51 protein-coding genes, 1 other RNA gene and 2 pseudogenes (2 of these 54 running past the window's edge) are annotated in these 57,344 nt (G+C 60.5%); 30 read left to right on the top strand and 24 right to left on the bottom strand.

The features are described from left to right. Nucleotides 1-809, bottom strand: the 5' end (the start) of a protein-coding gene (gene nosR, locus AR306_RS02675; RefSeq protein ID WP_101496001.1) for a transcriptional regulator NosR. Its footprint begins 1,366 nt before the window's first position; only the first 809 of its 2,175 coding nucleotides appear in the window; its start codon is at nt 807-809; its stop codon lies beyond the left edge, outside the window. A 491-nt stretch (nt 810-1,300) separates the two neighbouring features. Here nosR and AR306_RS02665 point away from each other — a divergent pair, with 491 nt between their 5' ends. After that, nucleotides 1,301-2,497 carry a multidrug effflux MFS transporter gene (locus AR306_RS02665; protein ID WP_101495999.1) on the top strand — a complete coding sequence of 399 codons (1,197 nt, stop codon included), beginning with the start codon at nt 1,301-1,303 and terminating at the stop codon, nt 2,495-2,497. A 68-nt stretch (nt 2,498-2,565) separates the two neighbouring features. Here the strand turns inward: AR306_RS02665 and rpoH are convergent, their stop codons facing one another. From rpoH to ftsY, 4 genes are all read right to left on the bottom strand, one after another. Continuing rightward, entirely contained in the window at nt 2,566-3,423 is an 858-nt protein-coding gene (rpoH, locus tag AR306_RS02660; RefSeq protein ID WP_101495998.1) for an RNA polymerase sigma factor RpoH, read from the bottom strand. Between the two features lie 165 nt (nt 3,424-3,588). Beyond that, nucleotides 3,589-4,602: a permease-like cell division protein FtsX gene (gene ftsX / locus AR306_RS02655; protein WP_101495997.1), complete on the bottom strand. Its 1,014-nt coding sequence runs from the start codon at nt 4,600-4,602 to the stop codon at nt 3,589-3,591. Continuing rightward, a complete protein-coding gene (gene ftsE, locus AR306_RS02650) occupies nt 4,602-5,270 on the bottom strand; it encodes a cell division ATP-binding protein FtsE (RefSeq protein WP_101495996.1) in 669 nt (222 codons plus the stop codon). Before ftsE ends, ftsX begins: the two co-directional genes overlap by 1 nt. Next, nucleotides 5,267-6,721, bottom strand: coding sequence for a signal recognition particle-docking protein FtsY (gene ftsY / locus AR306_RS02645; protein ID WP_101495995.1), 1,455 nt, complete (start codon nt 6,719-6,721; stop codon nt 5,267-5,269). Before ftsY ends, ftsE begins: the two co-directional genes overlap by 4 nt. Before the next feature lie 140 nt (nt 6,722-6,861). On the opposite strand from ftsY, the gene AR306_RS02640 reads away from it, so the two are divergent. The 5 genes from AR306_RS02640 to AR306_RS02620 all read left to right on the top strand — a co-directional run bounded on the left by AR306_RS02640 (nt 6,862) and on the right by AR306_RS02620 (nt 11,470). Then, nucleotides 6,862-8,211, top strand: coding sequence for a M16 family metallopeptidase (locus AR306_RS02640; RefSeq protein WP_101495994.1), 1,350 nt, complete (start codon nt 6,862-6,864; stop codon nt 8,209-8,211). Next, entirely contained in the window at nt 8,208-9,644 is a 1,437-nt protein-coding gene (locus AR306_RS02635; RefSeq protein ID WP_101495993.1) for a M16 family metallopeptidase, read from the top strand. Before AR306_RS02640 ends, AR306_RS02635 begins: the two co-directional genes overlap by 4 nt. Beyond that, the gene (gene rsmD / locus AR306_RS02630; protein WP_101495992.1) at nt 9,644-10,231 is read left to right on the top strand and encodes a 16S rRNA (guanine(966)-N(2))-methyltransferase RsmD; all 588 of its coding nucleotides are present in this window, start codon (nt 9,644-9,646) and stop codon (nt 10,229-10,231) included. The genes AR306_RS02635 and rsmD overlap by 1 nt, the downstream gene beginning before the upstream one ends. Nucleotides 10,232-10,240: 9 nt before the next feature. Then, a complete protein-coding gene (locus AR306_RS02625; RefSeq protein WP_101495991.1) occupies nt 10,241-11,137 on the top strand; it encodes a lysophospholipid acyltransferase in 897 nt (298 codons plus the stop codon). A 63-nt stretch (nt 11,138-11,200) separates the two neighbouring features. Further along, nucleotides 11,201-11,470 (top strand): PilZ domain-containing protein, encoded by a 270-nt coding sequence (locus AR306_RS02620; protein WP_101495990.1) that lies wholly within the window; start codon nt 11,201-11,203, stop codon nt 11,468-11,470. 11 nt (nt 11,471-11,481) lie between these two features. On the opposite strand, the gene AR306_RS02615 is transcribed toward AR306_RS02620, so the two are convergent. The 4 genes from AR306_RS02615 to AR306_RS02600 all read right to left on the bottom strand — a co-directional run bounded on the left by AR306_RS02615 (nt 11,482) and on the right by AR306_RS02600 (nt 12,834). After that, entirely contained in the window at nt 11,482-12,084 is a 603-nt protein-coding gene (locus tag AR306_RS02615; protein ID WP_101495989.1) for a 5-formyltetrahydrofolate cyclo-ligase, read from the bottom strand. Nucleotides 12,085-12,098: 14 nt separating this feature from the next. After that, nucleotides 12,099-12,276, bottom strand: a non-coding RNA gene (gene ssrS, locus AR306_RS02610) — 6S RNA. Between the two features lie 52 nt (nt 12,277-12,328). Beyond that, entirely contained in the window at nt 12,329-12,628 is a 300-nt protein-coding gene (locus tag AR306_RS02605; RefSeq protein WP_101495988.1) for a cell division protein ZapA, read from the bottom strand. Next, nucleotides 12,625-12,834, bottom strand: a complete 210-nt coding sequence (locus AR306_RS02600) for a TIGR02449 family protein (RefSeq protein ID WP_101495987.1) — start codon at nt 12,832-12,834, stop codon at nt 12,625-12,627. Before AR306_RS02600 ends, AR306_RS02605 begins: the two co-directional genes overlap by 4 nt. 230 nt (nt 12,835-13,064) lie before the next feature. Here AR306_RS02600 and AR306_RS02595 point away from each other — a divergent pair, with 230 nt between their 5' ends. From AR306_RS02595 to AR306_RS02580, 4 genes are all read left to right on the top strand, one after another. Then, on the top strand, nt 13,065-13,646 hold the full coding sequence (locus tag AR306_RS02595) for a UPF0149 family protein (RefSeq protein ID WP_101495986.1): 582 nt from the start codon (nt 13,065-13,067) through the stop codon (nt 13,644-13,646). 16 nt (nt 13,647-13,662) lie between these two features. Continuing rightward, on the top strand, nt 13,663-14,982 hold the full coding sequence (gene pepP / locus AR306_RS02590) for a Xaa-Pro aminopeptidase (protein WP_276307453.1): 1,320 nt from the start codon (nt 13,663-13,665) through the stop codon (nt 14,980-14,982). A gap of 238 nt (nt 14,983-15,220) precedes the next feature. After that, complete coding sequence (gene ubiH, locus AR306_RS02585; protein ID WP_101495985.1) at nt 15,221-16,423, top strand: 2-octaprenyl-6-methoxyphenyl hydroxylase; 1,203 nt, start codon at nt 15,221-15,223, stop codon at nt 16,421-16,423. Then, complete coding sequence (locus tag AR306_RS02580) at nt 16,420-17,640, top strand: 2-octaprenyl-3-methyl-6-methoxy-1,4-benzoquinol hydroxylase (protein WP_101495984.1); 1,221 nt, start codon at nt 16,420-16,422, stop codon at nt 17,638-17,640. The genes ubiH and AR306_RS02580 overlap by 4 nt, the downstream gene beginning before the upstream one ends. A 244-nt stretch (nt 17,641-17,884) precedes the next feature. Here AR306_RS02580 and AR306_RS02575 read toward each other — a convergent pair whose 3' ends face one another. The 3 genes from AR306_RS02575 to AR306_RS02565 all read right to left on the bottom strand — a co-directional run bounded on the left by AR306_RS02575 (nt 17,885) and on the right by AR306_RS02565 (nt 20,157). Then, nucleotides 17,885-18,484: an IMPACT family protein gene (locus AR306_RS02575; protein WP_101495983.1), complete on the bottom strand. Its 600-nt coding sequence runs from the start codon at nt 18,482-18,484 to the stop codon at nt 17,885-17,887. Nucleotides 18,485-18,600: 116 nt separating this feature from the next. Then, entirely contained in the window at nt 18,601-19,263 is a 663-nt protein-coding gene (gene nfsB / locus AR306_RS02570; protein ID WP_101495982.1) for an oxygen-insensitive NAD(P)H nitroreductase, read from the bottom strand. Between the two features lie 132 nt (nt 19,264-19,395). Beyond that, a complete protein-coding gene (locus AR306_RS02565; protein WP_101495981.1) occupies nt 19,396-20,157 on the bottom strand; it encodes an FCD domain-containing protein in 762 nt (253 codons plus the stop codon). Nucleotides 20,158-20,500: 343 nt separating this feature from the next. On the opposite strand from AR306_RS02565, the gene AR306_RS02560 reads away from it, so the two are divergent. From AR306_RS02560 to AR306_RS02515, 11 genes and pseudogenes are all read left to right on the top strand, one after another. Then, nucleotides 20,501-21,271: a (Fe-S)-binding protein gene (locus AR306_RS02560; protein WP_101495980.1), complete on the top strand. Its 771-nt coding sequence runs from the start codon at nt 20,501-20,503 to the stop codon at nt 21,269-21,271. After that, the gene (locus tag AR306_RS02555) at nt 21,268-22,698 is read left to right on the top strand and encodes a LutB/LldF family L-lactate oxidation iron-sulfur protein (protein WP_101495979.1); all 1,431 of its coding nucleotides are present in this window, start codon (nt 21,268-21,270) and stop codon (nt 22,696-22,698) included. The genes AR306_RS02560 and AR306_RS02555 overlap by 4 nt, the downstream gene beginning before the upstream one ends. 1 nt (nt 22,699) lies before the next feature. Further along, the gene (locus AR306_RS02550) at nt 22,700-23,362 is read left to right on the top strand and encodes a LutC/YkgG family protein (RefSeq protein ID WP_101495978.1); all 663 of its coding nucleotides are present in this window, start codon (nt 22,700-22,702) and stop codon (nt 23,360-23,362) included. Nucleotides 23,363-23,511: 149 nt separating this feature from the next. Then, complete coding sequence (locus tag AR306_RS02545; RefSeq protein ID WP_101495977.1) at nt 23,512-25,176, top strand: L-lactate permease; 1,665 nt, start codon at nt 23,512-23,514, stop codon at nt 25,174-25,176. Between the two features lie 54 nt (nt 25,177-25,230). Beyond that, nucleotides 25,231-28,074: an FAD-binding and (Fe-S)-binding domain-containing protein gene (locus tag AR306_RS02540; protein ID WP_206167948.1), complete on the top strand. Its 2,844-nt coding sequence runs from the start codon at nt 25,231-25,233 to the stop codon at nt 28,072-28,074. Nucleotides 28,075-29,351: 1,277 nt separating this feature from the next. After that, nucleotides 29,352-30,044, top strand: a pseudogene (locus AR306_RS13700) (methyl-accepting chemotaxis protein); the annotation flags it as partial. Then, on the top strand, nt 30,039-30,458 hold the full coding sequence (locus tag AR306_RS13695; RefSeq protein WP_407071176.1) for a CZB domain-containing protein: 420 nt from the start codon (nt 30,039-30,041) through the stop codon (nt 30,456-30,458). The pseudogene AR306_RS13700 and the gene AR306_RS13695, both read left to right, overlap by 6 nt. Before the next feature lie 281 nt (nt 30,459-30,739). Beyond that, nucleotides 30,740-32,998, top strand: a complete 2,259-nt coding sequence (locus AR306_RS02530) for a TonB-dependent receptor plug domain-containing protein (RefSeq protein ID WP_166627856.1) — start codon at nt 30,740-30,742, stop codon at nt 32,996-32,998. A 14-nt stretch (nt 32,999-33,012) separates the two neighbouring features. After that, on the top strand, nt 33,013-33,552 hold the full coding sequence (locus AR306_RS02525; protein ID WP_166627857.1) for a YfiR family protein: 540 nt from the start codon (nt 33,013-33,015) through the stop codon (nt 33,550-33,552). A gap of 15 nt (nt 33,553-33,567) precedes the next feature. After that, entirely contained in the window at nt 33,568-36,582 is a 3,015-nt protein-coding gene (locus AR306_RS02520) for a response regulator (RefSeq protein WP_101495972.1), read from the top strand. Then, a complete protein-coding gene (locus AR306_RS02515; RefSeq protein WP_101495971.1) occupies nt 36,579-37,511 on the top strand; it encodes a diguanylate cyclase domain-containing protein in 933 nt (310 codons plus the stop codon). Before AR306_RS02520 ends, AR306_RS02515 begins: the two co-directional genes overlap by 4 nt. Before the next feature lie 40 nt (nt 37,512-37,551). On the opposite strand, the gene AR306_RS02510 is transcribed toward AR306_RS02515, so the two are convergent. Genes AR306_RS02510 through AR306_RS02500 form a run of 3 tightly spaced genes read right to left on the bottom strand, consistent with a single transcriptional unit; the run spans nt 37,552 to nt 43,472 of the window. Continuing rightward, nucleotides 37,552-40,218 (bottom strand): PAS domain-containing sensor histidine kinase, encoded by a 2,667-nt coding sequence (locus AR306_RS02510; protein ID WP_101495970.1) that lies wholly within the window; start codon nt 40,216-40,218, stop codon nt 37,552-37,554. After that, entirely contained in the window at nt 40,218-41,276 is a 1,059-nt protein-coding gene (locus AR306_RS02505) for a sugar ABC transporter substrate-binding protein (protein WP_101495969.1), read from the bottom strand. The genes AR306_RS02510 and AR306_RS02505 overlap by 1 nt, the downstream gene beginning before the upstream one ends. Before the next feature lie 3 nt (nt 41,277-41,279). After that, complete coding sequence (locus AR306_RS02500) at nt 41,280-43,472, bottom strand: two-component system response regulator (RefSeq protein ID WP_101495968.1); 2,193 nt, start codon at nt 43,470-43,472, stop codon at nt 41,280-41,282. Between the two features lie 215 nt (nt 43,473-43,687). Between AR306_RS02500 and galU the strand changes: the two genes are divergently transcribed. Further along, entirely contained in the window at nt 43,688-44,527 is an 840-nt protein-coding gene (gene galU / locus AR306_RS02495) for a UTP--glucose-1-phosphate uridylyltransferase GalU (RefSeq protein ID WP_101495967.1), read from the top strand. Between the two features lie 10 nt (nt 44,528-44,537). On the opposite strand, the gene AR306_RS02490 is transcribed toward galU, so the two are convergent. Next, nucleotides 44,538-45,365, bottom strand: a complete 828-nt coding sequence (locus AR306_RS02490; RefSeq protein WP_101495966.1) for a class I SAM-dependent methyltransferase — start codon at nt 45,363-45,365, stop codon at nt 44,538-44,540. Nucleotides 45,366-45,529: 164 nt separating this feature from the next. On the opposite strand from AR306_RS02490, the gene AR306_RS02485 reads away from it, so the two are divergent. Next, nucleotides 45,530-46,300, top strand: coding sequence for a hypothetical protein (locus AR306_RS02485; RefSeq protein WP_101495965.1), 771 nt, complete (start codon nt 45,530-45,532; stop codon nt 46,298-46,300). Nucleotides 46,301-46,472: 172 nt separating this feature from the next. Here the strand turns inward: AR306_RS02485 and AR306_RS02480 are convergent, their stop codons facing one another. Then, on the bottom strand, nt 46,473-47,273 hold the full coding sequence (locus AR306_RS02480; protein WP_101495964.1) for a thioesterase family protein: 801 nt from the start codon (nt 47,271-47,273) through the stop codon (nt 46,473-46,475). Nucleotides 47,274-47,538: 265 nt separating this feature from the next. Between AR306_RS02480 and AR306_RS02475 the strand changes: the two genes are divergently transcribed. Further along, complete coding sequence (locus AR306_RS02475; RefSeq protein ID WP_101495963.1) at nt 47,539-48,036, top strand: EF-hand domain-containing protein; 498 nt, start codon at nt 47,539-47,541, stop codon at nt 48,034-48,036. A 31-nt stretch (nt 48,037-48,067) separates the two neighbouring features. Continuing rightward, nucleotides 48,068-48,481: a DMT family transporter gene (locus AR306_RS13605; protein ID WP_101495962.1), complete on the top strand. Its 414-nt coding sequence runs from the start codon at nt 48,068-48,070 to the stop codon at nt 48,479-48,481. Between the two features lie 30 nt (nt 48,482-48,511). On the opposite strand, the gene AR306_RS02465 is transcribed toward AR306_RS13605, so the two are convergent. Continuing rightward, a complete protein-coding gene (locus AR306_RS02465) occupies nt 48,512-49,366 on the bottom strand; it encodes a DMT family transporter (protein ID WP_206167947.1) in 855 nt (284 codons plus the stop codon). 179 nt (nt 49,367-49,545) lie between these two features. Beyond that, nucleotides 49,546-49,707: pseudogene (locus AR306_RS13500) on the bottom strand (OXA-2 family class D beta-lactamase); the annotation flags it as partial. Between the two features lie 144 nt (nt 49,708-49,851). Between AR306_RS13500 and AR306_RS02460 the strand changes: the two are divergent. From AR306_RS02460 to cynS, 5 genes are all read left to right on the top strand, one after another. Continuing rightward, a complete protein-coding gene (locus AR306_RS02460) occupies nt 49,852-50,739 on the top strand; it encodes a prenyltransferase (RefSeq protein ID WP_133539686.1) in 888 nt (295 codons plus the stop codon). A gap of 362 nt (nt 50,740-51,101) precedes the next feature. After that, nucleotides 51,102-51,845: a molybdate ABC transporter substrate-binding protein gene (modA, locus tag AR306_RS02455; protein ID WP_101495960.1), complete on the top strand. Its 744-nt coding sequence runs from the start codon at nt 51,102-51,104 to the stop codon at nt 51,843-51,845. A gap of 6 nt (nt 51,846-51,851) precedes the next feature. Then, nucleotides 51,852-52,526 (top strand): molybdate ABC transporter permease subunit, encoded by a 675-nt coding sequence (gene modB / locus AR306_RS02450; protein WP_101495959.1) that lies wholly within the window; start codon nt 51,852-51,854, stop codon nt 52,524-52,526. Next, nucleotides 52,523-53,206, top strand: a complete 684-nt coding sequence (locus AR306_RS02445; protein ID WP_101495958.1) for an ATP-binding cassette domain-containing protein — start codon at nt 52,523-52,525, stop codon at nt 53,204-53,206. The genes modB and AR306_RS02445 overlap by 4 nt, the downstream gene beginning before the upstream one ends. Nucleotides 53,207-53,274: 68 nt before the next feature. Next, nucleotides 53,275-53,715 carry a cyanase gene (cynS, locus tag AR306_RS02440; protein ID WP_101495957.1) on the top strand — a complete coding sequence of 147 codons (441 nt, stop codon included), beginning with the start codon at nt 53,275-53,277 and terminating at the stop codon, nt 53,713-53,715. A 66-nt stretch (nt 53,716-53,781) separates the two neighbouring features. Here cynS and AR306_RS02435 read toward each other — a convergent pair whose 3' ends face one another. The 5 genes in view from AR306_RS02435 to AR306_RS02415 are tightly spaced (at most 60 nt apart) and all read right to left on the bottom strand, a layout consistent with a single transcriptional unit that may run on beyond the window. Beyond that, nucleotides 53,782-54,978 carry a molybdopterin molybdotransferase MoeA gene (locus AR306_RS02435; RefSeq protein WP_101495956.1) on the bottom strand — a complete coding sequence of 399 codons (1,197 nt, stop codon included), beginning with the start codon at nt 54,976-54,978 and terminating at the stop codon, nt 53,782-53,784. A 2-nt stretch (nt 54,979-54,980) separates the two neighbouring features. Further along, nucleotides 54,981-55,517 (bottom strand): molybdenum cofactor biosynthesis protein B, encoded by a 537-nt coding sequence (gene moaB / locus AR306_RS02430; protein WP_101495955.1) that lies wholly within the window; start codon nt 55,515-55,517, stop codon nt 54,981-54,983. Between the two features lie 9 nt (nt 55,518-55,526). After that, the gene (locus AR306_RS02425) at nt 55,527-55,931 is read right to left on the bottom strand and encodes a ribonucleotide reductase subunit alpha (RefSeq protein WP_101495954.1); all 405 of its coding nucleotides are present in this window, start codon (nt 55,929-55,931) and stop codon (nt 55,527-55,529) included. Nucleotides 55,932-55,991: 60 nt separating this feature from the next. Next, entirely contained in the window at nt 55,992-56,984 is a 993-nt protein-coding gene (moaA, locus tag AR306_RS02420) for a GTP 3',8-cyclase MoaA (RefSeq protein ID WP_101495953.1), read from the bottom strand. A 19-nt stretch (nt 56,985-57,003) separates the two neighbouring features. Then, on the bottom strand, nt 57,004-57,344 hold the final stretch of the coding sequence (locus AR306_RS02415; protein ID WP_101495952.1) for a peptidylprolyl isomerase. The gene runs 475 nt beyond the window's last position; 341 of the gene's 816 nt are visible here — the last part of the coding sequence; its start codon lies beyond the right edge, outside the window; it ends in the stop codon at nt 57,004-57,006.

Below are 57,344 nucleotides of genomic sequence, written 5' to 3'. Positions count from 1 at the left end.
TGGCTGTCGCCCAGAATGTTGCGGCCAATGGTCGGCGTGGTCAGGTCGGCAAAATAGAGGTCGATGAAGGTGTTGTCACGCTTGTCCGCCGGGGCGGCGTCAACGCCTTCGGCTTCGGTGCCGACAAAGGCGTCATCCACCTGGCCATAGTTGAGCAGCAGGCGGCGTACTGAGCCGTCACCGGTCAGCGTACTCCAGTCCTTTTGCTCGAACAGGTCCATCCTGATGCTGGAGGGTTTGGGCTTGACGTCGGCATGCGGCTCGACCAGGCCCAGGCTGACCGCCACCTTGTGCGCAGAGGTCATCACCGCCTCGTTGACCACCATCACGGTGACGGTGGCACCGGATACGGCATCAATGGTCACCGCGCTTTCGTCCTTGGTACGTCCAATCACCACGCGCTGGGTGACGTGGATGCCCTGGTACTTGGCGGCAAAGTCATGCAGTTTCTGTTCGGGAATGCCGATCAGCAGGATCGGTTCGTCGTGATACAACACGTAGTTGTCGAGGATGTTGCCCGCAGGGTCGAGGACCACCTGCATGTTCATCGGTTTGCCCGAGTAGGCAGGAATCGGGGCGACATTGATGGTCTCGAAGGCGTAGCCGACAACCTCGTCGCCCTGTTTCAGGGTACGTACCCCGAACTCGCCTTCCTGTTCGGAAATGAAGCTGACACCGGGCAGAACGCTGTCAATGCGCTCCTTCTCCAGCGCACTGGGCGGTTCTGCAAGGGCCTGGCCCGGCAGCAGGGCCAGGGCAGACAACAGGGTGATAATTACCGATAAGCGCCTAAAATACTGGCTTGACATCTTTCACGCTCCCGTACGGAGTATCTTGAAACTGGCATGAAAGCCGCAGCATTGCGCCCGGGCACCTTGCAGGCATTTACCGATACGCCGGCACCCTCTACGACTTTAGTGTGTCTAGATAATCGCGAATCGGGAGGACAGTCTACAAAGTGACATATTGCCGCAGTGGCAACCTCCCCCTACAGGAATCGACGGAAGCCTGTCCGAAAATCATCTGAAGCTGTCACAAGGAAAGAGCAATTACCTTGCTATTCATATAGTTACAAAAAACAAAAGCTTGAAATCCCGGTTTTTCGTCCGCCGTCGCTACGAACGCCCCCGGCGCATCCTGTTTTTTCTGCACAAGGGAACTGCAAAACAACTGATCCAGGTCAAATTTTCCCGACCGCTTGCAGTCGAAAACGACATGTTCCGGCCGGCCCGGCGGTCAACGCATGGCAGTACCGGCAAAAATGTATAATTGATGTCACTTTCTCTGACCCCGGCAAATCATGACTTCTACCGTGCAAAGCATCAGCATGCGGCTGATCATCCTGCTGGCCTCCCTGAACGCACTGGTTGCCGCAGCCATCGACATGTACCTGCCGGCTTACCCGGCAATAGGTGCCGGTTTGCAGATCAGTGCCGGCGAGGTGCAGCAGACCCTGACGGTGTTCCTGATCGGCCTGGCGGTCGGCCAGGGGGTCTATGGTCCTCTGCTGGATCGCTATGGCCGGCGCCAGCCACTGCTGGTTGGCGTCCTGCTGTTCGTGCTCGGCTCGGCACTAGCAGCCCTGGCTCAGAGTTTCGAGTTGTTGCTGGTGGCCCGTTTCATCCAGGCGCTGGGCGCTGCCGCCGGCTCAGTCACGCCGCGTGCCATCATTGCCGATACCTGTGACGTGGATACGGCAGCACGAGCCTTCTCGATGCTGATGCAGGTGATGATGATTGCGCCGATCACCGCACCGCTGATCGGTAGTGCCACCCTGATGTTCGGACCCTGGCAGCTGATCTTCTGGGTACTGGTGATTGCCGGAGTGGTCGCCGGACTGTGCAGCTGGCGCATGCTGCCGGAAACCCTACCCGCGGAAAGGCGTCTGCCGATCTCGGTGCGAAATATCCTGCGCAACTACTTCAAGCTGCTGGCACACTCGCGTTTCATGCTGTTCACCCTCGCGTCCAGTTTCACGGTCGGTGCGCTATTCACCTACATCAACAACTCGCCATTCGTTTTCATCCAGCAGTACCAGCTGTCGCCCAGCCAGTACAGCCTGATCTTTGCCGCCTGCGCCAGCGCCATGATTCTCACCGGTCAGATCAACCTGCGCCTGCTGCGCCTATACAAGCCCCTGCAGGTGCTGTACATGGGGCTGACCGGTTTCGTAGCCGCTTCCGGCAGCCTGAGCATCCTGGTGGTGCTGGAACTGGCTGATGTTTGGAGTTATGCGGTGATCCTTGGCCTGGGCCTGTCGATGCTCGGCATGATCACCGGCAACCTGACTGCGGTGACCATGGGCTATGCGCGGCAGTTTGCCGGTATCGCCTCGTCGCTGATGGGCATGCTGCAATTCCTGCTCGCAGGCTTGCTGGGCTTCATCGTCAACCTGACCCCGACCACCTTGCTGACCCTGCCTGCGGCGCTGGCCGGTTTTGGCCTGACGGCCTTTATCCTGTGCTATCTGGGCTCGCGCGCACCGCTGCGCGAATAGCTCGCAGGCTTATTCCGGGCATGAAAAAAGCGACCTTGATGGTCGCTTTTTTCATGCCTGTAGCAAATCTAGGCCAAGATCGAACCCTTGAGTTTTTTCATCGCCGCCTGTTCGATTTGCCGGATGCGCTCGGCAGACACATCATACTGCGCGGCCAGCTCGTGCAGGGTGGCTTTTTCGTCATTCAGCCAGCGCTGCTGGACAATGTCCCGGCTGCGCTCGTCCAGCTGCCCGAGTGCCTGATACAGGCTGGCGCTTTCGCTTTCGGCGGTGTGTTCGGCCTCATAGCGCAAGGCCGGGTCGTGGCTGTGGTCTTCCAGATACTGTGCCGGAGCAAAAGTGGCATCGTCATCATCCGCATCCAGCGGGTCGAACGTCATGTCATGGCCGGTCAGACGGCTTTCCATCTCGTGCACATCGCGCACTTCCACACCCAGGCTGTCGGCCACCGCACTGGCTTCGTCCTGGGTCAGCCAGTTGAAGCCCTTTTTCTTGCTGCGCAGGTTGAAGAACAGCTTGCGCTGAGCCTTGGTGGTGGCCACCTTGACGATGCGCCAGTTGCGCAGGACAAACTCGTGAATCTCGGCCTTGATCCAGTGCACGGCAAAGGACACCAGGCGCACGCCCTTTTCAGGATTGAAACGTTTGACCGCTTTCATCAGGCCAACGTTGCCTTCCTGGATCAGGTCGGCCTGGGCCAGGCCATAGCCGGAATAGCTGCGGGCAATGTGGACAACAAAACGCAGGTGGGCCATCACCAATTGGCGAGCCGCATCCAGGTCCTGTTCGTAGTACAGGCGCTCACCCAGCTCCCGCTCCTGCTCGACAGTCAGCAGGGGAATGCTGTTTACCGAATGCACGTACGCCTGCAGATTGGCACCAGGGCTCAGCAGCTGTACCGGTTGTAAGGCTGTAGTCGTTGTCATGTAAATCGTCCCCCAAATTCATGGTCTTGCTCACTGAAGAGTCAGACCCGGCCTCTGTGGATAAGTTCAGTTAAACATTGAATATCATGCAGTCATGCCAATATCAATGCACTGCGCAGAGAGTCGCGCTGCCTGTCTGGGCGGAGCGCCGCGACAGCCGCCACCTCAGCTTGGCAACAGCTCGCGCAAGTGGCGCGCAACTGCCAGCCAGGCACCGATGTAACCCAGCAATACTGCACCAATCAACAAAGAAAATCCATCATCAAGCGATACACCGGCCAGCCGGAAATCACTGGCGTACAAACTGGCCAGCTCCGTTACAGACTGATTGAGCCAGGCAAAGCCCCAGACCAGCAACAGCCAGGCCAGACAGCCGCCACCGACACCGTACAGTGCCCCCATATAGAGGAAGGGCCGGCGCACGTAACCGTCGGTACCGCCGACGAGCTTGATCACCTCGATCTCGGTGCGGCGGTTTTCGATATGCAGGCGGATGGTATTACCGACCACCAGCAACAGCGCGGCAATCAGAACCAGGGTCAGGGCGAAGATGAAACGCTCGCCCAGCCGCAACATGGCGGCCAGCCGCTCGACCCACTGCAGGTCCAGCTGCACCTGCTGCACGTGAGGCATGTTTTCCAGGCTGTGCACCAGTTCCTGCAAGCCGTCCGGATCAATCTGCAGCGGCGTGATCAGCAGGCTGGACGGCAGCGGGTTGTCCGGCAGCTCCTGCAGTACCTGGCCCAGTCCGGAAAAACTGGAAAAGTCCTGCAGCGCCTGCTCCCGGCTGATCCACTGCACTTCGGCAATGCCTTCATGCGACTGCAAATCGGCCAGCAATGCCTGTGCCTGCCTGTCCGTGGTCTTCAGTTCAAAAAATACCGAGATTTGTGCCGCCTGCTGCCAGGATGCTCCCAACTGGTTCAGGTTGTTCAACAGCAAGGTCAGGCCCATCGGCAGGCTCAGCGCCACCGCAATCACCAGGCAGGTGAAGAAGCTGCCGAATGGCTGGCGCACAATACGCCAGGCACTGTCGAGAAAACTCGCCCGGTGGCTGTTCAGCCAGGCCTGCAGCTGGACACGGGCTTCAGTCGCCTCGACGGGCGGGCTATCCACCCGGTGACGCTCGGTTGCACCAATACGCTTGCCAGGCTGGTCGGGAGTCAGTTGTGCGCTCATCAGACCGCCTCGCCATCGGCAATCAGGCGACCGCGCTGCAGGGTCAGCATGCGGTGACGCATGCGGGCGATCAGCGCCAGGTCGTGGCTGGCAATGATCACCGTAGTGCCCAGCCGGTTGATGTCTTCAAATACCGCCATGATTTCTGCTGCCAGTTTCGGGTCGAGGTTGCCGGTCGGCTCGTCCGCCAGCAGCAGGGCCGGCTGGTGCACGATGGCACGGGCAATGCCGACCCGCTGCTGCTGGCCGGTGGACAGGTCCGAAGGGGGTTGCATGGCCTTGTCCCTGAGGCTGACACGTTCCAGTGCCAGGCTGACACGGGCATTGATCTCCTCGCGCGACAGGCCAAGGATGTGCAGTGGCAAGGCCACGTTCTCGAAAACACTGCGGTCGAACAGCAGCTGGTGGTTCTGGAATACCACGCCGATCTGGCGACGCAGGAAGGGAATCTGCGAGTTGCGGATCTTGCCCAGATCCTGCCCGGCCAACAGCAATTTGCCGGCGGTGGGACGTTCCATCGCCAGCAACAGGCGCATCATGGTGCTCTTGCCCGCGCCCGAATGGCCGGTAACAAACAGGAACTCGCCACGGCGCACATGCACACTCAATTCATGCAGGCCGACGTGCCCGTTGGCATAACGTTTGGCTACCCGGTCGAAACGGATCATTCGCCGTCCTTGCCGGCAAACAGTGCCCGCACAAAATCCCTGGCGACAAAGGGCCGCAAGTCGTCAATGCCTTCGCCCACGCCAATGAAGCGCACCGGGATATCGAACTGCTTGGCCAGCGCGAAAATCACGCCACCCTTGGCGGTACCGTCCAGCTTGGTCAGCACCAGACCGGTGACGGCCACTGCCTCGTTGAACTGGCGGGTCTGGTTGATGGCGTTCTGGCCGGTGCCGGCATCCAGCACCAGCAGCACCTCGTGGGGAGCCGACTCGTCCAGGCGTGACATCACGCGCTGGACCTTCTTCAGCTCTTCCATCAGGTTGTCCTTGTTGTGCAGGCGGCCGGCAGTGTCGGCAATCAGCACATCGATACCACGGGCACGGGCCGCTTCAACGGCGTCATAAATGACCGAAGCCGAGTCGGCACCTGTGTGCTGCGCAATCACCGGGATGTTGTTGCGCTCGCCCCAGACCTGCAGCTGCTCGACGGCCGCGGCACGGAAGGTATCACCCGCGGCCAGCATGACCTTCTTGCCTTCCTTTTGCAGGCGCGACGCCAGCTTGCCGATGGTGGTGGTCTTGCCGGCACCGTTGACGCCTACCACCAGAATCACCTGCGGTTTCTGGCTGGCCAGGACCAGCGGCTGCTCAACCGGTTGCAGCAGCTCTTCCAGCTCGTCCTGTAGCGCCTTGAACAGTGCATCGCTGTCGGCCAGTTCCTTGCGTTTGACGCGCTGGGTCAGGCGCTCGACGATTTCACTGGTGGCCTCGACGCCAACATCGGACATCAGCAGCCTGGTTTCCAGCTCTTCAAACAGGTCATCGTCAATAGCCTTGCGGCCCATGAACAGGGTCGCGACACCCTCGCCGAAGTTGGCACCGGTTTTCGCCAGCCCCTGACGCAGACGGGCAAACCAGCCCTTTTTGTTGCCGTCATCCGCGTCGGCAGCGGAAGCCACCGGCTCCCCGACGGGTTCGGGTTCGGGTTCGGGTTCGGGTTCGGGTTCGGGTTCGGGAGCATCCGCCACGGCGGGGTGAGTGGCAACATCCGTCTCACCGGCTATCGGCATGTCTGTTGCCGGCTGTTCAGCAATACTGATATCCGCACCTGCTTCGACTACCGGCCCGCTTCCGCCTGCCACAGGTGCAATCCCGGGCCGCCCTTCCCCCAGCCCAAAAGCTTCCAGCTCTGGCTCTGGCTCTGGCTCTGGCTCTGGCTCTGGCTCTGGCTCTGGCTCTGGCTCTACAACAGTTTCCTGCGCAGCTACAGCGGCCGCAACCGGTTCACCCTCAAGCTCGGCCCCGTCAGGCTGCTCACCGGTTATCTGCTGTTCTGCGCTGGCCTCGGCAAGCTTTGGCACAGCCTCGGCTGCGGGCTTTTTGCGGAGCCAGGAAAACAATCCTTTCTTCTGCGGGGGCGTTTGATTTGTGTCGTTACCGGAACCAGACATGGATAATGGCGATCTCAGCAAGGGCTGTTGCCGCCTGTGGCACAACAACCGTGAATGAAAATGCGGTGTATTCTATCATTAGTCCCCCGAATGTCCCAGAAAGCTGCTACGACAAAAGACCAGACCCTTCAGGATTTCCCATGTCATCATTGTTACGCCTAGGTATCACCCTGTTTGCCACCACGCTGGCAATCCTTCCCGTGCAGGCCTCCACCCCGCCAGCTACCCATGAATTCAGCCTCGACAACGGCCTCAAGGTAATTGTCCGCGAAGACCATCGCGCACCTGTCGTCGTCAGCCAATTATGGTACAAGGCCGGCTCCAGCTACGAAACGCCCGGCAGCACCGGTCTGGCCCATGCACTGGAGCACATGATGTTCAAGGGCAGCAGCAAGCTGGGCCCGGGCGAGTCCTCGCGCATTCTGCGCGAGCTGGGTGCGGAAGAGAATGCCTTCACCAGTGACGACTACACCGCCTACTACCAGGTGCTGGCCAAAGACCGGCTGGAAGTGGCGCTGGAAATGGAAGCCGACCGGCTGGCCGGCCTGACCCTGCCCGAAGACGAATTTCTGCGTGAAATCGAGGTGATCAAGGAAGAGCGACGCATGCGCACCGACGACAACCCTTCGGGACTGGCCTACGAACGTTTTCTGGCTCTGGCGCATCCGGCCAGCAGCTACAGCATTCCCACCGTCGGCTGGATGCACGACCTTGAACGCATGACCATCGATGACCTGCGCCAGTGGCATGAGCGCTGGTACAGCCCCGGCAACGCCACCCTGGTGATTGTCGGCGACGTGCAGCCGGCAGAGGTCAAAACCCTGGTTGAGCGCCATTTCGGCAGCATTCCCGCCCGCGCCGTGCCCGAGGCAAGGCAGCCGCTGGAACTGGACGAGCCCGGCGAGCGCCGCAGCAGCCAGTATCTGAAAACCCGTCTGCCGTCACTGCTGCTGGGTTTCAACGTGCCTTCCCTGAGCACCAGTGAAAACACTACGGAAATCCACGCCCTGCGCCTGATCAGCACCCTGCTCAGCGGCGGTGAAAGCGCCCGTCTGCCGGTACGCCTTGAGCGCCAGCAGGAACTGGTGGCCGGTGCCGCCAGCTGGTACAACGCCTTTGCCCGGGGCGACAGCCTGTTCATGCTGTCGGCCACACCCAATATCCAGAAAGGCATCACCACCGAACAGGTGGAGCAGGCCCTCTGGCAGCAGCTGAAAGCATTGCAGGACAGCCCGCCAGATGCGGCCGAGCTGGAGCGGGTACGTGCCCAGCTGATCGCCAGCGAAGTCTATGCCCGCGATTCCATCACCCGGCAGGCCCGCAGCATCGGCATGCTGGAAACCGTCGGCCTGTCCTGGCAGCTGCTGGACAGCGATTTCGACAGCCTGAATGCCGTCACCCCGGCCGATATCCAGGCGGCCGCACGCCGCTTCTTCACGCCGCAACGCTCCATCACCATGCATGTCCTGCCCGAGGAGGCCCGTCCATGAGCCGCCTGTTTTCCTGCCTGGCCATCAGCTTGCTCGCCGGCAGTCTGCTGGCCGGTTGTGCCACCCAGTCCAGTCAAACCGACAGCCGCCTGAGCAGCCTGGCACGGCTGGGTGACCAGGCACCCGAGCGCCGCAGTCTGGATATCCAGCAGTGGCACACCACCAGTGGCAGCCAGGTGCTCTTTGTTCAGGCACCCGAACTGCCAATGTTCGACATCCGTCTGACCTTCGCCGCCGGCAGCAGCCAGGATGGCGGCCAGCCCGGCCTGGCCAGCCTGACCAACGCCCTGCTCGATCAAGGTACTGCCAGCAAGACTGCCGACGAGATCGCCCTTGGTTTCGAGAACCTTGGTGCCCGCTTCGGTGGCGGCAGCTACCGTGACATGGGCATTGTCAGCCTGCGCAGTCTGAGCGATCCGGCATTGAGCGAGTCGGCCCTGCAGCTGTTCACCGAGCTGCTGGCCGAACCGGCCTTTCGTCAGGCCGATATCCAGCGACTGAAAAATCAGCTGCGTGCAGCCTTCGAGCAGCAGCAGAAAGACCCGGGCACACTGGCCAACCAGGCGCTGTTTGCCGATCTCTATGGCCAGCATCCCTACGCCCACCCCAGTGCCGGTGACGCAGCCAGCATTGCCGGCATCAGCCGCCAGCAATTGCGCGACTTCCATCAGCACTTCTACACAGCCGGCAACGTGCAGATCGCCCTGGTCGGCGACCTGGACCGCGCCCGTGCCGAACAGGTCGCAGAACGCATCAGCCGCGCGCTGCCGCAGGGCAAGACAGTAGCCAAGGTTGATACGGCAACCCCGCCCGGGGCCAGCCAGCGCCATATCGACTTCGACTCCAGCCAGACCCATATCCTGCTGGCACAGCTGGCAGTGGAGCGTGGCCACCCCGACTACCCTGCACTGTATCTGGCCAACCAGATTCTGGGCGGCAGCGGCTTTGGCAGCCGGCTGATGGAAGAGGTGCGGGAAAAGCGCGGCCTGACCTACGGCATCTACTCCATGCTCAGCCCGATGCAGACCCGTGGCCCTTTCATGATCAGCGTGCAGACCCGTGCCGAACTGAGCCAGGCGACACTGGAGTTCGTGCAGCAACTGTTGCGTGAATTCATCGCACAGGGACCCACCGCCGCAGAGCTGGCTGCCAGCAAGCGCGAGATTCTCGGCAGCTTTCCGCTCAACGCTGCCAGCAACTCTGGCATTGTCGGTCAGCTTGGCGCTATCAGCTTCTATGGTCTGCCGCTGACTTGGCAGGACGACTTCATCAGCGAAATCGAGCAGCTTACTCTGGAGCAGGTAAACGCCGCCGTTAAGCGTCATCTGGATGCCGACGCCCTGACCATCATCACGCTGGGCCCGGAAGTGGAGCAGCTGCCACTGCCGCCCGCCGTGGAGCGCACTGATACACCCATTGGAGTACGTCACTGATGGCCCGCCCAGTAGCCAGAGGCGGCAAGCACGCCGGCAGCAACCAGCTGCGCATCATCGGCGGCCAGTGGCGCTCGCGCCGGCTGAGCTTCCCCGATGCGCCCGGCCTGCGCCCGACCCCGGACCGGGTACGGGAAACCCTGTACAACTGGCTGGCACCCCATATCGATGGTGCCCGGTTGCTGGACTGTTTTGCCGGTAGTGGTGCGCTGTTTCTGGAAGGACTCTCGCGCGGAGCCGGCAGCGGCATCGCGCTGGAGCTGGAGCGTCACGCTGCAGACAGCCTGCGCGCCAACCTGCAACTGTTGCAGGCCACTCAGGCAGAGGTTACGCAGACCGACAGCCTGCGCTGGCTGGATCGGCCAGCCGATCGCCAGTTCGACCTGGTGCTACTTGATCCGCCCTTTCACCGTGACCTGCTGCAGCAGGCCTGCCAGTTGCTGGAAGACAACGGCTGGCTGGCCGAACAAGCCCTAGTCTATACCGAGAGCGAACAACCGCCCTCTTCGCTGGGTCTGCCGGCACGCTGGCAACTGCATCGTGAAAAACATACCGGGCAGGTATACTACGCACTCTGGACAACCTAGGACGCGACCATGGAAAAACTCAAAGGCCTGCTCGCAGTTGGTGCCTTGCGCCTGATTGCCATGCTGCCCTGGAGCGCAGTACAGAAACTTGGCCGGCTGGCCGGCTGGCTGATGTACAAATTCCCCAACCGTTCGACACAGGTGGCACGGATCAACCTGAAGCACTGTTTTCCCGACCTTGCCACCACAGAGCTTGAACGCCTGCTGCAGGAAAACCTGAAGAACATCGGCCAGTCCTTCACTGAAAGCGCCTGTGCCTGGGTCTGGCCACCACGCAAGACCCTGCAACGGATCAGGGAAGTGGAAGGACTGGAAATCCTGCAAAAGGCACGGACCGAAGGCAAGGCCATCGTCGGCATCACCAGCCACCTGGGCAACTGGGAAGTGCTGAACCATTTTTACTGCCTGCATGGCGGCAATCCGGTCATTTTCTATCGTCCGCCCAAACTCAAGGCAGTGGACGAGTTGCTCGCCCGCCAGCGTGCGCAGATGGGCAACCGGGTTGCACCCTCCACCCGCGAAGGCATCATCAGCGTCATCAAGGAAGTGCGCAAAGGTGGCGCAGTCGGCATTCCCGCCGATCCCGAGCCCAGCCTCAATTCCGGCGTGTTCGTACCTTTTCTGGCGGTACAGGCACTGACCAGCAAGTTTGTCGCCGGCATGCTGGCCGGCCAGCAGGACAAGGTGGCCGGAGTATTCCTGCACGCCGTGCGCCTGCCCGATCACCGCGGCTTCAAGGTGATTATCGAAGCCGCCCCGGACGACATGTACAGCAGCGACACCGCAACCGCGGTGGCCGCCATGAGCACCACGCTGGCCAGTTATGTCGCCCGCTGGCCGGAACAGTACATGTGGACCATGAAGCGCTTTCGCCGCCGCCCTGCAGGCGAGGCACGCTGGTATTGACGCCTGATGAATAAAGCCACAGTATCTACAGCAGCATTGCCCACAAGGAACAGGTAGCCCCTCATGCAAGTACATCTACGTCAACACATCCGCACTGCCCTGAAGTGCACCATCAAGGTCACACACCCCGATTTCGCCGAGGACATCATTGCCAATACGGAAGACCTGTCCGATACCGGCGTATTCGTCCAGCACCCTGTTCTGGCCGGCCTTAAAGTGGGGGATGTGGTCTACGGACAGGTTCAGGACATGCCGATCGAGGCACCGGTACTGATGCTGGAAGTAATGCGCGTGACTCCTGACGGTGCCGGCTTCCGCTTTATCCAGCAATGAGCCGGAAAACACTAGCGGCAATCATGCCAGCTGCAGTCCGTCACCACCGCATCCAGCGGCATGTCCCAGGGTGCCACGGGCAGCCGCTCGACCTGTTGGCAGGCATGGGCCAGCCCCAGCAGTCGCGGTAACGGCATGCTGCAAGCCGCCAGACTGCGGTCATAAAAACCGCCACCCATGCCCAGCCGGCCCCCACCGGCATCAAAACCGACCAGCGGCAGGCATACCAGATCCAGCGTCCACAACGCACGCTGCTGCCGGTGATCAGGGATCGGCTCGACAATTCCAAAACAGTTCTGGCCCCAGCGGGTGGCGACATCGACACGCTGAAAAACCATCTGCCCGCCTGCCCGGCACGCTACCACCGGCAGGTAAACATGTTTTTTGCGACGCTGAGCTTCGCGCAGCAGCAGGTGGGGGCTTATTTCACCATCACTGGCCAGATACAGGGCGATATGGCGGGCACGACGGAACCAGGGATGCTGTGCCAGTTGCAGATACAGATTCCGCGCGGCTTGCTGCTGTTGTGCAGCCGTCAGGGCGCGGCGCTTGCATCTGAGCAAACGACGCAAGCTTTGACGTTCAGCAGAAAGGGATGAAGAAAGCGCGGTCATGGCAGGACAAGAAAGGACTCCCCGAAAGTGCCGCTACTGACGTGGCCCTTGAACCCGAAGAGTCCAAGGTGGAGCCCGCGTTGAACCTTCAGGCTTTCCGCAAGCGGACATGCACACCAGTTCACAGGGCAGGCTCCGTTTTGAGTGAATCGGCTCAGGGACGTAATCAGCTGGCGCACACTCCAGGGAGCTGGCCTCAGTATACACAGGATGGCAGCCTGCCTCAAACCGGATAAAACAGGTTTCAGGTATTTGCCAGCGCCTGCTCCAGCTGCCCCATCAGCTGCTGCATTTGCTCGCCGTTCATGTCACTGACTTCTTCCAGCTGACGGGTGCGATGTTGCAGGTCGTGGGTGATGTTCAGGGCCGCCAGTACCGCAATCCGCTCGGCCCCGATCACCTTGCCGCTGCGGCGGATCTCGCGCATCTTGCCGTCCAGGTAGGCCGCCGCCCGCTCAAGATTGCTCCGTTCCTCGACCGGACATACCACATGGTATTCCTTGTCCAGGATATAGACGGTTACGGTCTGGGTCTGCTGCGTCATGATTCTTGCTCCAGGGCCTTGAGCCGGGAAATCATCACCTCGACTTTCTGCCGGGCGGTCTCGTTTTTGCTGATCAGCTGCGCACGTTCTTCCAGCCAGCGCTGCTCAGCCTCCCTTAGGGCAGCATGTTGTGCCTTAAGTTCAGCATGTTGCTGTATCAGCCGCTGGACATTGTCTGCCAGAGCGGCAAAATCCGGTTTTTTCACACTGCCTCCTGTTGACCTGCTTGCAGCCGGCCGGGTCAAGTCCTGCCTGTTTCCCGGTACGCAACACCAGTCTTCGGGTCACGCAAACAACCGGGAGCCCACAACAATACAGCAGCACATACCACGCAACAACGTTGCAGACAACAAATGCAGCCTGCGGTACCGGCCTGATCAAGCTATACTTGCCCGGTTCGACCCTTCACGCACTGCCAAGTTTCAGGACCCGCCCGATGAGCCAACCTACCTCCGCCTATATGGCCTTCATGCAACTGCTGACCAGCCAGGGCCAGCACTTCAGCCCGGCCGAACTGCACGGCCTGCTGGTCGGCCACAGCTGCGCCGGTGCCGGCTTTGCCCCCCAGGCCTGGCTCGATAATGCCGCCCAGCTGTTTGACGGTGACATTCCGGCCAGCCTGCAGCCTGCCCTGACCGGCCTGCAGGACATGCTCAAGACCGAAATCAGCGCCGATGACTGCATGGCCATCACCCTGCTCCTGCCCGGCGATGACGACAGCCTGCCGGCCCGCAGCCAGGCACTGGGACAGTGGTGCCAGGGCTTCCTCAGCGGATTTGGCAGCAGTATCGGCGACAGGAAGCTGTCTGCCGAAGCCCGCGAAATTCTCGAAGACTATGTCGCCGTGGCCCAGATCAGCTCCGGCGATGATGAAGAAGAAGGGGGCGAGGCTGCCGATGAGGCCAGCTTCATGGAAGTCAGCGAATACCTGCGCATGACAGCGGTATTCCTGTTTACCGAGTGCAACACGCCAGCCCCAACGCCGGACAGCCAGCCCGAACAGCCCGCCATCCACTGACAACAAGGAGTTCTCCGTGTCCATTCGCCCCGCCGAATACACCAGGCGCCGCCAGCAGCTGATGAGCCAGATGGCGGCCAACAGCATCGCCATCCTGCCTGCCTCGCCGGTATGCAACCGCAACAACAGCGTGGATTACGCCTACCGGCCCAACAGCGATTTCTACTACCTGTCCGGCTTTGACGAGCCGGAAGCCGTGCTGGTACTGATCCCCGGCCGCGAACACGGCGAGTACATCCTGTTCTGCCGCGAGCGTAATCCGGAAAAGGAACTCTGGGACGGCCTGCGCGCCGGCCAGGAAGGTGCCATCCAGGATTTCGGCGCCGATGACGCCTTTCCGATCGGCGATATCGACGAGATCCTGCCCGGCCTGCTGGAAGGCCGTGACCGCGTCTACTACTCGGTGGGCAAGAACCTGACCTTCGACCAACAGTTGATGGACTGGGTCAACGTGATCCGCAGCAAGGCCCGTCTGGGCGCCAGCCCGCCGAAAGAATTCGTCATGCTCGATCACCTGCTGCATGACATGCGCCTGTACAAGAGCGCCGCCGAAGTGGCCCAGATGCAGCATGCCAGCGACATCTCGGCCCGCGCCCATGTGCGTGCCATGCAGGCGGTACAACCGGGCATGCATGAATACCAGCTGGAAGCCGAGCTGGATTATGAATTCCGCAAGAGCGGCGCTCGCTTTGCCGCCTACTCGTCGATCGTCGCCGGTGGTGCCAACGCCTGCATCCTGCACTACATCAACAACGACCAGAAACTGCGCAATGGCGATCTGGTGCTGATCGACGCCGGCTGCGAGATCAACTGCTACGCCAGCGACATTACCCGCACCTTCCCGGTCAACGGCCGCTTCTCGCCAGAGCAGAAAGCCCTGTACGAAGTCGTGTTGGAAGCCAACTTGGCCGCCATCGACTGCGTACAGCCCGGCCGCCACTGGAACGAGCCTCACGAAACCAGCGTGCGGGTGATCACCGAAGGGCTGGTACGTCTGGGCCTGCTCGAAGGCGAGGTCGATACCCTGATCAATGATGAAGCCTACAAGCCCTTCTACATGCACCGCGCCGGCCACTGGCTGGGACTGGATGTGCACGATGTCGGTGAATACAAGGTCGGCGGTCAGTGGCGGGTGCTGGAACCCGGCATGTGCCTGACCATCGAGCCAGGCATCTATGTGGCAAAAGACAACCCGAACGTCGACGCCCGCTGGCGCGGCATCGGCATCCGTATTGAGGACGATGTGGTGGTCACCAAAGACGGCCACAAAATCCTCACCGGCGGCGTACCCAAGACGGTGGATGAAATCGAGGCGTTGATGGCAGCAGTGCAATAGCTTTTAGATGAAAGGTTCGGGAGGCACCATCGGGGTACACAGATCGTGCATTGATCAAGCACACCAAAGGTTGAGCATGCACTGAAATCCGGGGACGGCTGGGGCATGAGTGGAGCAAACCCTGCAACGCCAAGGATGGCGTTGCGGAGCCTACAGGGACGTACTTGCGGCGTGTTTGCGGAATTCATACCCCAGCCGTGCAAGCATCAACACTTTAAAAAGACAGCAGGAGAACCCCATGGAAACCGTCAACATAGCCATCATCGGCGGCGGTCTGGTCGGCGCCAGCCTTGCGCTGGCCCTGCAGCAGGGTGCCCGCGAGCGGGGCTGGCGCATCGCACTGATCGAGCCCTTCGCCCCCGGCAACGCATTCCAGCCCAGCTATGATGTCCGCGCCTCGGCCCTTGCATACGGTAGCCAACAGATCTACCAGCGTCTGGGCATCTGGGATCAGGTAGCACAACGGGCGCAGGCTATCGAACACATCCACATCTCCGAACTGGGCCGCTTTGCCGCCGCCGAGCTGCATGCCAGCGAACAAGGCGTCGACGCACTGGGCTGGGTGGTGGAAAACGCCTGGCTAGGCCACTGCCTGTGGAATGCGCTGGACAGCGACATCATCGACTGGCACTGCCCGGCCAAAGTGACCGCCATGCAGGCGCAGGAAGGCGGCTACCGGCTGCAACTGGATAACGGAAAAACGCTCAACTGCCAGCTGGCGATCCTTGCCGACGGCGGCCGCTCCGGCCTGCGTCAGCAGCTGGGCATCCACTGCAACGAACGCAGCTATGGCCAGACCGCCATCATCACCACCGTCAGCACCTCACAACAACACGGCGGCTGGGCCTTCGAGCGCTTCACGCCGGACGGCCCCATCGCATTGCTGCCGATGACGGAAAACCGTTTTGTGCTGATCTGGACCCGCCTGCCCGGTGAAGCCGAACGGCTGGCCGGCCTACCCGAGCGCGAGTTCCTGGACGAGTTGCAGGACTGCTTCGGCTACCGCATGGGCAGCTTTGTCCAGGTGGGCCAGCGCCACCTGTATCCGCTGTCACTGGTGCAGAGCAGCGAACAGGTACGCCGCAACCTGGTGGTGCTGGGCAACGCCGCCCACAGCCTGCACCCGATTGCCGGACAAGGCTACAACCTGTCACTTAGGGATGCCATGGCACTGGCCGACACCCTCCTGACCAGTCAAAAACCGCTGGGGGATCTGGCCACATTGCAGGTCTATACCGCCGGGCAGCAGCTGGATCAGGACCTGACCATCGGCTTTTCCGACCAGGTCACCCGCCTGTTTTCCAACCGTACCGCCGGCCTTAGCCAGGCACGTAGGCTCGGCTTGCTCGGCCTTGAACTGTGCCCGCCGGCGAAAAACCTGTTTGCCCGCCAGGCCATGGGGCTGGGCAGCCGTCCCGTCAAACCGGAGAGCATTGCATGAACGCAGATATCATCATCGTCGGTGCCGGCATGGTCGGCAGCGCGCTGGCCCTGGCCCTGCAAGACAGCGGGCTGGCGGTACTCCTGCTGGACGGCGGCCCGCTCAAGCCGGCCCCGTTCAACCCGCAGGATACCTTCGAACCACGGGTCAGCGCCCTGTCCGCCGCCAGCCAGAACCTGCTGACCAACCTCGGCGCCTGGGACGGTATTCTGGCCCGTCGTGCCAGCCCCTACCGTAACATGCAGGTGTGGGATGGTTCGGGTACCGGCAGCATCCACTTCAGCGCCAGCAGCGTGCAGGCCGAGGTGCTGGGCCACATTGTGGAAAACCGCATCGTGCAGGATGCCCTGCTGGAACAGCTGCAGGATGGCAAGGTGCGGCTGCTGCCCGGTGTTCGCCTGTCCATGCTGCGACACTCCGGCAACGACTGGCTGCTGCAACTGGAAGACGGTACAGAACTGCGCACCCCACTGCTGATCGGCGCCGATGGCGCCAACTCCAGCGTGCGCCGGCTGGCCGGCTGCGCCACCCGCGAATGGGATTACCTGCACCATGCGGTGGTCACCAGCATCCGCACCGAACAACCACACCAGCTGACCTGCTGGCAGCGCTTCACCGATGAAGGCCCGCTGGCTTTCCTGCCGCTGGCACACGCCGATGGCGAAAACTGGTGCTCGATTGTCTGGTCGCTGCCGCCAGAGCGGGCGCAGCAGGTGATGAAGCTGAATGATGATGAGTTTTGCCGACAGCTGACCGATGCGCTGGAAGGCCGTCTTGGCCAGGTTGTGCACGCCGACCGGCGTTTCAGCGTACCGCTGCGCCAGCGTCATGCCAAACGCTATGTGGAGCCGGGGCTGGCGCTGCTGGGTGATGCCGCCCATGTGATCCACCCGCTGGCTGGCCAGGGCGTCAACCTGGGCTTTCTGGATGTGGCCGAGCTGGCCGATGCACTGCTCAAGGCCGTCGCCCGTGGTGAAGACCTTGCCAGCCTGCAGGTACTCAGCCGCTTCGAACGCAAGCGCATGCCACAGAACCTGGCGATGATGGCCGCCATGCAGGGCTTTCAGGACCTGTTCCAGGCCGATGCCCTGCCGCTGCGCTGGCTGCGCAATGCCGGATTGAAGCAGGTGGACAGCATGCACGAAGCCAAGGCGATATTCGTGCGCCAGGCACTGGGACTGGGCATGCAGCTGCCGCCACTGGCGCAGCAGGGCTGATATTGTCATACCCACGCCTGTCACCCTGCGCGTAGCATGACTGCTCAGGATGAGACCTGCGATTGTACTTTGCACATCTGTAGGTGCGAATTCATTCGCACATGCATCTTGCACCGGGCGTGACAGGTTGCGCGGATGTTCGAATAAATTCGAACCTACAAAGCCGGGCTGTTGTGTGCGAATTCATTCGCACACGAACCTCAACCGACCAAGCAACGCTCGATTTGTTCGAATAAATTCGAACCTACAGTTCCAGCAACTGCACCTCGCCCCGGCTGAGGTTCTGCATGGCTTCCTGCAGGAGCTGCTGCCTGTCCAGCGGTGCTGCCAGCTGCAATTGCACGCCATCGGCAAGAAAGTTCTCGTTGAGCACGGTCCCGCCTTGCTCGGCCAGCAGGCCCTTGAACAGCTCCAGCAGCGGATAGGGACACAGGCACTGCAGCCTGACCTGTTCGATCAGCGGTTCGAAGGGCGCATCCTGCAGGCAGCTGTTGACACTGCCGCCATAGGCGCGGGCCAGCCCTCCGGTGCCCAGCTGGATGCCACCATACCAGCGGGTCACCACCACCAGACACTGGTCAAAGCCCTGGTTTTCGATAGCCGACAGGATCGGCCGGCCCGCCGTGCCGCCCGGCTCGCCATCATCGCTGAAACGGTATTGAGCCCCATGCAGCCAGGCCCAGCAGTTGTGACTGACCTGTGGCGTGGACAGCCTGGCAATCAGCTCCGGCGCTTCATCCGGTGACGGCAAATGCACGGCCTGTGCCAGAAAGCGGCTCTTGCGGATTTCCAGCTCAAAGCTTGCAGTTGCAGTCAGCCGTTTGCGGGGTGTGTCGCTACTCATCGTATTATTCAGCCGTCTGTTAAGGGCGCCCTGGCGGCAAACAGCCGGGGAAGGCACAAAGGTACCCGCCCCGGCTGTTGAGTGTCATGACTTACGGCCCTGATCAGGCCGGGCCATCAAACAAAGGTGAAAATGTCTTCAGCTGCCAGACGGCCCTTGGGCAGCCTGGCATTGAAGTCGTCCTCGCTGTGGTAACCAAAAGCCACTGCCGCAACGGCAACCAGGTCTTGCGCACTCAGATCAAACTCCTCGCTGAGCACTTTCTGGTCGACACCCTCCATGGGAACGGCATCAATATCCAGCAGGCCGGCAGCCAGCAGCGCACCACCCATGTTCAGGTAGATCTGCTTTTCCAGCCAGTGCGGGACATCCTTGCACTCATACTTGTGAAAACCGTGGTAGCTGACACGGGTGTTGTGTGCAGCCTCACGGGCCTGCGGATAATCCTTGAAACGGCCTGCCTGCTCTTCGGCAGCCAGAATCTTCTGCAGGTGCTCCTCGTCGACACTGGTGCGCGAACAGAACAGCACCACGTGCGAGGCATTGAGGATCTTCGGCTCGTTGTAGCCGTACGGGCCTGCCGCACCCCTGGCGATGCGGGCCTTGCCCTCGTCGGTGCTGGCCACGATGAAATGCCAGGGCTGGATATTGGTGCTCGAAGGCATCCAGCGCAACACATCTAGAATCTGCTGCACCACCTCGTCCGACAGCTTGCGGGTGGCATCGAATGCCTTGCTCGCATGACGACGCTGCAAGGCGTCCTGGATAGATAATTGCATGCTTGTTCTCCTTGTTATCAACGTTTATGCACCGGCGTGCTGTCTACGGCCGGCTGCATGACTGGCAAGCCTCATCTGACTGCATGGCTGACATGCGTGTCAAGTCAGGCCGGTGCAGACCACTTCGCCAGTTTAGCCGCCGACCTGGACCCGGCGCATGGCACGCTCGAAACGGGTCTCCTCCCGCGTCAGCTCGAGCAGGCTGTCTTCCACAAACACCAGGTGTTCATGAGAGCGGGCCCGGGCAGCCTCTGCATCGCCGGACAAAATCGCATCCAGCAGGTCCCGGTGCTGATCGTATAGCAGATCGCGCGAGCCGTGACGCTCGAACAGGCTGGTCAGGTTCTTCACGATGCTTTGCTCCAGCAGGGCAAAAATGCCACGCATGCTGTGCAACAACACGACATTGTGTGCCGCCTCGGCAATCGCCAGATGAAAGGCTGCATCCGCCTCGGCTTCCTCTACCGGGTCCATGGCCTCATAGGTCGCCACCAGGGCATCGAATCGTCGCTGCAGCATCGCCTTGTCGGCATCGGTGGCACGCAGGGCCGCATAGTGGGCGGCCAGTCCTTCCAGTGCGTGGCGGAACTCGAGCAGGTCATAATGGAACTCGTCATGTCCCGCCAGCAGTTTCAGCAACGGGTCCCTGAACGACTGCCCCAGTTGCTCGCAAACGTAGTTTCCACCGCCCTGGCGGCTTACCAGCAAACCACGGGCCACCAGTTTCTGCACCGCCTCGCGCAACGATGGCCTGGAAACGCCGAACTGCTCCGCCAGCTCGCGCTCGGGAGGCAATTTCTGGCCCGGTTTGAGGCTGCCCTCAAGGATCATCGCCTCCAGCCGCTGCATGATGACGTCCGACACTCGTGGACGCTGAACCTGAACAAACGCCATGCTTTCTCCTAAATGGTATGACCACTTCTCTAAAGGCACACAACCCGGATGCCATCGGACCATGCACAAGCCCCGGCATGCATGACACCGCAAAGAAAAGAGGGCAGAAAAAACGTCGCCCTACAGCCAAGCACCCGCAAAACAAGCTTGCCAAGCTAACAGTTTGGCAAAAAACACCAGCACTAGACCATGGTCGGATTCAAACAGCCTATTCATTGACTGATGACAAAGACCCCACATAGCATGACCAAACACGCCAGTTAATTGGTCTGACCAATTTACATCAGTTAACAAAACCATGCAAGCCCGGTTCATTCCGGTTCCGCAAGCCAGGCGAGAAGAAATGAGCGACGTAATCAAGCAATATCCGGCCAAACCCGCCAGGGTGTATTTCTACGCCACCTGTCTGGTCGACCTGTTCTATCCCGAGGTTGGCTTGGCCGGCATCCAGTTGCTGGAACGTGAAGGCATCGAGGTGATCTTCCCGCAACACCAGAGCTGCTGTGGCCAACCCGCCTACACCTCGGGGCTGAACGGTCAGGCACGGACTGTTGCCGCCAGTCAGCTGGAGCTGTTTCCGGAAAACTGGCCAGTAGTGGTACCGTCCGGCTCCTGCGCCGGCATGCTGCGCAAGCATTACCCCCGGCTGTTTGCCGGCACAGGCCTGGCAGAACAGGCCGAACAGCTGGCCGGCCGCACCTGGGAGCTGACCGACTTTCTGCTGCATGTATGCCGTATCCGCCTGCAGGACCATGGCGAGCCGGTCAAGGTTGCCGTGCATACCTCCTGTTCCGGCCGCCGGGAAATGGGCATTGCCGATACCGGGCCGGCCCTGCTCGCCCAGCTGGACAACGTGGAGCTGGTACAACAGGCACGGCCGGCCGAGTGTTGCGGCTTTGGCGGCACCTTTGCCGTGCGCCATCCGGAAATCTCCGCCGCCATGGTCGAAGACAAGGCTCGCGCACTGGATGATTGCGGCGCAGACCAGTTTGTCAGCACGGATTGCGGTTGTCTGATGAATATCGACGGCTTTGCCGACAAGCAGAAGCTGGCTACTCGCGGCCAGCACGTTGTCAGTTTTTTGTGGCAGCGTAGCAAGGGAGGTACAGCATGAGCACAGCCACAGACGCAGTGAAGCACTTCACGCCCAGAGCCCGCGCCGCACTGGACAATCCGGCGGTACGCGGCAATTTCCGCAAGGCCATGGACGGACTGATGAGCAAGCGTCAGGATGCTTTTGCCGACTGGGACCTGGAAGAGCTACGCGAGCTGGGCGCCGCAGTACGTCTGCGCGCCCTGAGCCGGCTGCCCGAACTGCTGGAGCAACTGGAGCGAAACCTGCAGGCCAACGGCATTCAGGTGCACTGGGCGCAAACCGGGGAGCAGGCCTGCGAGATCGTCCGTGACATCTGCGTTGCGCGCAACGCCCGCACGGTGATCAAGGGCAAGTCCATGGTCAGCGAAGAGATGGAGCTGAATGCCTTTCTCGCCCGCTCCGGCATCGAGGCACTGGAGTCTGACCTTGGCGAGTACATCATCCAGCTGGCCGACGAAGCCCCGTCACACATCATCATGCCGGCGATCCACAAGAACACCACCGAAATTTCCGAACTGATGCATGAAAAAACCGGCACCGAGCGCTCCAGCGATGTCGACTACCTGACCGCCAGCGCCCGGGCCCAGCTGCGTGAAAAATTCATGCAGGCTGATGTCGGCGTCTCCGGCGTCAACTTCGCCGTGGCGGAAACCGGCACCCTGTGTCTGGTGGAAAACGAAGGCAATGGCCGCCTGACCACCACCGTACCCGGCTGCCACATTGCCGTCACCGGCATCGAGAAAGTGGTCGAGCACCTTGCCGATATCGCCCCGCTACTGGCCCTGCTGACCCGCTCGGCCACCGGCCAGCACATCACCACCTACGTCAACATGATCAGCGGCCCGCGCAAGACCGATGAAAAGGACGGCCCGGAAGAAGTGCATCTGGTGCTGGTCGATGCCGGCCGCTCGGCGATCTATCAGGACCGCGAGCTGCTCGACACTCTGCGCTGCATCCGCTGTGGTGCCTGCATGAACCACTGCCCGGTGTATACCCGCATCGGCGGTCATGCCTACGGCACCACCTATCCCGGCCCGATCGGCAAGATCCTGATGCCTCACATGCTGGGTCTCGACAATACCGGCTCGCTGGCCACCGCCTCGACCCTGTGCGGGGCCTGCGCCGAAGTCTGCCCGGTAAAAATCCCCATTCCACAACTGTTGCAGCGCCTGCGCAGCGAAGCGATGGATGGCGATCCCCAGCGCCCGGCCACTGTCGCCGGGCACGGCAGCAAGCGGCGCTGGCTGGAAATGCTGCTCTGGCGTGGCTGGACAGTATTCAACAGCCGCCCCTGGGCCTACCGGCTGGGCACCGCGCTGATTACCCGCTGCCGTCGCCTGATGCCATCCCGGCTGGGTGCCTGGACCCGTTATCGCAGCGCCCCGCGCCCTGCCGCACAAAGCCTGCAACAGCAGCTGCGCCAGCGCCAGTGCAAGGAGTCATGACATGAATGCACGCGATGCCATCTTGCAACGCTTGTACCAGGGGCGTGAGCAACAGGGCGGTTTCGAGCCGCCAGCCAGCGACTTCAGCGTTCTGCAGCGCCCGCACTGGAACAAAACCAAAAAGCTCGAACGTTTTGTGCAGGCGATGAGCCCGGTGCATGGCGAGATCCACAGTACCAGCCGGGACAACTGGCACCTGCTGCTGCAACAGCTGGTACGGGACAAGGGCCTACGCAACCTCTGGATCGGCAATGGTACTCCTCACGGCAGTTTTCTCGCCGACCACTGGCAACTGGAGCAGGTACCCCTGCTGCAACGCACGCAACCCGTGAATGAATGGAAGGACGAGTTGTTCAATGACGTAGCTGCCGCCCTGACCGGCTCGCTCGGTGCCATTGCCGAAACCGGCAGCCTGATCCTCTGGCCGACACCGGCCGAACCCAGGGTCATGAGCCTGGTGCCGCCGGTGCATTTTGTCCTGCTCGACAGCGACCGGCTATACGCCACCTTACACGAAACCATACAACAGGAAGGCTGGGCGAAAAACGGTATGCCGACCAATGCCCTGTTGATTTCCGGGCCATCGAAAACCGCCGACATCGAGCAGACCCTCGCCTATGGCGTGCACGGCCCGCGGGAACTGGTGGTACTGGTTCTGGAGTGAACATGCGTTGCCCAAAACGGGCAACGAGGAATTCGGCGGCACCCTCATTGCAGGTGCTGCCGGCAATACAGCCCCGCCCGAACGGTTTGCGGCCTGGCGGGCCGGGCTGACCAATAACAAGAAGTGTCATTTGGCACGAGGACTATAGCATGACTGATATAGCACTACCCCTGCTGGCGTTTGCCCCGCTACTGCTGGCCGGCATCCTGCTGGTCGGCTTCAACCTGCCGGCACGCATTGCCATGCCTGCGGTATTTGCAGTTACCGTGGCCATTGGCCTGCTGGCCTGGGACATGTCCCTGAACCGCGTTCTGGCTTCCAGCCTGCAAGGCCTGATCATGACCGGAGCCATTCTCTGGATCATTTTCGGAGCCATCCTGTTACTCAACACCCTGAAGCACTCGGGCGGCATCACCGCCATCCGTTCGGGTTTTTCCAACATCTCGCCGGACCGGCGCATCCAGGTGCTGGTGGTGGCCTGGCTGTTCGGCTGCTTCATCGAGGGCGCCTCGGGCTTCGGCACACCGGCGGCAGTCGTCGCTCCGCTACTGGTTGCACTGGGCTTCCCGGCTCTGGGCGCGGTGATGATCGGCATGATGGTGCAGTCCACGCCGGTATCCTTTGGCGCGGTCGGCACGCCCATTGTGGTTGGTGTAACCGCCGGACTGGACCGTACCGGCATCAGCGAGCAGCTGGTGGCACAAGGCTCAAGCTGGGAGATGTTCTATCACCTGGTCACCTCGAAAGTGGCACTAACCCATGCCGCCGCCGGCATCCTGATGCCACTGCTGATGTGCAGCATGCTGACCCGCTTCTTCGGCCGCAACAAGTCCTGGCGTGAAGGGCTGGAAGTAACACCCTTTGCCCTGTTCACCGGCGTGGCCTTTGTTGTGCCCTATGCCCTGGCCGGCGTCTTTCTCGGCCCCGAGTTTCCGTCACTGATCGGCGCTCTGGTCGGCCTGGCCATTGTGGTTCCGGCCGCCAAAGCCGGCTTTCTGATGCCGAAAAACAACTGGGACTTCGCTCCGGCCGACACCTGGCCGGCAAGCTGGATGGGCAGCATCCAGATCAAACTGGACAGCCTGACCACACAGCGTCCCATGTCCGTCGCCATGGCCTGGCTGCCCTATGTGCTGCTGGCCGTACTGCTGGTCCTGTCCCGCGCCATTGCCCCGGTCAAGGCGTTTTTCCTCAGCGTGCTCAACTTCAGCTGGAAAGACATTCTTGGCGAGCAAGGCGTGTCCGGCGGCATCGAGCTGTTGTACCTGCCCGGCGGCATCATGGCGCTGGTGGTGGTCCTGACCTTCTTCCTGCACCGTATGAACTTCACCCAGCTCAAGGCGGCAGTCAGCGAGTCATCGCGCACCCTGCTTGGTGCCGGCTTCGTGCTGATCTTCACCGTACCCATGGTGCGCATCCTGATCAACTCCGGAGTCAACGCCGCCGACCTGCCGTCCATGCCGATCGCCATGGCACAGCTGGTCTCGAATGCCTTCGGCAGCATCTATCCGCTGTTTGCGCCTGCCGTGGGAGCACTGGGTGCCTTCATTGCCGGTTCCAACACCGTCTCCAACCTGATGCTGGCCCAGTTCCAGTACAGCACCGCCGAGTTGCTCGGCGCGTCCACCATCACACTGGTTGCAGTGCAGGCCGTAGGTGCCGCCGCCGGCAACATGATCGCCATCCACAACGTGGTGGCAGCCTCGGCCACCGTCGGCCTGCTCGGCCGGGAAGGGCGCACGCTACGCATGACCACCCTGCCGACCCTGTACTACCTAGTTGTAGTCGGCATAATCAGCCTGTTGATGGCCTGATCCCGTGGCCGGTCCTGACAGGCTGGCCACGTCATTTTTGCACGCGAGATGCTTATGTACCCGATCACCGACACCTACCGGGCGCTGGTCCATGAACTGGCAGAATTCATTCCGTCCACCCGCCTGCTGACCGACGAGTTGAGCCGGCTGGCCCTGGGCACCGATGCCAGCTTCTACCGGCTGGTGCCGCAGCTGGTGGTGCGGGTCGAAAGCGAACGCGAAGTGCAACAGGTGTTGCACAGCTGCGCCCGGCGCGGTCTGCCGGTCACCTTCCGTGCTGCCGGCACCTCGTTGTCCGGTCAGGCAGTGACCGATTCGGTACTGATTCAACTCGGCAACGGCTGGAATGGTCATCAGCTGCTGGGCGATGGCGCTGCCATCCGTTTGCAGCCGGGCGTGATCGGTGCCCGTGCCAACAGCATTCTCGCCCCGCTGCAGCGCAAGATCGGCCCGGACCCGGCCTCGATCAACGCCTGCATGATCGGCGGTATCGCCGCCAACAACGCTTCCGGCATGTGCTGCGGCACGGCAGAAAACTCCTACAACACCTTGCTCGAGCTGCGGCTGATCTTCGCTGACGGCACCTTGCTGGATACCGCCGATGCGGCATCGGTCGCCGCCTTCCGTGAAAGCCATGCTGAACTGCTGGAGCAGCTGCGCCAGCTTGGCGAGCAGACCCGTGCCAACCAGCCACTGGCCGAACGTATCCGCCACAAATATCGGCTGAAGAACACCACCGGCTACGGCATCAATGCGCTGGTCGACTTCGAGGATCCGCTGGAAATTCTCAAGCACCTGATGATCGGCTCCGAGGGTACCCTGGGCTTCATCAGCGCCATCACCTACCGCACCGTGCCGGACTATCCGGACAAGGCAGCGGCACTGATCCATTTCCCCGACATCCACACCGCCTGTACCGCCACCACATTGCTGAAGGAAACGCCGGTCAGCGCCGTCGAGCTGCTGGACCGTGCTTCGCTGCGCTCGGTACAGCACATGCCCGGCATGCCCGATGACCTGGCCGAGCTGCCGGAGGGCGCCACCGCGCTGCTGGTGGATGTACGCGGCGCCGACGACGGGCAGCTGGAGCAAAATATCCAGTACATCTGCCGGACACTGGCCGACATTCCGGTACTGCGTCCGCTGGAATTCACCCGCGACCCGGCCACCTATGACAGCTACTGGAATGTGCGCAAGGGTACCTTCCCGGCCGTGGGTGCCAACCGGGTGATCGGCACCACGGTGATCATCGAGGATGTCGCCTTTCCGCTGGAGCGACTGGCCGAAGGCGTACTCGATCTGCAAGAACTGCTGCACAAGCACGGTTATCACGAAGCCATACTGTTCGGCCATGCTCTGGAGGGCAACCTGCACTTTGTCTTTACCCAGAGTTTCAACGACCCCGCCGAAGTGGCCCGTTACAGCGCCTTCATGGAAGAGCTGGCACAGCTGGTGGCAGTGGACTACGGCGGCTCGCTCAAGGCCGAACACGGCACCGGCCGCAACATGGCGCCCTATGTGGAGCTGGAGTGGGGCAGCGAAGCCTATGCGCTGATGAAGCGCATCAAGCAGCTGTTCGACCCGGCCTGCCTGCTCAACCCCGATGTGCTGATCAGCGACAATCCCAAGGTGCACGTGGAAAACCTCAAGCCGCTACCCGAGGCCAATCCCATCGTCGACAACTGCATCGAGTGTGGTTTTTGCGAAGCGGTCTGCCCGTCACGCCGGCTGACCCTGAGCCCGCGCCAGCGCATTGTCATCTGGCGCGAACTGCAGCGCCGCCGCCAGCAGGGAGCCTCTGCTGAAAGTATCCGTGCGCTGGAGCAAGGCTGGCAATATCAGGGACTGGACACCTGCGCACTGGATGGCTTGTGTTCCACCCGCTGCCCGGTCGGCATCAACACCGGCAATCTGGTGCGCGATTTGCGCGGCAAGCAAAACCGGAATCTGCAAAACCGTGCCCAATGGCTGGCCCGCCGCTTTGCCGGCATCAGCAAGGCGGCACGTCTGGCACTAAAGCTGGCCAGTACGGGTCGCAGCCTGCTTGGCGACAAGGGCATGGCCGGCTCCATGGCGCTGGCGCGCAAAGCCGGCTTGTCGGTCGGTCACTGGCGGCCCGGTCTGCCGGCTGCGGCACCCGCCTTGCCGCGGCAGCGCCTGTTCGGGCCGGCCAACGGCTCGCTGCCGGCGGATACGGTCATCTACTGGCCTTCCTGCATGAACCGGGTACTGGGCTCGGACCGCAACGCCAGCGATCAGCGTCCTGTTTATCAGGTGGTACTCAGCCTGCTGGAAAAAGCCGGCTATCGTGTGCTGATCCCGGACAACATCCACAGCCTGTGCTGCGGCATGCCATTCCAGTCCAAGGGGCTGTTCGAGGTGGCCGACGGCAAGCGCAACGAGGTACTGGAAGCGACACGCCAGCTGGCCGGCGATCAGCACCTGGCCGTGATCACCGATGCCAGCGCCTGCAACCTGCGCATGCAGGAGTGCAGCAATGAGCGGCTGCAGTTTTACGAAGCAGCCGATTTCATCCATCGTCACGCATTGCCACGGCTGGAGATTCAGCCAGCGGATGAGCGCATCGCCCTGCACCTGACCTGCTCCACCACCATGGGGGGTAACAGCCAGTCGCTGCTTGGCCTGGCTAAAGCCTGTGCCCGTGAAGTGGTAACGCCTGCTTCGGTTACCTGCTGCGGCTTTGGCGGCGACCGGGGCTTCCAGGTACCCGAGCTGAACACCTGTGCACTGCAGGATTTGCGTGGTGAAGTGCAGGGCTGCAGTGCCGGTTATTCCAACAACCGCACCTGCGAGATCGGCCTTGGCGAACATTCCGGGCTGCAGTACCAGTCCATCCTCTACCTGGTGGACCGGGTCAGCAGCACGCCCCGACTGTAGGTGCGAATTCATTCGCACAACAACGCACATGATCTGTACGAATAAATTCGTACCTACAGAAGCAAGCCGCGCCCCCGACTGTAAGTGCGAATTCATTCGCACAACAACAACGCACATGATTTGTACGAATAAATTCGTACTTACAGAAGCAAGCCGCGCCCCCGGCTGCAGGGGCGAACTCATTCGCACAACAACAACGCACATGATCTGTTCGAATAAATTCGTACCTACAGAAGCAAGCAGCGCCTCCGGCTGTAGGTGCGAATTCATTCGCACAACAACGCACATGATTTGTACGAATAAATTCGTACTTACAGAAGCAAGCCGCGCCCCCGGCTGCAGGGGCGAACTCATTCGCACAACAACAACGCACATGATCTGTTCGAATAAATTCGTACCTACAGAAGCAAGCAGCGCCTCCGGCTGTAGGTGCGAATTCATTCGCACAACAACGCACATGATTTGTACGAATAAATTCGTACTTACAGAAGCAAGCCGCGCCCCCGGCTGCAGGTGCGAACTCATTCGCACAACAACAACGCACATGATCTGTACGAATAAATTCGTACCTACGGAAGCAAGCCGCGCCCCCGGCTGGAGGTGCGAACTCATTCGCACAGCAACAACGCACATGATCTGTACGAATAAATTCGTACCTACGGAAGCAAGCCGCGCCCCCGGCTGGAGGTGCGAACTCATTCGCACAGCAACAACGCACATGATCTGTACGAATAAATTCGTACCTACGGAAGCAAGCCGCGCCCCCGGCTGGAGGTGCGAACTCATTCGCACAGCAACAACGCACATGATCTGTACGAATAAATTCGTCCCTACAGAAGCAAGCAGCGCCCCCGGCTGTAGGTGCGAATTCACTCGCACAACAACGCACATGATCTGTCCGAATAAATTCGTACCTACAGAAGCAAGCAGCGCCCCCGGCTGTAGGTGCGAATTCATTCGCACAACAACGCACATGATTTGTACGAATAAATTCGTACCTACAGAAGCAGGGCCATCCAGTCCGAATACATCCCGGCGCTGGGTCATGCCGCCCCAACCATATCCGACCAATGCACTAGGTTATACCCTCCCAAACATGGCATAATGCCTCACATTGCTTTCATCCTTGTCAGCAATCATGCTGGCTGCCATCGCCAGCCCCAAAAAACCGGAACATTTTTGCTAAACGCACAGAATTCATAGCGGCAGCGGTGTACAGGCATGGCGGAACCATCCCGCCAACTCATCACCAGCAGCCCCACCCCACAGAGGCCCCGATGTTTTCTGCCAAACTCAAAATGCAGCTCAAGCAGTCCCAACACGAAAATGACCGCCTGAACCTGGAAAATCAGCAACTGCACCAACAGATTGCACAGCTGGAACAGCAGCAGGCGCAGCTGCAGGCCAGATTGCACCATCAGGAGCGGGAGCGCACCACCCATCAAGGCGTCTATACCAGCCTGGGCAGCTTTGGCAACTCCCTCAACGGCGTCAAGAATTCCTTCATGAATCTGGTCGATACGCTCAACATCGAGCGTGACTCCGCACTCAAGGCCGCCGAGCAGTCCGATACCAACCGTATCGCTTTCGAGCGTATTGCCGAAAATTTGCAGGCCACTTTCCGCCTGATGCACCAAGCGGCCGAGCAGGTCAGCAGCCTGAGCCAGAGGGCCGAGGAAATTGGCGGTTTCGTCCAGCTAATCCAGGATGTGGCGAACCAGACCAACCTGCTGGCGCTCAATGCCGCCATTGAAGCGGCGCGGGCCGGCGAAGCCGGTCGCGGTTTTGCCGTGGTGGCCGACGAGGTACGCAATCTGGCACAGCGCACTTCCGACGCAACCGAAGACATCTCCCGTCTGGTACAGGACATCCAGAACGAAACGCGCAACGCCAGGGAAATCATGGACCGTGGTGCTACCGATGCAGGCAGTCACGCCACCGAAAGCCAGCAAGCGGTACTTAGCATGCACGAGCTGTTGGAACTGTCACGGCGCATGGAGCAGGCCATCAGTGACTCCGCCATCCTGGCCAACGTGGAACTGGCCAACATCGACGAACTGGAACTGAAACTTGAAGTGTACAAGGTGTTCTTCGGCATTTCCGACACACTTCCAGAAGACTTCCCCGACGAACAGCACTGCCGGCTGGGCCAGTGGTATTACCAGGGCGATGGCCGCGAACTGTTTGCCGACATGCAGGATTACCGCAGCATGGAGAGTCCGCACAAGGCAGTGCATGACCAGGCCGTCAACGCTGTCCGGTATTACCGTGCCGGCCAGCTAGAGCAGGCGCTGCAGGCACTCAACGCCATGGAGCACGCCAACCATACCGTCATGCAGGGACTGAACTCCATGTTGCACAAGCTGGGACATCTGGCCCGCTAACGGTTCCGCCTGCCGCAATCAGTAGCGTTCCAGTTTGCCTGCGTACTGGCGGTACAACCGCTCCAGCCATGGCCGGGAACACCGGAGCCGCAGCCGGCGGGTGGCTGCCATGGCACACTCCGGAGCGTTCCGGAGTGGATCTTCGTCTATACCACAATGCTTCTTCGTCCATATCACAGTACTATAGTGACGCGATGGCATCACCGCATTACCGGATGCCCGGGCTTCATCCTGCCGACCCGGCCCCACGGCTGGCTGTACTACAATTTATGCAAACATCCATGAACAACACCAGAGCCTGTCTTGCCTGTACCCTCGGCGCCACCCTGATCGTACTGAACCTGCCTGTCCAGGCCGGCGAACACAGCCTTGAAAGCACCCGGCTACTTGACCTGTCACTGGCGGAGCTGATCAACATCCCTGTCATCACCGCCTCGCGCAGCGCAGAACATCGCGACCAGACGCCGGCCCACATCATGGTGGTGACCCGCGAGCAAATCCGTGAGCGCCGCTACAAGAATCTGGCCGATTTGCTCCAAGACATGCCCGGCGTGGACTTCCAGCGCGGCACCAAGTCATCACAGTTCAACCAGTTCACGGTTCAGGGCAATCTGGGTCCGAACCGCCTGCTGGTACTGCTCGATGGAGTGCGCATCAGCCAGCCATCGGCCGGCAGTTATCCGGTTGCCGAAAACCTGGCGCTGTATCAGGCCAAACAAGTCGAGTTCCTCTACGGTCCGGCCGCCGCACTCTATGGTGCCGACGCGGTATCCGGCGTGGTCAACATCATCACCGAAGCCGGCAACCATACCGATGGCAGCTGGTTCTCCGTCGGCGGCGGCAATTTCAACAGCCGCGAATACTCTTTCATGACCGGCTTCACTGGCGGCAACAACCTGAGCCTGTCCCTCGGCGGTCACTGGCAGGAATCCGACCGCGCCCGGCTGGACAAGCTATACAAGTCCGACTATCGCAAAGTCGATACCAGCACCAAAGATCAAAACGGCGAGCCTTTTATCCGCGCAGCCGACCGCGAGCGCTATCGCGGTGAAGTCAGCAGCCACAGCCTGTTTGCCCGCCTGGACTGGGCCGATCAGCTGACTTTGGGCTACTATCGTCACCACTACACCAACCTGACCAGCACCACCGACCCTTACGCAACCACACATTACAGCAGCAAGGCCCGCTGGATAACGACATCGGATACCCTGTATGGCAGCTACCGGTTTGCGCCAACAGACAAACTCGATGCCCGGCTGCAGCTGGATTATTCACGCATGGAGGTGGACCCGCGCTCGCACTACAACAACAGATACAACGGTTTCGCACCGGGATATTCCTACAGCTACGGCCGCCGTATCGGTATCGAGCAGAGTTTTGACTGGAGCTGGACCGACCAGCAACAGGTCCAGTTCGGCCTTGGCGCGCAGCACTTCAAGGCTATCGAGGGCGGTTCCATGCCCTACAAATACAACACCGGCAAGACACCCGGCCAGCAGGACATGCTGTACCCGAACACCACACTGCCGATGGACATTGCCCACGACCGCAACCAAAGCTACTTCGGCTACACCCAACTGCTGTCTGAGTGGAGCGACAGCCTCTCGACCACTGTCGGCTTCCGTTTCGACCATCACACAGTCTATGGCGACAGCTTCAATCCGCGTCTGGGTGTGGTCTGGAAAGCACATGACCGGCACCTGTTCAAACTGCTATACGGCGAGGCATTCCGTGCACCCTCGGCCGATGAAGGCTTGAGCGGCTACGGCACCTTCAATGCCACACCCAATACAGACGGCCTTTACGAAGGCTCCGGTTTTCGCGTGGCCAACCCCGACCTGAAGCCGGAAAAAGCCCGTACCCTGGGGCTGGTCTGGGAGTGGCGTCCAACCCGCAACCTGAACCTGGTCAGCAACCTCTATCACAGCCATATCAGCGACCTGATCGTGACCGGCAACCGGGAGGACAATACCACCGCCATTGCGGGCGCAATCCTGAAAAACGCCAGCCAGAAAGTCAACGCCGGCCGCCAGCGCCAAACCGGCCTGGACCTGAGTGCCCAATGGCGCTTCCGCCTTGACGACAACTGGAGCGGCGATCTCTGGGCCAGCGCCGGCTGGATTCACGGCCGCGTCAAGGAAAGCGGCGTGGACCGCAAGATCCCCTACGTCTCCACCTATCGGTTCAAGGCCGGCACCACCTTCCGCTACCAGGATCACGTCACCATCACGCCCAAGCTGCGCTGGACCGGCAGCGTCACCAATGGCCGCACCCGGCCACCCGAAGATGACAACCTGCCATCCGCCAGCTGCAGCAGCAGCAAAAAGGCACCCGGGCGCTGTGCCACACCCGGCTATGCCGTGCTCGATACCCATCTGGGCTGGCACAACATCCTGCACAGCCCGGCCAGCCTGTGGCTCGACGTATACAACCTGACCGACAAGCGTTATTACGCGGCTGCCGGCTCCGGTAACCACACCTTCTGGGACATGCCGCAACAACCCAGAACCTGGGTCGTGTCCCTGGAGTGGCATTTCTGATTATGGGATTGCCCTTGAAAGCCCTGCTGCGCTGGACGGTACTGGCACTGTTGCTGGCATGGCAGCCGCTGGCTGCCAGCGCGACAGCCACCGCTGTTACCGAATATGCAGTCAAGTCTGCCCTGTTGCTGAAACTGACCCGTTTCGTCTACCTGCCAACAGAGCAGGAGGATCGCCCGCGCCACCTTTGCATACTCGGACAAAATCCCTTTGGCGATACGCTGCAACAACTGAACCAGGCATCCGCTCCCGACCAGCAGGTCGAACTTGTCTTCCTGTCCGCTACCGAACAGGCCCCGGGCTGCAACTATGTATTCATCAGTCAGAGTGAACGCAGGCGGCTGGGCAGCATTCTCCGGCAACTTGACGGCCTGCCACTGGTAACCATTTCCGATCTCAGAGGCTTTGCCCGCAACGGAGGCATGGTCGAGTTTGCCCTGACAAACGAACAAGGCAGCCAGCTGAACATCCTCATCAATCGCAAGACAGCCAGCCGGCAAGGCATCACGTTCAACGCCCAGCTCTTGCGGCTGGCAACCCTGGTCAACGAATAACACAGAAATACGGCCATGACATTCAAGCACATTCGCAGCAAGCTTCTCCTGCTATTTTCCCTGGCTGTAACGGCCTCGGTCCTGCTGGTCCTGGCCCTGATGGTCTGGTTGCAAACGCATCTGATCCGCGCCGAATGGCAAGCCTCGCTGCAGGCCCAGGCCAGCCTGATTGCCCACAACAGCCAGGCCGCCATCGACTTTCAGGACCCGCGAGAGGCCAGCCGCCTGCTGCATTCACTGGAAAACAACCCGGCCATTCTGCAAGCCAGCTTCTACACCGATAGCAACCGCATCCTGTTTGCCCGTTATCAGTCACCCCGACTGGCCGCAGATTTCGAGCTCACCGATGCACCACAGCGTTCCGGAGAAACCTTCAGGTTCAGCGATAACCGGCTGCTGGTCTGGGCCCCCGTTCCGGGTGACAGCAATGAGGCATATCTGGAAATCATCGGCAGCCTTGCACCGATGCAGCACGCCATCCGGCAAATGGCCCTGAAAACGGCGCTGTATCTGTCCGCACTGCTGATCATTTTGCTACTGTTCGCCAACCAGGCGGCCCGCCGCATGGCCTCGCCACTGCAGGAAATGAGCCGGCTGACCAGCGCCATGGCGGACAACCCGCAACTGGCTGACCGCATCCACGTCACCGGCGAAGACGAACTGGCGCAACTGGGCAGCAGCCTCAACCACATGATCGACTCGCTGCAAACCCGTGACCGGGAGCTGGAGCGCTATCGCCAGGGACTGGAAGAACAGGTTGAGCAGCGCACCCGCGAGCTGGTCGTGGCGGTGGATGCCGCCAACGAGGCCAGCCGGGCCAAATCCGACTTTCTGGCCCGCATGAGCCACGAAATCCGCACACCAATGAATGCCATTGTCGGGCTTGGCCAGCTGTTGCTGAACAGCGGCCTGAACGAGCACCAGCGCCAACAGCAAGAGCAGGTGCTCTCTGCCTCGGACATGCTGCTCGGCCTGATCAACGACATCCTCGACTACTCGCGGATCGAGGCGGGCAAGCTGGAAGTGGAACACATCCCCTTTGCACTGGAGCAGATCTTCCGTGATGTTTCCAGCCAGCTGGCCCTGCGCGCCCAGCAGCGCGGGCTGGAGCTGCTGTTGCATCAGGCTGCCGATGTTCCCGAACGCATTTACGGTGATCCACTGCGTCTGCGCCAGGTACTGATCAACCTGATCAGCAACGCCATCAAGTTCACCGAAACGGGCGAAGTGGTAGTACGAGTCGAGCGCATTTCAGCTCCTGACAGCAAACATGACAGGCTGCGCTTCAGCGTGCGGGATACCGGCATGGGCATTCCGTCCGAAAAACTGGAAACCCTGTTCACCCCTTTTACCCAGGTTGACGGCAGCATGACCCGCCGTTTTGGTGGCAGCGGCCTTGGGCTGGCGATCTGCGACCAGCTGGTTGGCCTGATGGGTGGCACTATCAGCGTCGACAGCCAATTCGGTATCGGCAGCACCTTCACCTTCGACATTCCTTGTGATATCGCCAGCGAGCGGCGTGCTCACCAGCAAGCGTCCGGTTACACGCTCAAACAACAACGGGCACTGATCATTGATGACAACGCCAGCGCCCGCGACATTCTGCAAGCCATGCTGGAAGAGCTGGGCATGCGCACAGAAACGGCAGACAGCGGAGAGCAGGGCTTGCACATGCTGCAGCAGGCCAGCGCTGCCGGCGATCCGTTCCAGCTAATCTTGCTTGACTGGCTGATGCCGGGCATGGACGGCATTGAAACTGCCCGCCACATCAACAGCAGCCTGCACAACCAGGCCCCGGCCATCCTGATGGTCACCGCTGGCAGCTACGAAAAGCTGTTCGGGCTGGTTGACAATGTCGGCTTGAAACACATCCTGACCAAGCCGGTCAACCGCTCCGCGCTGCAGGAAAGCATTCTTGAAAGCATGGGCCTGAGCCGGGCCAGCCTGCCACCGGCTACGCAGGAAGCATCCACAGTCCATGATTTCAGCCCCATCCGTCATGCCCGTATTTTGCTGGTGGATGATGTCGAGCTGAACCGCCTGGTTGCACTGGCTCTACTGGAAGAGACCGGCATACAGGTTGATACCGCCGAGCACGGCCTGCAGGCCATCGCCATGGTCGAAGAAAACGACTATGACCTGGTGTTGATGGATATCCAGATGCCGGAGATGGATGGCCTGACCGCCACCCGCGAAATCCGTAAGCGGCCACACCTGCACAACCTGCCTATTCTGGCCATGACTGCCCACGCCCGCGCCAGTGACCGCGAACTGAGCCTTGAGGCCGGCATGAATGACCACCTAACCAAACCGGTCAATCAGGACATTCTCTACCGGGCACTGCTGCAATGGATTCCACACCGTACTGCCGATGATGCCCGGCCCACGACACCAGCCGGGCCCGCCGATGCAGTGGCCGCCGCATCGGTTCTGCCGCCGCTACCGGGCGTAGATACCGCCAAAGGGCTGACTCACACCATGAACAAGCCCGAGCTGTACCGGCGCATCCTGGAGCGCTTCCCCGGCGAATTTGCGGCCAGCGCAGAAGCTATTACCCAGTCCATTGCCATGCAAGACTGGCCATTGGCCCGCCGTTTGGCCCATTCACTCAAGTCGGGCGCTGCCACCATCGGGGCCGATGCACTGGCCACAATGGCACTGGCCGCCGAGCAACAACTGGCGCAACAGCACGCGCCGGATGACACGCAGCTGGGTGCATTAGCTGCCGAACTGGACCGGCTTTGCCAGCTATTCACTATGCTGCAGCCGGAACATCCCGCCCCGGGCACAGAGACAGCCCAGGTTACCGGCAGGCTGCCAGAGTTGATAGACCAGTTGCACAGCCTGCTTGACAGTGATGACGCCCGGGCCCTGACCGTGCTGGACAGCTTGCAGGAGCATCTGGCCGGCATGGCTACTGTCAGCACAACCCTGATCGAGCTGCGCGATCATATTGAAGACATCGAATACGAGGCCGCACTGAACCTGCTGCCACGGCTACGCCAGTTAGTGCAGGAGCTATCCGCATGATCAATTTGCAACCCCAGACTTTTACGCTGCTGATCGTGGATGATGAAAAACAGAACCGGCTACTGCTCACCGAGCTGTTTCGTGATGAACACAAAATCATCCTGGCCAAGCATGGCGAACAGGCCATCAAACTGGCCAATGAACACCTGCCAGACCTGATTCTGCTGGATGTACTGATGCCCGGCATGGACGGGCTGGCCACCATTCGCGAACTCAAGCGCAACGATGCCACCCGGAATATCCCGGTAATGTTCATCACCGGTCTGAACTCGCCGGATGACGAAGAGCAGGGGCTGAACCTGGGGGCGGCCGACTACATCGGCAAACCTTTTCATACTGCCGTGGTCCGCGCCCGGGTACGCAATCAGTTGCAGATCGTGCATCAGCGCCGCCTGCTCGAACAACTGGCCTCGCTTGACGGCCTGACCGGCATACCCAACCGCCGGCATTTTGACCAGGCATTCGAACGTGAATGGGCACGCTGCCAGCGTTCGGGACACCCCATCTCGCTGATCATGGCCGATGTTGATCACTTCAAGAACTACAATGACACCCTGGGTCACGCCGCCGGCGACCGGGTCCTGCAGGATATCGCCACCCTGCTGAGCACCTGCATTCAGCGCCCCGCCGATGTGGTCGCGCGCTATGGAGGAGAGGAGTTTGTCATTCTGTTGCCGGAAACCCCCGCAGCGGAGGCGCAACAGATTGCACAGCGCATACTGGAGCGCCTCAGCACAAAAAATACGCCCCACCCACAGTCGGCAACCGCTCCGCACATTACCCTCAGCCTCGGCGGCGTCAGCTTCACGCCCTGCCGCAACGAGCCGGATAGCGCGGTACTGGAACAGGCCGACGCGGCCCTGTATCAGGCCAAGGCACAAGGCCGCAATCGCTGGGTCTGGGCTGACGTCCCGAGCACCAGCAGCTGAGCGATAGCGGTAGATGCAAGTATCAAAAATCGCAGAAGCCTTAATATTGCGGTGCCACCACCGGCAATATCAGGGTAAAACAGGTACCCTCATCCGGGTTGCTGCGCACTTCGATGCGACCGCCCAGCAGGCCGGTGACCAGCGTGTATACAATATGCAGGCCCAGCCCTGAGCCCCCCTTGCCCAACTGGGTGGTGAAAAAGGGATCAAAAATCTTTTTTTGCTGCTGCTCCCCGATCCCGACGCCATCATCACAGACCGTGATATGCACGTTCTCCCCCTCCATCAGGCAGCCCAGACGAATGATCCCTTGCTCCCGGCCTATAAAGGCGTGGGTCAGCGCATTATTGATCAGGTTGATCAGGACTTGCCCCAGCGGGCCGGGGTAACTGTCCAGCACCACGTCTTCACTCAGCTCGTTACGCAAGATGAAAGGCGTCTTGCGCAATGTCGGTTGCAACGTGGTGACGATTTCATGGCTGAGGGTCCTGAGCCCGAACGGGCGGCGCTGATAACTGGTCTGATCGACGGCCAGTTGCTTGAAGCTGCTGATCAGCTCGGCCGAGCGGGCCAGATTACGTTCGATGATCTGGCTGCCATCCCTGACTTCATTGAGGAAATCCTGCAACGCACTGCGGGTCAGCCCCTGCTGCATCCCCTGCTCCAGCTGTTTACGGGCGAAGTCGAAGGATGTTGCCACCATCAGCGCGTTGCCAATAGGGGTATTCAGCTCGTGTGCAACTCCAGCCACCAGCGCCCCCAGCGAGGCCAGCTTCTCGCTTTGCAGCAACTCTTCCTGGGCGCGCTGCAGATTGTCGAGGGTTGCGCTCAGCTCGGCCGTGCGTTCAGCCACCCGTTTTTCCAGGGTGGTATTGAGTTCCATGATCTTCTGTTCTTGCTGCCGCCGCCCGGTGATGTCCAGCTCGATGCCATCAAATACCAGATAGCCATTAGGCAGTCTCCTTGGTGACGAAATCAGTAACATCCAGCGGTGTTCGCCATCCGGCCGGATAATTTCGGTCTCCATGCGGAAGGTTTTCATTTCAGCGATGCACTCTGCTTCATAGGCAGCCATGCTCTCGGCATCAATAATGAATTGCTCGTATACCCGTTGCGCATCGGCCAGGGCCTGCTCCACGTTGATGCCATGCAGCTGTTCCACACCCCGGCTGACGTAGGTGAAGCGGCGGTGCTCTCCATTGAAACCACACTCGATCCGATACACCATGCTATCCGGGATGCTGTCACTGATGACCTGCAACTGTTGCTGGCTTTCCAGCAACGACGCTTGGGCCTCTTTCAGGGAGGTCACATTGATGTGGGCACCGACCGTCAGCGCCGTCGGTTTGCCATCGGCATCGGGCAGCGTCCGGCCGCGCGACGAAATCCAGACCCAGCTGCCATCGGCATGCCGCATGCGGAATTCGTTCTCATATAGTTGCATGGTGTCACCGGCCAGATAGTCGGCAAACTTGCGTACCGCTTCGTCCCTGTCCTCCGGATGCAGCAGTTCGTCCCAGACCACCTGCAGGTCTGTAATGCCGGCAAACTCGGCCATGTCGCGCCCCAGCATACTGAAGTATTCGGCACCACACCACAATGCCTGTTGTTGCGCATCCCACTCCCAGACACCGGTATCAGATGCCTTGATCAGGGCCTTAAAACGCTCACTTTCCTGCAATGCCGCCTGTTCAACCCGTTTTCTGGCAGTGATGTCCTGACGCGCTCCGATCATTTTAAGTGGCCGGCCATTCTCGTCCCGCTCAGTCACCATCCCGTTGTCACGCACCCAGACCCAGTCTCCGTTCTTGTGCAGTGCACGCGTTTCGCTGATGTAACGTTCAGTCTGTCCGTTCAGGTGGGCCCAGACTCGTGCCGCATTATCTTCCACTTCACCAGGATGGGTCAGCCGGCGCGCAGTATCGCTGGTGATTGGCTCCAGCTCTTCCAGCCGGTAACCCAGCATTTCTGCCCAGTGCTCATCAAGGGTGACCTGGTTGGTAGCCAGATCCCACTCCCAGATGGCGCAGTCAATGGCATTCAGTACAAAACCCAGACGCCGCTCGCCCTCAGCGCGTTCATGTGCAAGTTTACGCACGGGCAAGGCAAAGTGACGGCTGATAAAGTGTGTTGCCAGCATGCCAACACCCAGCAGGGCGACCAGCAGCAGCAGGACATACAACAAACCCTCGACCAGAGCACTATGGGTGCCAGTCTCGCTGATGCCCAGCAGCAGCACCCCCTGCAAGCGATTATCGAAGCCGCCACGGTAGGCCATGCCCACCTCGCGCACGCGCTCTTTTCCTTCTGTCAGCCGCCGGTTCAGCAAGGTATCCGGATGATCGAGCAGAGCGCGGAAAAATTCCTGTCCGGCTTCTTTGTCCTGCGGCGTTTCGAGAAGCTGTCCGCTACTGGCCACGACCTCGCCAGCGGGGTTCAGCAAACGGATATAGGACAGATCCTGATATTTATCCTGCAACTCACCGATCAGCAATCGCATCCGGTGGGTACCACTAAAGCTGACCTTGCCCAGCGAGTCCGCCAGCACGCTGGTCACCAGCCCGGCCAACCGGTTCTGCTCGCGTTCCATCGCCTTGTGGAAATACCAGCCGGTTGCGACCATCACACCCAGCATCAGGCCAAGAATCAACAATCCGTACGCCAGCGCGAGGCGCCGGTCGATATTGCCGTAATCGTCACGTTCCATCAGTCACCTTCCCTGAGCCGGTTTTGCCACTGTCTGGATGTCGAAGGCCAAGGTTTGGTAAAGCTCGGCGGCAAACTGCCTTGCCAGCCCGGATAGAGTTCCAGGGTTTCCATCGTCACCGGAAAAGCCGGAATGATCACCTGTCGCGGCACTGCCTCGCCCTGCAACACCCGATATGCATGCTGCAGGGCAGTGCCGCCCATCAGGGCACAAAACTGGGCACTGTCAATCCGGGTCAGGTTGCCGTCACGAATGTTGTCTACCGAGCCCGGATCGCCATCCACCGTGGCGTGGATGATTTCGCTACGGCCGGCAGCAACCAGCGTCTCCACCAGGCTCAGGCCGGCACCGTTGTTGACGGTAAACACCACATCAACACTGCCCTTGTCCGGAAAATCCCGCAGCAGATCCCGCGCAGCCTGCACACCCTCTTGCGGTTGTACGGCCTGGTAGCTTTGCAGGATGTGGTAATCCACCCCGGCCGCCTGCAGCCCGTCAAGAAAGCCATTGACCCGCTCAACGGTTGACGACACCAACGGGTATTCGACCAGCACCAGCCGCAGCGGCCGCTGCCGGGCAAACAGCGATGCAATATACTCGCCACCCAGATAGCCGGCCTGGTGGTTGTCCGACGTGACATAGGAGGCCAGTACGCCACCACTGATGTACTGGTCATAAGCGACTACCGGAATACCGGCCAGGTTGGCCCGCTGCAGTGGTTCAATCAACGCGGCGTTGTCAGTCGGCTGCACGATGATGATATCCGGAGGGTTGTTGTCCACCATCATCCGCATTTGCCAGATTTGCCGCTCAATTCCCTCGCTGCCATCGCCTGCGACCATGGTGTGCAACCGCACCCCACGCTGGCCGGTAGCCCGCGCCTGCTGGTTGATGCGCTCGGCTTCCTGCTCCAGCCCGCGCCGCATGACCTGCTGGCTGGCAATGGTGTCCGACCAGTAGAGCACACCGACCTGCCAGGGTTCGCTCCCGGATGCAGACGCATGGACGCTGACCGACAACAATAGCCAACAGGCTATCCGGCGCATGTGCCAGCGCATTGCCTAGCCTCCGGCCCGGGCTTCCAGCCAGGAGCTAAAGTCGGCCTCGGACATGGGGCGGGCAAACAGATAACCCTGTCCATCCTGGCAACCGGATGCCAGCAGGGCCGCGCACTGGCTTTCCGTTTCAATGCCCTCGGCAATGGTTTTCAGCTGCAGGTGATCAGCCATGGCGATGATGGTTTCTACCATGCTGAAACTGCCGCTACTTTCCTCGCCACTGACAAAACTGCGGTCAATTTTCAGACGGTTCAGATGGAGCCGCTGCAGCACACTGAGAGACGAGTAGCCGGTACCAAAATCATCCATGGCAATCTCGATGCCCTCGGCCTGGATCTGCTCCAGCTTGGCTTTGAGACGTTCAAAGTTCTCAATCGCCACCGACTCGGTCAGCTCAAGCTCGAGCTGGTAGCCGGGCACCCCGGCTTCACGCAAGATGCGTAACAGATTGCCGACAAAGCTCGGTTCGGCAAACTGCGCATGGGAAATATTCACCGCCACACGGAAATCAGGTGCCACACGTCCATTCATTGCCGCACGCCAGTTCAGTGCCGTGCGCAGCACCCATTCACCAATGGCAATCATCAGGCCCGACTGCTCGGCAATCGGAATGAACACATCCGGCGCAATGAACTGGCCATCGGGCGTGCGCCAGCGCAACAGGCATTCGGCCCCCACCACCTCGCGGTCGTGCAGGCGAATGAAGGGCTGGTAATACAGCTCAAGATGCTGTTCGGACAGGGCGCTGCGCAGCATCTGCAGCATGTTGATGCGGTCCCGTGCGGCGCGGCTTTGCTCGGCGCGGAAGTAGAGGGATTTACCCCGCAACAGGCGTTTCGCCTGTTTCAGGGCAGCACCGGCATTTTTCAACAACTCGGCACCGCATTTGCCATCGGTCCGTACCAGCCCGCTGGTGGCTGACAGACGCAGCGACTCGCCATTGGAAATGGCGAAGGGCTCGGCAAACAGCGCTTCAATCACCTGCGGGTTGACTTCGGCTTCGGTACCGTAAAGCCCGAACAGGTTGCTGGCCAGCCGCGCCACCATAGTGTCGTCAGATGTGCGCTCACCCAGTCGTGCCGCCACCGCTTGGAGGACGGCATCGCCAAAATTCTCGTCGAGAATATTGTTGATGTCGGCAAAGTTGTCCAGATCGATCAGGGCCAGGGTTCGCCCTTCTGCCTGCTCCTGCTCCAGCATCCTGAGCAGGGCATTGCGGTTGGGCAGGCCGACCAGCGTATCCTGAAAGGCCAGGGTTTCGATGTCCAGATACAGCTGCAAATTTTCGAAAGCCGCCGACATGTTGCTGCAAAACACCTTCAATAGCTGCTGCTCGATGCTGTCCAGTTCACGCTCGATGTTAAGGTAGGCCGCCAGCGCCTGGCCCTCGGTGCCGCCCAGAAACAGGCTCAGCTCGCCATCAAGCAAGTGCCGGCGCTGCACCAGGCTTTGCTCGAGACGGGTCCGCATGCCGGAATTGGGCAGGTCGTGCAGGGGCATGCCCACCCAGTCACTGTACCGGCCAGCAGCCGCCAGCACATAAGGCTGTTGCGTCGAGGGCCGGATGGCGGCACAAACCAGGCTGTCACAATCAACTCTGAGCAAGGCACACAGCTGGGTCAGCAGGCCACGGGAAAACTGGTGCAGGCCGGACGGACGCCCCAGCTCGCGGGCAGCATCAAGTATCTTTTCCAGCCCGGAACGACTTGCCTCGATCTGCCTGATCTGGGCATACGAACGGATGGCCATGGTCATGCTGCTGAACAGCCGGGTCTGGGTCAGTTCGCTCTTGGTGCGATAATCATTGATATCGTAATTCTGGATGGTACTGATTTCAGGTGCATAGCCCGGCTGGCCAGTGCGCAAGACAATGCGCAAACTGGTATCCCGCAGCTCTTCGCGGATGTAGCGCACCAGCTCCAGCCCCGCATCTTCACGCTCCATCACCACATCAATGACTGCAACCGCAAAAGGCGGGCTTTGCTGCAAAATCTTGCGGGCTTCGGCATCGCTGTAGGCATGGGTAAAGGCCAGGGTACCGCCTTCAAAGCGAAGGTTGCGCAAAGCCATTTCAGTGGCGGCATGGACATCCGGCTCGTCATCAACCAGCAGCACCGGCCAGACGGCCTGCTCTTCGTACGACTCTGCGACTGTCTCATCGTCAAGGAATACCAGTACGTCCTTATCAGCAGCCATTACCCGATCCTTGTTTGAATTATTACAAGCATATAATTATTGTTCTCAGTCATGCCGCACTGATTCGAATCAGTTTTTTAGTGATATACCATACTGGGCACGTACCGTATTTTCAAACGGTTATTATTCTTAAAGATGGAAGCGACAACCATTGACCAGAGGCAATAAACGCCCGTATTGGTTATACTCCCGCGATCATTTTCAGGACCCCCGCCATGATCAAGAAATGCCTGTTCCCCGCTGCCGGTTACGGCACCCGCTTTCTGCCCGCCACCAAGGCCATGCCCAAGGAAATGCTGCCCATCGTCAACAAGCCGCTGATCCAGTACGGCGTGGAAGAGGCCCTTGAGGCCGGCATTCATGACATGGCCATCGTCACCGGCCGCAACAAGCGGGCCATCGAGGACCACTTTGATATCAGCTACGAGCTGGAATCGCAAATCGAGGGTACCGACAAGGAGGATTACCTGCGCGGCATCCGCCACCTGATGGACAACTGCACCTTTTCCTACACCCGCCAGGTGGAAATGAAAGGCCTGGGTCACGCCATCCTCACCGGCCGCCGCCTGATCGGCGACGAGCCCTTTGCCGTGGTACTGGCCGATGACCTGTGCCTGAACCTAGGCAGTGACGGTGTGCTCGGCCAGATGGTACAACTGTACAAGCAGTTCCGCTGCTCGATTGTGGCCGTACAGGAAGTGCCGTCCGCAGACATCCACCAATACGGCGTGATCGCCGGCGAGATGATTCGTGACGACATCTACCGCGTCAACACCATGGTGGAAAAACCCAAGGCCGAGGACGCGCCATCCAACCTGGCAATCATTGGCCGCTATATCCTGACACCGGACATCTTCGAACTGATCGAGGAAACCGAACCGGGCAAGGGCGGCGAGATCCAGATCACCGACGCGCTGATGAAACAGGCCCAGCGCGGCTGCGTGCTGGCCTACAAATTCAAGGGCACCCGCTACGACTGCGGCAGCGGCGAAGGCTTCATGGAGGCCACCCAGTTCTGCTACGACAACCTGTACCTGAAAGGGCTGTCCTACTGACAGCTGCCGGTCAGCGCCGCATCCGCTTGTCCAGATACAGATGGCCAACCAGATCGCGGCTGCGGCTGCTGACCTTGCCACCCTTCGCCCGCTCCCTCAGCAGCTGCAACAACTGCTGGCACTGTTCATCACTGGCACCATCACGCCATAGCCAGCTGGCATAGCGCTGCAGTATGTAGTCCGGATCATGGCTGGACGTGCCGCTGCGTTCCTCAAACGCCAGCTGCGGAAAATACCCCCACTGATACAGCAGGTTGAACAGGTTATAGAGGCCATCGGCGCTCTTGCTGCCCACCGGCCTGCGCGGCAGGCCGAGCTCGTCCTGCAGCTCGCCAAGCAGGCTGTCTTCACGGTGTGCATAGGAACAAACATAGAAACCGCTGCGGCTGGTCGCCAGCGCCTTGCGCAACATGGCCGTGCCGGACAGGGCCGGACTCATGTAGAGGAACACCAGATCGAACGCCTCTTCCCAGCCCAGCTGGTACAGATCCACCGCCTCCCAGGATGAATGCAGCAGCACATCCGCCTGCCCTGCCAGTCCGGCCGCCTGCAGCTTCTGCTGCGTGTGACGCAGCATGTTGGCGGAGATTTCCACCCCGCTGACCCGCGCCCCGCGACGGGCAAACTCCAGCAGGTGACGGCCACCGCCAAAGCTGATCTCCAGCACTGCCTGCCCGCTCAGCTCGTGATGCTGCAGTACCGTCTGCAGGGCCACGTCCGTTGCGGAAACGGTAAACCGGCTGACCTCGTCCGCGCGGCGGTCCCAGGTCTGCTCGCTCAGGGCCAGATCGGGCTGATGGCTGTCCAGCAGCCCGGCAAAATACTGTTGAAGGTTCATGCGTTACTCCTGCCATGCTTGCCGGAACATGCCGGCGTGGTCTGCACATGCTAGCAGCTGTCTGCGTGAAGGGGCTTGCCCCTGAGAGAATCCTCGACTGGTCGTTACGAGAATCTGCCATTCAGGCTAAAATCCTGCCTATCCCGATTCCATGGAAACCCAGCATGCCCCAAGCCTTCCAGTTCACCAGCAGTGGCAACAACTACAGGGCAAGGCACCTGAACCTGTTTGTCCATGGTTACTTGTCGGCCAGCGACGAGCGTGACCGCAGCCGGCTGCTGCGCTGCGTACCCCCGTTGCCGGACGACGAGGATGCCTTCTGGGACTCGGGCTCCATGCGCGAGGTCTGGATCAAGGTGTTGCAGGGTGCCGCCGGCAGTTTCGGACTGAGCAAACTGGGACTGGCCCGTGGTGTGGCAGTGGCCGCGTTTGGCGGCTACCGTCATTACAGCAGCAAAAAAAGCCAGACCCGCAACCTGGCACTGGCCCTGCTGCCCGAGCTGCAGGCATATGCCCGCCAGCACTACCCCGACCTGCAAAGCATCAGTCTGTACGGCCACTCCCTTGGCGCCCGGCTGCTGATTGAGGCCTTGCTGGCCGGCACCCCAGCCGACAGTCTGTCGATCCTCGAGCTGGTCTTCATGGGCGGTGCCCGCGCATTGAGCAATGGCGAACAGGAACAGATACTGCCGCAGGTTCGTGAGCGCGTCTGCAATTTCTACTCAAGGTCCGACCGGGTACTGATGGTGCGCCCAACCACCGGCAAGTACATCGGTCGTCACCCGCTACCCGAACCGCTATTGCCGGCCCCGGCACACGTCATCAACCGCGATCTGGATATCGGCCACACCGACTACTGGTACATTCTCTACAGCATCCTGCAGCAGGTGCGCGGACGCGATGTCACGCAGTCAAAGCCGAGTGATGACGAGTAATGACGGGGCAGGCAGTGTTGTCAGGGCGGCATTAGTACTGTCATTCCGCGCGTAACGCAGTGGAGTCGCGGAATCCAGTCTTTTGGATCCTGCGATTGCGCCTTGCGCAACGCAGGATAGCAGCCATGGCAAGCTGGCCTGCCACCCGGCGCCATTGGCATAACAGCCCCGGTTAGCGTGGCCGGCGCATGGTCAGGGTCTGCTCGCTGCGACCAAAGGGTCCCAGCTCGTCATGCAGCACCGAGCTGGTCAGGCCGACACCATCGCTGCCGAACTGCTGGCGGGTTTCCAGCCCCAGCCACTCGCCCTGCGGCATGCGCAGCAGACTGATGTTCAGGTCCACATTGGGGAAGATCCATTCGTTCGGCATGGCCCTAGCCGCCACACCATTGGCGGTATCCACCATACCCATCAGCCGGACAAAGGCTGATGTCGGCTCGCCCTCAACCATCTCCAGATCATTCTTCAGCCACACCCGGCCATGGCCCGGACGGTGCTGTTCAATAATTGTTTTCAGTTGCAGGCTACGAATATAGCCACCACCCCAGGCACTGAACGCTGGCCAATCCTGCATCTGTTCAGGCGGCGGCATGTGCGGGTCCTCCAACCCCTGCGACTTGCTGCTGTCACAGGTTTGCAGACGCCAGACATTGGCCACTATGCAGGCCTGCCCGCCGGACAGCATACGCACCTCAACCAGCTCGATGGTGCGTCCGGGGCGCAACATGCGGGTTTCCACCGTGAAAGGAGAAAAATGAATCATCCCCCAGATGTCCAGATTGATCCGCGCCGAGCGCAATTCCGGCCGCGGGCAAAACAGCTCCAGCTCGCGACAGAGAATGCCGGTAGCCGGCGCCATGTGCTGCTCCTGCGGGTTCCATACCCCCTGGGCGTGTTCTGTTGGCGCATATTCGGCGCGCGTTACCCCTTGCTCATCCTGCGTACGGCTGAGCAGACGATAGTAAGAAGACAAGATGCATTCCTCGTTTTTAGTTGTAGTTATTCATTTGCGTAGCTATGCAAGACCATGGCAGTGCAACACATCCTTGCAAACAATCTCATGCTGATTGTCCTGCAACAGGGTACGAAAAAATCCCGCTGCCGGCACTGTTATTTCCATCGTCAGGATCATAACCATCTGCATGATCACTGTTTAAGGTTTGCTTAAGCATGCACTGGCATACTGTTCACAACTAAAAAACAATCATCAACTAAGGGTTCAGACCCGGGAGTAGCGCATGAAGAATATGAAATTCCTGATCACCCCCTTGCTGGCCGGTTTGCTGGCAGTCACTGGCGGTCAGGCCTTTGCGGCAGACCAGACAGCCCAGCGCGGCCAGGGCCAGAAAATGGGCCAGCAACAGCAAGGCCAGAGCATGAAGCAAAAATGGCAGGAACGCCGCGACATGAAAAAAGGCCGCAACCAGGACCAGCGCAAGGATGCTAAACGCAACATACAGGGCAATATGCCAGCCTTTGCCGACTTTGATCTGAACGGCGATGGCAAGATCACTGAAGCCGAGTTCACCGAAACACGCACCGCCCGTATCAGCCAGCGCGCCCAGGACGGTCGTCAGATGCGCGGCCTGACCGACGCACTCTCATTCGAGGAGCTGGACACCAACGGGGACGGCAGCATTTCACCCGCAGAGTTCGCCGCCGCGAAAAAGCTGCATCAGCAGCAATCCGGCAAACAGCAAGGCCGTCGCGGTAGCGGACAAGGCCGCGGGCAGTAAAGAGTAATGGGACGCCAGCCACTGAACAGGGTTGCTGGCGCACAAGGCGAGTGATGCCGCCTTCCGGCAGTCCGGCCCGGGACAAGGCAGGACCGGGCTGCCGGCCATTTTATACCCTCACAGCTACGCCGCTGCAAAAGCGGCAGCAACCCATAAAGCACCCTACCCGCCAGGCCGCTCACAGCCGCCCAGTCCAGCCGCTGCGCTGGCACTGGGCACGCTTGGTGTCGTCAATACGGCCGTGCTGTTGCTACTCTACCTGTATGCGTTGCAACGCATTTCGGCCAGCACCTGCAGCGGCTTCATCGCACTGGAACCTGTGTATGCCATCAGCTTTGCCGCCCTGCTGTTTGGCGATCCGGTCACCCCATGGATTCTGGTCAGCATGGCGCTCATCATCGGTGCGTCGCTGATCCTGTTACGGATTGAACAGAAAGCGCACTAGCTGATCAGGCATCACCACGGATGGCGGCAGCTAGCGTCGTTCCTGTCTGATCACCAGTGCTATGCCGGCCAGTACCACCAGCGCCGATATCGCCTCCTGCAAACTGACCGTCTCTCTCAGGACAACAGCACCAAAAATCGCACTCAATACCGGCACACTGAGCTGGACCGCACCAGCGGTAATCGCCGCCATGCGCACCCTGACCCAGTACCAGAGCGCATAGCCGACACCGGAAGCCAGGCTGCCTGACAACAGCGCATAGAGTCCCCCTGCAACATCCAGACTCAGGCTGCGATACTGTACGGCAAGCAGCAATAACGCCAGCGGCAGAGTCAGAATGAAACTCAAGGCGGTACCGACAACGGGCGAGTCCCCCTGCTTGCCCAGTAACGAAAAGCCGCCCCAGGCAAAGCCGGCCAGTGCCATCAACAGGGCCGCGCTCAAAGACGGTGCAGCCGCGCCCGGCGACAGAAACAATACCAGCCCGCCCAGCGCCAATATCAGCCCCGTGATACTGGTACGCTCACCCCGCCACAGCCCGTAACCAATCATCAACAGTTGCGCCGCGGCAAATAGCACCAAAGCCCCGGCTCCGGTACTGATATGCCGGTAGGCAAAGGAAAATGCTGCCGCATAGACGAACAGCAACAACGCCGACAGCCAGTCCGTCTTGCCGGTTTTCAGCGGCTGCCGGCCGGCCAGCGCAATCAGCGACAAAGTCACGGCACCGGACAGGATGCGGATGACAGTGAAAGAGGCGGCATCAATGCTGGTCGTCTGGAAAGCCAGCCGCGCCAGCAACGAATTGGCGGCAAAGGCCGTCATGGTCAGGCAGGTCAGCAGCAGGACAAGCCAGACAGGGCTGGCGGTAACACGCGCAGGCATGGATCGGGCCTTGATGGGAGTGATAGAGCGAAACAAGCGCATTGTGCGGGCTGCAGCAGGAAAGTAAATGCGCCAAAGGGGGAGGCCGCACATCCTGAGCGGTAAAACACATGGTATAAACACCGGTACCTTCCCGCCCAGCGAAGGGAGCCATGACAGCTACAGCAATGACCGCCCTCTACCCGGCCGTCCCGGCCGGTCTTGGCACGCACAATCCAGTCACGGCCCGCCTCGACAATCAGGGTGTCTTTGGCCCGCTACTGGTGGGCTTCGGCAAATGGCTGCCGGTTGTGGTACAGCCGTCGCAAAAATCCCACCTGCTCCCATGCGGAAATGGCCAGCAGCCCAAGCAGGAGGGCAAGCAGCCGAACATACAGGCAATTGGCCGGAGCTGGAATGCCCGGGCTATACTTGCGCCGCATTCACCCGCCTGCTGCCTGCCAGCACATCCGGCGGGTTTTTTGTTGATTACACACCGGTCAACCATGATACGCACCCTGCTCCGCACCTCTCGTCCGCCCTTCCTGCTGTTGCCCCTGGCCATTGTGGCGCTGAGTCTTGCCCTGGCCTGCCGGTATGGTGCGGACTGGTCGGCACTGCCAAGCTGGCTGGTACTGGCCGGCGCCCTGGCCGCACATGCGGCGGTCAACGTGCTGAACGAGGTGTACGATGCCCGCAGCGGACTGGATGAGCGGACGCAGCGTACCCCCTTCAGCGGTGGTAGCGGCGCGCTGCAGGAACAACCGCAGCTTGTGTACGCCGCCCACTGTCTTGGTCTGGCGCTGGTTGCGCTGGTGAGCGCAATCGGCCTGTACCTGGTCTGGCTGCGCGGCTGGGGCCTGCTACCAATCGGGCTGGCCGGCCTGTTGGTGGTGATGGCCTACACCCCCAAAATCACCAGCTCACCCTGGTTCTGCCTGATCGCCCCGGGCCTGGGGTTCGGCCCGCTGATGATGCTGGGCAGCCATTTTGCACTGACCGGAGAATACAGCCTGACGATGCCGGTCTGCTCGCTGATTCCCTTTTTCCTGGTCAACAACCTGCTGCTGCTCAACCAGTTTCCGGATCTGGAGGCCGACCGCAGCATAGGCCGCAACAACATCCTGATCGCCAAAGGTCCTGCCACCGCATTGCGTGTGTTCCACAGCTTCCAGCTGGGCGCATTCCTGACCCTGCTGTTTCTGGTGCTTGGCTCATGGCTGCCAGCCACGGCATTGCTGGGCATGGCCGGATTTATCCCGGCGCTTGCGCTATACCGCGGGCTGAAAAAAATGCCTCCCGGCAGCGTACCGGACAACCGCCTGGTGGCCCTGAACGTGCAGGTCAATCTGCTGGTTCCCTCCTGCATGGCGCTGGGCGTGGTGCTGGCCTGAGCGGCCCTGCGGGCAGTCGAACGCCACAGCAGAAACAAAAACCGGGCAAGGGACTTCTGCCGCAGCCAGAACACGGAATGCAAAGGCAAATGATGCATTCGGTGAGTACAGTGCAGCCATGATAATGAGGCTTGCAGTGATCGATAGTCAGCCAAGGACAAGCCTGTCTGGTTCAATAAGCGGCCAACCGAAAATGACACTTTTGCACACAACAGGCACAAAAGTGAGCCACTGATGTTTGTGTTGCCAGGCATCCTGCAAACGAATACCCCGTTAGAGGTAAAGGGTCACTACCTTCTATAACGAGACCGGCAAACAGTCTATAGTCTGGCTATCCGTTTGGCTTATAAAAGGACTATCCGATGAAACCTGGCCTGCCCGCTTTACTGCTTGCCTGCTGGATGCCCCTGGCCGGAGCCGCCGAGATTACCCTGTCGGCCGCCGCCAGCCTGAGCAATGCCTTCAAGGACATTGCCGCAGCTTTTGAACAGGAACGGCCCGAACACAGGGTACAGCTCAATTTTGCCGCCTCCGGCGTACTGCTCCAGCAAATGGCCCATGGCGCACCGGTGGACATCTTTGCCAGTGCCGACCAGGCCACCATGGATCAGGCCCGCGATCTGGACCTGCTGGACAACGCCAGCAGGCGCGACTTTGTCAGCAACAGCCTGGTGCTAATCACCCCGATGAACGGCCAGCCATTACAGACACTGGAGGATCTGCGGCAACCTGTCTGGCAGCGCATTGCAGTGAGCAACCCCGACTCGGTACCGGTTGGCCGCTACAGCCGCGACGTGCTGACCGGTCTTCAGCTGTGGGATGCACTCCAGGACAAATTCATCCAGACTCAGAACGTCCGTCACTCGCTGGACTATGTGGCCCGCGGCGAGGTGGATGCCGGCTTTGTCTACGCCACCGATGCCGCACTGATGGCGGACAAGGTCAGCGTGCAGCTGACCGTACCGACAGCAACACCGGTGCTGTATCCCGTCGCCATTACCGCGCCGGGTACACACAACCCTGCCAGCCACGACTTCATCGACTACCTGTTCGCGCCTGCCAGCCAGGCCATCCTGCAGCGCTACGGCTTTGGCACGGTGCAGTAGACCGGCATGAGCAGCGCCTGGATTGCCCTGTCCCTGTCACTCAAGGTGGCCGGCTGGGCAACTGCCATCAATCTGGTGCTAGGGGTGGCTACCGGCTTCTTTCTGGCCCGTACCCGCCTGCCGGGCCGCGACCTGCTGGACAGCCTGCTGACCCTGCCCATGGTGATGCCGCCAACGGTGCTGGGCTACTACCTGCTGGTACTGGTGGGGCGCAACAGCACCCTGGGCAGCTGGTTATATGACAACTTCGGTATCAGTCTGATATTCACCTGGCAGGGCGCGGTACTGGCCAGTTGCATTGTCGCCTTTCCGCTGGTGTTCAAGCCGGCCCGCGCCGCTTTTGAAGAGGTCAGCCCGCAGCTGGAGCAGGCTGGTCGTGTGCTGGGCTTGAGTGAGCTGTCGATTTTTTTCCGCATCACTCTGCCGCTGGCGTGGCGTGGCATTCTGGCCGGGCTGCTGCTGGCCTTTGCCCGGGCGCTGGGCGAGTTTGGTGCCACCCTGATGATTGCCGGCAGCATTCCGGGCCGCACGCAAACCCTGTCCATTGCAGTGTACGAAGCGGTGCAGTCCGGCCAGGACAGCACCGCCAACCTGCTGGTGCTGATCACTTCAGTGGTATGTATCACGGTACTGCTCAGCGCCAGCTGGCTGTCACGCAGTCACCGCCGGAGGCAGGCATGATCGAGCTGCAACTGGAAAAAACCCTGACTTCACCCCGGCGCCGTTTCCAGCTGCAGCTGGGCTTTACCTGTAGCGACCAGCGACTGCTGGTCTATGGCCCATCCGGTTCCGGCAAATCACTTTTGTTGCAGCTGTTGGGCGGGTTACAAACCCCCGACAGCGGCTATATCCGGCTCGCCGGGCGCACCCTGTTTGATGCCGATCACAAGATCAACCTGCCTGCCCGCCAACGCCGGATTGCTTACCTGTTCCAGGACTATGCGCTATTTCCGCACTTGACCGCGCGGCAGAACATTGCCTTCGGTTTGCGCCGTGGCCTGCTCAACCCCGGGCGCAACATCTGCAGTCAGGCCGTAGACCAGTGGCTGGAGAGGTTTTCACTGCAGGATGCCCAGCACCTGTATCCCTACCAGCTGTCCGGCGGCCAGCGCCAGCGCACCGCCCTGGCCCGGGCGCTGATCATGGAACCCGCGGCCGTGTTGCTGGACGAACCCTTCAGTGCGCTCGATCCGCCCCTGCGCCAACACATGCGTGAGCAGCTGGCTACACTGCAAAGCCAGCTGAATATTCCGATGATCATGATCAGTCATGACCCTGTGGATCTGGAGTTCTTTGCCGCTGCCGTAGTCCATATCGAAAACGGTCAACTGGCTGGCATCGACAACGGGATACCTATTTAGCTGTATTTTCATTTCGTCAGCCATCCGGCAAGCTCAACCGGTACCTTTCATTTTGCTGGAGATGCCACATGAACAAGGCTGCCATGACCGAGGCCATCATCCTGGCCAAAAACAAGCTACAGCTCAGCTGGGAAGCCATTGCCGCCCATGCCGGTCTGGACCCCGTCTTTGTCACCTCTGCCTGTCTGGGCATGAACAGCCTGCAGGAAACACCTGCCAAGGCCATTGCCCAATTTCTGCAGCTGCCGGATGAAATTGCGACAGCTCTGCAGCAATATCCGCACAAGAACTGGGATAAAGCCGTTCCTACCGATCCTCTGGTCTATCGTCTCTATGAAATCGTCGGCGTCTACGGCGACACCCTGAAAGAGCTGATCCACGAAAAATTCGGCGACGGCATCATGAGTGCCATCGACTTCAGCATGCAGCTGGACAAGGAAGAAAATCCGGCAGGCGACCGGGTCGTGCTGACCCTCAACGGCAAGTTTCTGCCATATAAAAGCTGGTAAAGCTGCCGTTACTGCCGGCCCCGGGATGCGCCGGGGCCGGCAGCTTTTATTTGTCAGCCAGCTGTTTTACAACAGCTCGGAAAATGGATAGAAGTTCAGCAGATCGCCCGGTTGGTGGCTGCTATCGTCAGGAATTTCCAGCAGGCCATCAGCCCAGGCGGCACTGCCCAGGATGCCGGAACACTGATTGTCGTAACGCTGCAGTCTGCCATCCTGCCAGCCAACCCGCATGAACTCGCGCCGCACACCCGGGTTTTCTACTGCAAACGCCAGCGGAACCGGATAACACCTTGGCAATACATCCTGCATGCCCATCCGGCGCAAAATATAGGGCCGTGCCAGCAACACGAAGGTCACCAGGGTGGACACCGGATTACCCGGCAATCCCATGAAGGGCATGCCGCGGTAGGTGCCAAAGGTTTTTGGCTTGCCCGGCTTCAGCGCCAACCGCCAGAAACTGACTTCGCCCTCTTCGCGCAGCACCTGCCCCAGATAGTCCGCCTCGCCCACCGACACCCCGCCCGAGCTGAGCAGCAAATCGATGCCGGCCAGCGATGACAGCTGCTGTCGGATCCGTTGCGGGTCATCCGGCAGACAGCCAAGGTCAACCACCTCGCAACCCAGCCGCTGCAAACAGTGCATCAGCAAGATGCGGTTGCTGTTGTAGATCTGGCCGGGCCGCAGCGGTTGACCCGGCTCGACCAGCTCGTCGCCGGTGGACAGAACCGCCACCCGCAAGCGACGCCGGACGTCCACTTGCGTCATGCCCAGCGAGGCGGCCAGCGCCAGCTCGACCGGCCCCAGTCGCGTTCCGGCTGGCAGCATCAACTGGCCGGGCCGTGCTTCCTGACCGGCCGGGCGGATGAAGCGTCCCGGTTTGACCACCTGCGCCAACACGGCATTGCCTTGCGCATCCAGCTCGACGTTTTCCTGCATCTCGACCGCATCGGCGCCTTCCGGCAGCGGGGCACCGGTGAAGATCCGGGCGCAACTGCCCGGTTGCAGCGGCCCGGGCATCTGTCCGGCAAAGATCTTCTGGCTGACCGGCAGTGGCTGGCCCGGCACCACGTCGACACTGCGCACCGCGTAGCCGTCCATGGCGCTATTCGGCCAGGGCGGCAGGGTCAGGCCGGCCACCAGCGGCTGCGCCAGGATACGGCCTGCAGCTTCAGCTGCCGGCACCTTGCAGGTTTGTGTCACCTGCTGGCGGTCGGCATATTCCAGCAGGATGCGTAGCGCTTCATCAAGGGGCAGCAATGGCATGCTCAACCCCGGCTGGCGCAGGCAGGAGTCTGGGTCAAATGGGCTACCAGATTACACGGCCCCTGGCGGGCATCCAGCTGTGGTTGCAGGATGACTTCCCAGGCGGTGCGACAGGCATTGGTGGAACCGGGCATGCAGCACACCAGCGTGCGGTTGGCCAGGCCGGCAAAGGCGCGGGACTGGATGGTGGAAGTGCCGATGTCCTGATGTGAAATCTGCCGGAACAGCTCGCCAAAGCCTTCAATGATGCGGTCCAGCAGGCAGGTCACGGCTTCCGGCGTGCTATCGCGGTCGGTGAAACCGGTGCCGCCGGTGATCAACACCGCCTGCACCCGGTCGTCGGCAATCCACTGGGCCACCTGGGCCCGCACCTGGTACAGGTTGTCCGGCATGATCTGGCGATCGATCAGGTTGTGCCCTTCCTGTTGCAGCTGGCCCACCAGGTACTGGCCGGAGGTGTCGGTCTCCAGGGTACGGGTGTCGCTGACGGTCAGCACGGCAATGTTCAGGGGTATAAAAACGTCACTGGTATGGCTCATGGGATGTCCTTAATAAAAGCTCAGGGTCTGGCCTTGTTTGTCCAGCGCAAGCAAACTGGCCACTTTGCCCGAGTGTATCGCCTGCACCATCATCTGCAAGGGTTGTTCGGCCTGTTCGGTGGTGGGTGCAATGCCGGCATGACCTGACAGGCTGCTGACGAACACCAGATCCCAGGGCTGACCTGTTTTCTCCGACTCCTGTACCAGCGCGGCAAAATCGGTAAGCTCGCCGGGGCTCTTGTCGACGCAGAGCACCGGAGCCAGCGCACCACCACCGCCTTCGGCAAAAGTCTTTTTCTGCTCCTCGGTTGCCCCATCGGGCAGTTCGGCCCGGGCAAAAACAAAGAGCAACTGCTGTGGTTCAGGCTGTTGGCGGGCAGCAGTCAACAAGTCTGTAAAATTCAAAATGTTCATTGGTCATCGCCTTTTTGTACAAGATGGGGCCTGGCAGCAATAACCTGCCAAATGGGTAGCTCAACCGCCACTGGCATTCATGAAACGCAAAATTTGCACCTCGCCATCTGCGCTGAAATCATGACGCTCCGGCTTATAGCGCAGCGCCTTGCGAACTGCGATCATAACCGGCTGGTCCTCAAGCGGATAACGGCGCAGCAAGGCGTTCAGGTCAAGGTCGTGCTCATTGCCCAGACACAGTAACAGTTTGCCCTCAACGGTTAACCGCACGCGGTTGCATGTCGTGCAGAAATTGTTGCTGTGCGGAGAGATGAAGCCGATACGCGTCTGCGAGTGGTCCTGCAAACGCATATAACGGGCCGGTCCACCGGTGTTCTCGGTACTGGGAAGCAGGCGATAACGCTGCTCCAGCAACTCACGAACCTGTTCACTGGTAAACAGCGCATGCTCACGCGAGCGTCCGACCTGCCCCAGCGGCATCTCTTCGATAAATGTGATGTCAAGGCCGTTGTCCACAGCGAAACCGGCCAGATCGAGAATCTCGTCATCATTTGTCCCGTTAATGATGACACTGTTGAGTTTGACCGACTGAAAACCGGCAGCACGGGCAGCCTCGATTCCACGGATCACCTGATACAGGTCACCGACCCTGGTCATGGCACGGAAGCGCTCGGGACGCAACGAGTCGAGACTGATGTTGAGCCGCTTCACCCCCGCATCCAGCAAGGGGCGGGCATATTTGTCCAGCTGCGAGCCATTGGTCGTCATCACCAGCTCCCGCAGCCCCCCGATTGCGCTGATGTTGCGACACAAGCCGACAATCCCCTGGCGCACCAGCGGCTCACCACCTGTCAAACGGATTTTCTTTACTCCGTTGGCGACAAACATGCGGGCACTACGCTCGATCTCTTCCAGTGTCAGCACCCGCTGCCGTGGCAGAAAAGTCATGTCTTCGGCCATGCAGTAAACACAGCGGAAATCACAACGGTCGGTTACCGAAATCCGTACATAGTCGATATTGCGGCCAAAGCCATCCACCAGCTTGCTGGTCATGCCATAGACTCCTTAGCGGTTATTGCAGCAAAGGTGACACTGCTCCCTGCAGGGCAATACCTTCGACATTGGCCTGTGCAACCAGAATTTGCAGGTATTGTGCAACACTTTTATGCCAGCTGCGCTGACCCAGCTCGGCACTTATTTTGTCTCGCACAATCTCGAATGGCAGCAATTGCCCTTCGATACGCTGCTGCACCTCTACGATGTGGTAGCCATAGCGCGACTCGATGGCCTGCCCGGCCAGTCCTTCCGGCAAGCGCAGCAGCTGCTTTTCGAACTCGGGGACAGTCTGACCCGTAGAGATTTGCCCCAGCTCACCGCCCTGGTCCCGGGACGGACAGTCGGAATATTCCCGCA

The sequence above is a fragment of the Thiopseudomonas denitrificans genome (genome assembly GCF_002866065.1).
Classification (GTDB): domain Bacteria; phylum Pseudomonadota; class Gammaproteobacteria; order Pseudomonadales; family Pseudomonadaceae; genus Thiopseudomonas; species Thiopseudomonas denitrificans.
This window is presented reverse-complemented; position numbering and strand designations above follow the sequence as displayed.

What these genes read in the sequence shown, in the direction of transcription:
- AR306_RS02665 (WP_101495999.1), top strand. Translation starts at nt 1,301, where the DNA reads ATGACTTCTACCGTGCAAAGCATCAGCATGCGGCTGATCATCCTGCTG.
- rpoH (WP_101495998.1), bottom strand. Translation starts at nt 3,423, where the DNA reads ATGACAACGACTACAGCCTTACAACCGGTACAGCTGCTGAGCCCTGGT.
- ftsX (WP_101495997.1), bottom strand. Translation starts at nt 4,602, where the DNA reads ATGAGCGCACAACTGACTCCCGACCAGCCTGGCAAGCGTATTGGTGCA.
- ftsE (WP_101495996.1), bottom strand. Translation starts at nt 5,270, where the DNA reads ATGATCCGTTTCGACCGGGTAGCCAAACGTTATGCCAACGGGCACGTC.
- ftsY (WP_101495995.1), bottom strand. Translation starts at nt 6,721, where the DNA reads ATGTCTGGTTCCGGTAACGACACAAATCAAACGCCCCCGCAGAAGAAA.
- AR306_RS02640 (WP_101495994.1), top strand. Translation starts at nt 6,862, where the DNA reads ATGTCATCATTGTTACGCCTAGGTATCACCCTGTTTGCCACCACGCTG.
- AR306_RS02635 (WP_101495993.1), top strand. Translation starts at nt 8,208, where the DNA reads ATGAGCCGCCTGTTTTCCTGCCTGGCCATCAGCTTGCTCGCCGGCAGT.
- rsmD (WP_101495992.1), top strand. Translation starts at nt 9,644, where the DNA reads ATGGCCCGCCCAGTAGCCAGAGGCGGCAAGCACGCCGGCAGCAACCAG.
- AR306_RS02625 (WP_101495991.1), top strand. Translation starts at nt 10,241, where the DNA reads ATGGAAAAACTCAAAGGCCTGCTCGCAGTTGGTGCCTTGCGCCTGATT.
- AR306_RS02620 (WP_101495990.1), top strand. Translation starts at nt 11,201, where the DNA reads ATGCAAGTACATCTACGTCAACACATCCGCACTGCCCTGAAGTGCACC.
- AR306_RS02615 (WP_101495989.1), bottom strand. Translation starts at nt 12,084, where the DNA reads ATGACCGCGCTTTCTTCATCCCTTTCTGCTGAACGTCAAAGCTTGCGT.
- AR306_RS02605 (WP_101495988.1), bottom strand. Translation starts at nt 12,628, where the DNA reads ATGACGCAGCAGACCCAGACCGTAACCGTCTATATCCTGGACAAGGAA.
- AR306_RS02595 (WP_101495986.1), top strand. Translation starts at nt 13,065, where the DNA reads ATGAGCCAACCTACCTCCGCCTATATGGCCTTCATGCAACTGCTGACC.
- ubiH (WP_101495985.1), top strand. Translation starts at nt 15,221, where the DNA reads ATGGAAACCGTCAACATAGCCATCATCGGCGGCGGTCTGGTCGGCGCC.
- AR306_RS02580 (WP_101495984.1), top strand. Translation starts at nt 16,420, where the DNA reads ATGAACGCAGATATCATCATCGTCGGTGCCGGCATGGTCGGCAGCGCG.
- AR306_RS02575 (WP_101495983.1), bottom strand. Translation starts at nt 18,484, where the DNA reads ATGAGTAGCGACACACCCCGCAAACGGCTGACTGCAACTGCAAGCTTT.
- nfsB (WP_101495982.1), bottom strand. Translation starts at nt 19,263, where the DNA reads ATGCAATTATCTATCCAGGACGCCTTGCAGCGTCGTCATGCGAGCAAG.
- AR306_RS02565 (WP_101495981.1), bottom strand. Translation starts at nt 20,157, where the DNA reads ATGGCGTTTGTTCAGGTTCAGCGTCCACGAGTGTCGGACGTCATCATG.
- AR306_RS02560 (WP_101495980.1), top strand. Translation starts at nt 20,501, where the DNA reads ATGAGCGACGTAATCAAGCAATATCCGGCCAAACCCGCCAGGGTGTAT.
- AR306_RS02555 (WP_101495979.1), top strand. Translation starts at nt 21,268, where the DNA reads ATGAGCACAGCCACAGACGCAGTGAAGCACTTCACGCCCAGAGCCCGC.
- AR306_RS02550 (WP_101495978.1), top strand. Translation starts at nt 22,700, where the DNA reads ATGAATGCACGCGATGCCATCTTGCAACGCTTGTACCAGGGGCGTGAG.
- AR306_RS02545 (WP_101495977.1), top strand. Translation starts at nt 23,512, where the DNA reads ATGACTGATATAGCACTACCCCTGCTGGCGTTTGCCCCGCTACTGCTG.
- AR306_RS02540 (WP_206167948.1), top strand. Translation starts at nt 25,231, where the DNA reads ATGTACCCGATCACCGACACCTACCGGGCGCTGGTCCATGAACTGGCA.
- AR306_RS13695 (WP_407071176.1), top strand. Translation starts at nt 30,039, where the DNA reads ATGCACGAGCTGTTGGAACTGTCACGGCGCATGGAGCAGGCCATCAGT.
- AR306_RS02530 (WP_166627856.1), top strand. Translation starts at nt 30,740, where the DNA reads ATGAACAACACCAGAGCCTGTCTTGCCTGTACCCTCGGCGCCACCCTG.
- AR306_RS02520 (WP_101495972.1), top strand. Translation starts at nt 33,568, where the DNA reads ATGACATTCAAGCACATTCGCAGCAAGCTTCTCCTGCTATTTTCCCTG.
- AR306_RS02515 (WP_101495971.1), top strand. Translation starts at nt 36,579, where the DNA reads ATGATCAATTTGCAACCCCAGACTTTTACGCTGCTGATCGTGGATGAT.
- AR306_RS02510 (WP_101495970.1), bottom strand. Translation starts at nt 40,218, where the DNA reads ATGGAACGTGACGATTACGGCAATATCGACCGGCGCCTCGCGCTGGCG.
- AR306_RS02505 (WP_101495969.1), bottom strand. Translation starts at nt 41,276, where the DNA reads ATGCGCTGGCACATGCGCCGGATAGCCTGTTGGCTATTGTTGTCGGTC.
- AR306_RS02500 (WP_101495968.1), bottom strand. Translation starts at nt 43,472, where the DNA reads ATGGCTGCTGATAAGGACGTACTGGTATTCCTTGACGATGAGACAGTC.
- galU (WP_101495967.1), top strand. Translation starts at nt 43,688, where the DNA reads ATGATCAAGAAATGCCTGTTCCCCGCTGCCGGTTACGGCACCCGCTTT.
- AR306_RS02490 (WP_101495966.1), bottom strand. Translation starts at nt 45,365, where the DNA reads ATGAACCTTCAACAGTATTTTGCCGGGCTGCTGGACAGCCATCAGCCC.
- AR306_RS02485 (WP_101495965.1), top strand. Translation starts at nt 45,530, where the DNA reads ATGCCCCAAGCCTTCCAGTTCACCAGCAGTGGCAACAACTACAGGGCA.
- AR306_RS02475 (WP_101495963.1), top strand. Translation starts at nt 47,539, where the DNA reads ATGAAGAATATGAAATTCCTGATCACCCCCTTGCTGGCCGGTTTGCTG.
- AR306_RS02465 (WP_206167947.1), bottom strand. Translation starts at nt 49,366, where the DNA reads ATGCCTGCGCGTGTTACCGCCAGCCCTGTCTGGCTTGTCCTGCTGCTG.
- AR306_RS02460 (WP_133539686.1), top strand. Translation starts at nt 49,852, where the DNA reads ATGATACGCACCCTGCTCCGCACCTCTCGTCCGCCCTTCCTGCTGTTG.
- modA (WP_101495960.1), top strand. Translation starts at nt 51,102, where the DNA reads ATGAAACCTGGCCTGCCCGCTTTACTGCTTGCCTGCTGGATGCCCCTG.
- modB (WP_101495959.1), top strand. Translation starts at nt 51,852, where the DNA reads ATGAGCAGCGCCTGGATTGCCCTGTCCCTGTCACTCAAGGTGGCCGGC.
- AR306_RS02445 (WP_101495958.1), top strand. Translation starts at nt 52,523, where the DNA reads ATGATCGAGCTGCAACTGGAAAAAACCCTGACTTCACCCCGGCGCCGT.
- cynS (WP_101495957.1), top strand. Translation starts at nt 53,275, where the DNA reads ATGAACAAGGCTGCCATGACCGAGGCCATCATCCTGGCCAAAAACAAG.
- AR306_RS02435 (WP_101495956.1), bottom strand. Translation starts at nt 54,978, where the DNA reads ATGCCATTGCTGCCCCTTGATGAAGCGCTACGCATCCTGCTGGAATAT.
- moaB (WP_101495955.1), bottom strand. Translation starts at nt 55,517, where the DNA reads ATGAGCCATACCAGTGACGTTTTTATACCCCTGAACATTGCCGTGCTG.
- AR306_RS02425 (WP_101495954.1), bottom strand. Translation starts at nt 55,931, where the DNA reads ATGAACATTTTGAATTTTACAGACTTGTTGACTGCTGCCCGCCAACAG.
- moaA (WP_101495953.1), bottom strand. Translation starts at nt 56,984, where the DNA reads ATGACCAGCAAGCTGGTGGATGGCTTTGGCCGCAATATCGACTATGTA.